This window comes from Salipiger sp. PrR002, assembly GCF_010500775.1.
Classification (GTDB): domain Bacteria; phylum Pseudomonadota; class Alphaproteobacteria; order Rhodobacterales; family Rhodobacteraceae; genus Salipiger.
The window spans coordinates 166,384-220,919 of sequence record NZ_JAAGOU010000008.1 but is presented as its reverse complement, the minus strand read 5'-3'; the positions used below and the strand labels follow the sequence as shown (position 1 = coordinate 220,919).

Below are 54,536 nucleotides of genomic sequence, written 5' to 3'. Positions count from 1 at the left end.
TCAAGGACTGGAGGCGTGTGGCCACCCGATATGACCGGTGCCCGAAGGTCTTCCTTTCGGCCGTCGCTCTAGCCGCCCTCGTCATCTACTGGTTATGAATCCTGACCCTAAGGACATCCTGCGGCGGGCCGTTACGAAGAAGAGGTCCCGTCTTCGCCTCGAAGATGCGGAATTGCTGTTCATCAAGAACAACGGACAGACAGCCATGACCCCTTTTCACGCTGGCGATTGGGGAACCTTGCGGGCCGAACTGGAAGCCATGGGATGGGCGCGATGATCCATCTCCGCCCCCATCTTGAGTTCAACCCGGAAGAGACGGCCCTCTCATTTGCGAGCCGGCTTGCACTCACGCATACTGGACGGGGCGCGGGCCATTTGCTTCGTGACCTTGGCATCAACACGACGAATTTCGTCTCGGGCCACCGTGCGGAAGTCGTTGCTCTCGCCGACGCCGCGAGTATCTCACACGACGCTCTCGTCGCGAGTAGTGTCGACGTTAGGCGGGCCCATGTCATCTTCCGTGGAGAGATCGCTTCCAGGGCCTGCGTTTCCCCGCGCGCGGCGCGCTTCTGCCCAGCCTGCCTTGCCGACGATGGAGAAAGAAACTCTTGGTCGCACAGGCTGATCTGGTGCATCCGGCACACCCAGCGCTGCGCGCGTCATGGCCTTTGGCTCAACGCCACCTCAGATTCGTCCGCTAAAGCTTTGCATGACGTTGTGCCGCATGCTGAGTGGTGGAACCGACGCGAAGTGCGCGAAGAAACGCCGGAGTATCTTGCCTGGCTCGAAGCTCGCATCTACGCGCTTGCTCAAGAGGAGAGTTCCTGATTGGCGACGCAGCCGATTGGGCAGGTCCTCAGCGCGTCCGAAATGATCGGCGCCGTCCTTGAGCATGACCATGATGTGCGTGTTTCCAAGCTTTCGGACGAGGCTTCTGAACAAGCTATCGACATTGGCATCTCGATATATCGGGAGGGTCCTGAAGCGGTGACCGAAGCGCTTGATACCATCCGCGCAGCGTCATCCGCCTCGGCTGTGCAAGCAGGCCCGCTTGCCTATTATGGCAAGCTTTACGAATGGCTCGACAAGAAGAGCAACAACGTTGATCCGGGACCGATCCGAGGCATTCTGCGCGATCACATCGTCCGACACTTCGCCATCGAGCCGGGCACAACGGTTCTCGGCGAAGAGGTGAAGACCCGGACCGCATATACATTTCAGGGATTGAGCATTGCGCTTGGAATGGATCGGCGCCGCCTCTCTCGACTGCTGCAAAATCTCGGCAAGGTGCCCGTCGGAGCATTGGACAAGGAGACCGGCAATATGACCTTCGACGTCGCCGAGACACTTCCGCTGATTCAGGCTTTCCAGTCCTCGATCAGCCTGCAGGAGTTGCCCGAGTATTTGGGCGCCAGCAAACGTCAGGTCACGGCTCTTTGCCGGGAAGGATTTCTGGAGCCGATGGTCCCCTCGAGCACGCGCGGTGCCGTGCGGAACATTGCGTTTGCTCGGGCTCCACTTGACGCAATCCTATGCCGTATCGAACAACTCCCCTCCATGACCGGAGCAGACGAAAATTAGCGCACCGTTTCCGCAGCCTGCCAGCGGGGGTCTTTGCCATTCGAGATCCTCTTCCCGAAGATCATGACCGGTTACCTACCAGCTCGGCGTGACCCGAGAAAGCACGGCATTGGAAGTCTGCTCCTGCACGCGGGCGACATACCCACAGTGCCCGACGCCAGCTGACCCACGATCCTTGTTAAGATAACGAGCCCGCCCTAGGCGGGCTTTTTCTTTGCCCGCGCGAAAGCTTGGCCAGATCTTCCAGCCTATTTCGCCGGATCTTGATCCGTAGCGCTGGAGCGCACCGATTCAATGCATTGTTATTACGTCATATTTTCTTCAACTTCGCGCTAACTTGATCCGGATTTACATCTTCTCAAACTCCCCGCTGGCGGCGCGCTCCGGCCTGCCTCCGGCGGGGATATTTACTCCATGAGGAAGACCGGAGTTCGCCCCTTCCTCTTGGCAGAAGTATCCCGGGGGAGAGGCGCGCAGCGCCTCGGGGGCAGAGCCCCCTCTCTTCTCCGATACAGTAAAGGGCGCCGCGATCTCTCGCGGCGCCCTTTTTCATGCTTGGCTTTCAGGGCTCAGTGCCCGCCGAGGATGCCCGTACGCACGTGATAATCGGCGGCGAGCGCGTAATCGGGATCGTCATCGCTGTCGACCACCAGATGCCCGGCCTTGGTCAGCAGGCGGTGGCAGTCGCGCGACAGGTGGCGCAGCTGCAGCTTCTTGCCCGCGGCCTCGTATTTCCCTGCCAGCGCCTCGATCGCCTGCAGCGCCGACTGGTCGACCACGCGGCTGTCGGCAAAATCCACGATCACCGACTTGGGGTCGCCTTCGACGTCGAAGATCTCGGCAAAGCCATCGGTCGAGCCGAAGAACAGCGGGCCCTGGATCTGGTAGACCCGCGCGCCCTCGGGCGTGGTGTAGCTCTTGGCATGGATGCGCCGCGCGTTGTTCCACGCATAGGCCAGCGCCGAGACGATGACGCCGACAACCACCGCCACCGCGAGGTCTTCGAAGACCGTGACCACGGTCACCAGCACGATGACGAAAGCGTCGGTCAGCGGCACGCGGAACAGAATGCGCAGCGAGTTCCACGCGAAAGTGCCGATCACCACCATGAACATCACGCCAACAAGCGCCGCCAGCGGAATGATCTCGATCAGCGGTGAGGCGAAGAGGATGAAGGACAGCAGGAAGAGCGCCGCGACGATGCCGGCGATGCGGGTGCGTCCGCCGGAGTTCACGTTGATCATCGACTGGCCGATCATCGCGCAGCCGCCCATGCCGCCGAAGAAGCCGGTGACCACATTGGCGGTGCCCTGCGCGATGCACTCTTGGCTGGCGCCGCCGCGCTGGCCGGTCATCTCGCCCACGAGGTTGAGCGTCAGCAGGCTCTCGATCAGGCCGATCGCCGCAAGGATCACCGCGTAGGGCAGGATGATGTGCAGCGTCTCCAGATTCAGCGGCACCGCCGGGATGTGGAACGGCGGGAAGCTGCCCTCGATCGAGGCCATATCCCCCACCCGCGGCACATCGAGGCCGAAGGCGATGACGATGGCAGCGGTCACCGCGATGCCCGCCAGCGGCGCGGGAATGATCTTGGTCACCTTGGGCAGCAGCCAGATGACCGCCATGGTCAGCGCCACAAGCGCCAGCATGGTCCAAAGCTGCAGACCCGAAAGCCATTCGCCGGGCGACACACCGGGCTGCGCGGTGCCCGGCACCTTGAACTGGGTCAGCTGCGCCATGAAGATCACGATGGCCAGCCCGTTGACGAAGCCGAGCATCACGGGGTGCGGCACCAGACGGATGAACTTGCCCCAATGCAGGGCCCCGGCGATGATCTGCAGGATGCCCATCAGCACCACGGTCGCGAAAAGATATTCGATGCCGTGATCGGCGACCAGCGCCACCATGACCACAGCGAGCGCCCCGGTGGCCCCCGAGATCATCCCCGGACGGCCCCCGAGCACTGCGGTGATCAGACCGACGAGGAAGGCGGCATAAAGGCCGACCAGCGGGTGCACCCCGGCGACGAAGGCAAAGGCCACCGCCTCGGGCACCAGCGCCAGCGCCACCGTCAGCCCCGACAGCACATCGGTGCGGATCTGGGCAGGGGTGAGCCGCGTGGTCGGCGAGAGGCTCAGGTCGGGTTTCGAAATGCGGCTGGCGTATCGCGCCAGGAGGGCTTTGGCCATGGAGAGCTATCCGTTCAAACTGTTGCGCGCGGCCTTGCCCATAAGGCACCTCGGCGCATTTCGCCACCCGCGCGCGCGATTTTTCACCAGATGAACGAGGGATGATGCGGATGCGCCAGCGGATCTCGCGCCTCGCGCGAGTGTGAGCCCGTCAAACGGGCAATCCTCGGCCCGCGCCACATGTTGTCCCCGCAGGGAGGTCACGTCGCGTCAAGGAGTATCCCGTGAACGAAACCCTCCTTCTGGTCATCGCCGCGCTGATCGTCGGCCTGTCGAAGGGCGGGCTGGCCTCTGCCGCCGCCATCGCGGTGCCGATGCTGGCGCTCTTCATGAGCCCGGTGAAGGCGGCGGCGACGCTGCTGCCAGTCTATATCGTCACCGACTGGATCGGCGTCTGGCTCTATCGGCACAATTACTCCAAGCGCAACCTCGCCATCCTGACCCCGTCGATCGTGCTCGGCGTCGGTATCGCGACGCTGATCACCCCCTACACGCCCGAAAGCGTGCTGCTGCTCTTCACCGGCGCGATCGGCCTTTGGTACTGTCTGCGCACATGGTTCGCCCGCGGCAGCGGCGAAAAGGCCGAGCCCCGCGTCGCCCCCGGCGTGTTCTGGGGCGCGACCACCGGCATCGCCAGCTTCATCACCCACAGCGGCGCGCCGCCGGCGCAGGCCTTCCTGTTGCCGCAGCAGCTTCCGAAGCTGCAGTTCGCCGGGACCATCGCCATCTCCTTCGCCGTGGGCAATCTGGTGAAACTGCCCGCCTATTACGCCATCGGCCAGCTTGACGGGCTGAACTGGGGGCTGATCGCCGGGCTGGCGGTGGCGGGGATCATTGGCACCATAGCGGGCCGCAAGCTCACCGCATGGCTGCCCGAGGCGCTCTATATGCGGATCATTCAGGGCTTTCTGTTTCTGCTCTCGGTGATCCTGCTGTTCCGCGGCGCCCGCGAATTCATCGCCTGAGCCGAGCCCCCTTTTCTTCCGCGCGCCGCCAAGGCAGGCTGCGCCGGAAAGGAGAGCAGGCATGACGCAGACGATGATCGGAGTGATCGGCGGCTCGGGGGTCTATGACCTCGACGCATTGGAAGACCGCGCGTGGGTCACCGTCGAGACGCCTTGGGGCGCGCCGTCGGATCAGGTGCTGACCGGCACGCTGGCGGGCGTGAAGATGGCGTTCCTGCCGCGGCACGGGCGCGGCCACCGTCTGTCGCCCTCCGCCGTGCCCTATCGCGCCAACATCGACGCGCTGAAGCGGCTTGGGGTGACCGATGTGATCTCTGTCTCCGCCTGCGGCTCGTTCCGCGAGGAGATGGCGCCGGGCGATTTCGTCATCGTCGATCAGTTCATCGACCGGACCTTCGCGCGGGACAAAAGCTTTTTCGGCAGCGGCTGCGTGGCGCATGTCTCGCTGGCCCATCCCACCTGCGCGCGGCTCGGCGCCCATGCGTTGGCCGCCGCCATCGACGCCGGGATCACCGTGCATGACGGCGGCACCTATCTGGCAATGGAAGGGCCGCAGTTCTCCACGCTGGCGGAGTCGCGGATGTACCGCACGCATTGGGGCGCGGATGTCATCGGCATGACCAATATGCCCGAGGCCAAGCTCGCCCGCGAGGCCGAGCTTTGCTACGCCTCGGTCGCCATGGTCACCGACTATGATTGCTGGCACGAAGAACATGGCGCGGTGCAGGTCTCGGACATCGTCAAAGTGCTGCATGGCAACGCCGAAAAGGCGCGCGCGCTGGTCTCGCGCCTGCCCGCGCTGCTGGGCACCGAGCGCGCGCCCTGCCCGCATGGCTGCGACCGGGCGCTCGAGCATGCGCTGATCACCGCGCCGGATGCGCGCGATCCGGCGGTGTTGGCAAAGCTCGACGCGGTCGCGGGGAGGCTGCTGTGAGCTTTGATCTCTGGCTGACCTTCGTCGCGGCCTCGACCGCGCTGCTGCTCATCCCCGGCCCGACGGTGCTGCTGGTGCTCAGCTACGCGCTCTCCAAGGGCCGGTCGGTCGCGCTGGCCTCGGCGGCGGGCGTGGCGCTGGGGGATTTCACCGCCATGTCGCTGTCGCTGGCGGGGCTTGGCGCGCTGGTGCTGACCTCGGCGATGCTCTTCACCGCGCTGAAATGGCTTGGCGCCGCCTATCTGGTCTGGCTTGGGATCAAGCTGCTGCGCTCCGCACCCGGCGCCGGGCTGCGCCTGCCGCACACCGAGATCACCGCCCGCGGCGTGTTCCGCCATGCCGCCGCGGTGACCGCGCTCAACCCCAAGAGCATCGCCTTCTTCATTGCCTTCGTGCCGCAGTTCGTCGACCCGGGCGCGGCGCTTTTGCCGCAGTTTGCTTTGTTGATCAGCACCTTCGTGACACTTGCCGCGCTGAATGTGCTGGCCTATGCCCTCGCCGCGGACCGGCTGCGCCGGATGATCGACCGCCCCGCCGTGCTTGCATGGATCACCCGCGCCGGGGGCGCGGCGCTGATCGCCATGGGAGTGCTCACCGCAACGCTGCGCCGCGCCGCCTAAGGCCCGACAGGAACCGAAGACCGATGAAACCGCCCAAGAGCATTCCCGACTACATCCGCACCATCCCCGATTACCCGCATGAAGGCATCCTGTTCCGCGACGTGACGCCGCTCTGCGCCGATCCGCAGGGATTTCGCCTCGCGGTGGATCAGCTTGCGCTGCCCTTCACCGGGCAGAAATACGACAAGGTTCTGGGCCCGGAAGCGCGCGGCTTCCTGCTCGGCGGCGCGGTGGCGCATCAGCTTTCGGTGGGCTTTGCCGCGCTGCGCAAGGCGGGCAAGCTGCCGCCGCCGGTGATCTCGCAAAGCTATGCGCTGGAGTATGGCGAGGCGACGGTGGAACTCTCCGAACATGCGATCACCCCGGGCGATCAGGTGCTGCTGGTCGATGATCTCATCGCCACCGGCGGCACCGCCGAAGCGGCGGTCTCTCTGGTCGAGCGGCTTGGCGGCCATGTCACCGCCGCCGCTTTCATCGTCGATCTGCCCGACCTCGGTGGCCGCAAGCGGCTCGAAGCAATGGGCGTGACGGTTCATACCCTCTGCGCCTACGAGGGGCTCTGAGCGACCAACTTGCGCGCCCGACCCGCACGCTGGGGCCTTCTTCTCTTTAAAAATACGCCGGGGGTGAGCCGCGCAGCGGCGAGGGGGCAGCGCCCCCTCTTTACACCCCTGCCGCCACCGACCGCTCCAGCGCCGGGTAGCGCAGGGCCAGCGTCAGCCCGCGCGCAAGGAAAGAGACCTGAAACGCCAGCCACAGACCGTGGTTGCCCATGGGGCCAAGGCTCAGCACCAGCACCGCGGCATAGATCAGCGTCGAGACCGCCATCATATTGCGCATGTCCCCGGCCCGCGTCGCGCCGATGAAGATGCCGTCGAACATGAAGGCCATGATCTGCAGCACCGGCGTCGCCACCATCCACGGCAGGAAGGCCAGCGCCATGCTGCGCACCTGCGGGTCCACGGTCATCAGGCTCACCAGCGCGGGCCCGCCGACCCAGAACACCGCCGAGAGCACCACCGCAACGAGGCTGCACCAGATCGCCGCCAGTTGCGCGCCGCGGCGCAGCCGCGCCAGATCGCGCGCCCCGACCGCCTGCCCGACCAGCGCCTCGGCGGCAAAGGCAAAGCCGTCGAGCGCATAGGTGGTGATCAGCAGGAACTGCATCAGCACCTGATTGGCCGCCAGCGTCACATCGCCAAAGCGCGCGCCGACGAACATGAACGAGACCATAATGCCCTGCAGCATCAGCGAGCGCAGCAGGATGTCGCCGTTGAGCGCCGCCATGTGACGCAGGCGCGCCGGATCGAAGACCCGCGCCCGATTGCGCCAGCCCGCGCCGAGAAACCCGTCACGGCACAGCCAGATGCCAAGCGCCAGCCCGGTCCACTCGGCGGCGAAGGTGGCGATGGCCACGCCCTCGACCCCCATATGCGCCCAAAGCACCAGCGCCAGGTCGAGCACCACATTGACGAGGTTCATGCCCAGTTGCAGCGCCAGCACCGCCCGCGTCCGCTCCTGCGCAATGAGCCAGCCGGTAAGCCCGTAGATCGCCACCGCGGCGGGGGCCGACCAGATGCGGATTTGCATATAGCTGCGCGCCATGGCTTCAACCTCTGCCGAGGCTGGCGACAGCGCGAAGGCGCCGCGGAAGATCAGCGTTTGCAGCGCGATCAGCAGGACCCCGCCCGCAAGGCCGATCAGCAGCGAGCGGGCCAGCAGCGCCGAGACCTCGCAGGCGTCATTCTCGCCCCGCGCCTGTGCGGTCAGCCCGACGGTGCCCATGCGCAAAAAGCCGAACACCCAATAGACCGACGACAGCACCACCGCGCCCACGGCGACGGCGGCGATCGGCTCGGGCTGCGGGATCTGCCCGACCACTGCGGTGTCCACCGCCCCGAGGATCGGCACGGTGATATTGGACAGCAGGATCGGCACGGCGATCTGCAGCACTCGGGAATGGCTCAGCGGGGGCGCCTTGGGCGTGGCTTCAGCGGTCATGATGGCGGATCGCTAGCACCTGCGCGCGGCGGGCGGAAGGGGCCATGACCGCGCAGAGCGAGCGCAGCTGAGGCCCCGGTCGCGATGCGCCCTCAGCCCTCGCTCAGCCCTCGTCCCACGGCATCAGGAAATGCCCGACCGCCTGCACGATGGGCCGGTCGCGGTTGTCCTGCCACGCTTCGGCGTGGACCGAGGCATAGCGCCGCCCCGAGCGGGTGACCCGGGCGCGGGCATAGGCATCGCGCGGCAGGCCGGGCCGCAGGTAATCGGTGGTGAAATCGATGGTCTTGGGCAGGCGCGGCAGCCGCCCCTCTTCGAGATCGCCCAGATCGAGCCGCCCCGACTCGACATCGTCCCACAGGCTCATCCAGCTCAGCGTGATGATCGAGGTCACCTCGAGAAAGGCCGAGGTCACCCCGCCGTGCAGCGCGGGAAGGTCGGGGTTGCCGATGAGCTTGTCGTCGTAGTTGAGCACGCCGGTCAGCTCGTCGCCGCGACGGTCGAAGGTGATGCCGAGAAAATTCACATAGGGCACGCCGCCTGCCAGCGCCCGCAGCGCGGTGTCGCGGCGCTGCTTGACCACCTGCACGGGTTCGGGACGGGACCGGCTCATGAGCGCGCCTCGCGCAGCTGCGGCACGGTGAAGGTGCCGGTGGCCATGGCGACAGGGTTCTCTTCGTCCTCGTCCAGCGCCAGCGCGCGCACAAAGGCGACCGAGCGGGTCACATGATGGCATTCGGCGCGCGCGGTGATCCCCTGCCCCGGCGTCGCGGCACGCAGATAGTCGATGCGCAGGCTGATCGTCGCCGTGGCGCCCGCAACCAGCGGATGCGCCATGACCGCAGCGCCGCCGCAAGTGTCCATCAGGGTCGACACCGCGCCGCCATGGATCACCCCGGTTTCGGGATCGCCAACAAGCTGCGCGTGAAACGGCATGTGGATCTCGGCACGGCCCTCGCCCAGAGCGGTAATCCTCAGCCCCAGCGCCCGCGCCTGCGGCAGACGCTGGATCAGCGCCTCGGACTGGGTCAGATCCTGGGCCAGTTCCCGGTCCGGTTCCGCGCCCGGCTCTTGCTTGGTGGACATGCCGAATTCCTTTCCGTCTTGCGTCTTTATGCGGCGGCGCGCCGCCCATCGCAAGGCGCCCCCTGCGCGGCCCCTGTGCGCGCCCCTGTGCGCGCCCCTGTGCGCGCCCCTGTGCGCGCCCCTGCGCGGATCATGTGCCGGGTGCCGCTGGCTGCCACCGGGTGCCATTGCCCTCGCCGCAGTGCCGCATTACCTTTCCGGTACGTCAGGAGGACCCATGAGCGAGACACCTCTCAGCTTCAAGGACATGTGCGCGCGCTTCGACGTGACGCCGCGGACCTTGCGCTATTACGAATACATCGAATTGCTCAGCCCCGAGCGCGAAGGCCGCTCGCGCTGGTACGGCGCCCGCGAGATCGCCCGGATGACACTCATCCTGCGCGGCCGGAAGTTCGGCTTCCAGCTCGAGGAGATCCGGCAATGGCTGCAGATGTACGAACGCGAAGGCACCGAGGCGCAAATGCGCACCTGGGTGGAGATGGCCGACCGGCAGTTAACCCAGCTTACAGAACAGCGCACGCAGCTCGAAGAAGCCATCGGCGAGCTCAAAGCGCTTCGGGATCTGACCGCCCGCCAACTCGGCGAATGACCCGAATCACGTAAACGGCGCGATCTGAACCGCTTTGGCCGTTTCGCCCGAGCACATATTCCGGGCTTCGCATGGCTCAATCGGTTCTCAACCAGAGAAAGAAAATTCCCGCTCCGGTCGCGTGACCTGTAAGGAAGTTACGTAAATCAAAAAATGACGCGGCGTCCCGGTCTCAAAAGGATAGGGGGCAGTTGTAGGATTGTCATGAAAGGCGCAGGTCACCCCTCATCTTGACGCGAAGTGAGGTAGAAGACCTGACATGAGTGACGACCAACTTTTGACCATCCGCGAAATGTGCGACCTCTTCGAGGTGACCCCGCGGACCCTGCGTTTCTACGAGCAGAAAGAGCTGCTCTTTCCCATCCGTGAGGGACAGAAACGTCTGTTTACCCGGCGCGACCGCGCCCGGCTCAAGCTGATCCTGCGCGGCAAGCGCTTTGGATTCAGCCTTGAGGAAATCCGCCAGCTTCTGGAGCTCTATGACAAGGGCGACCAGCAGCGCACGCAGATCGCGCGCAGCCACGAGATCGGGCAGGAACGTCTTGCCGATATGATCCGTCAGCGCGATGACCTGTCGATGGCGATCGAAGAACTGAAAGAGCAGCTCGCCTGGGGAGAGCGGATGCTCGGGGAAATGGAACAGCGCAAGGCCGGCTGATCCCGCAAGGATCACGGCAGGCCTTGGCGGACGGGAGGAGGAGACCCGATGCCAAGGACATATCAGGGCGCAATGCCCGCCATGACCGCCCCGGCTGCGGATCTGCTGTGCGTCGCTTGCGACGGGCTGCGGATCCACCGGGGCGGTTTTGTATTCGGCATAGTTTTGCGCCCGGCATAGCGCGCCGCTTGCCCGCCGCCCGCGTCACGATCGACCGTAAGTGCCAGGAGGCCGTAAGCACCGATCGAGCGGGGTGCAGCGCGCTCCGGCCAATCAGGCGCGCGCGCTTGCGGGCCATGCCCCTCCATCCGGCGCGAGACCCTAAGGGTGCCAACGCCCATTGCCGCTGGACGCCGCGGCTGCGGAGTGAAACGCTACGGCCAAATGCCCATTCCGGAAAGGACAGCTGACCATGCCGAAACGCTTCCGCCTCACCCGCCGAGTGCCGCTGGCGATGACCGAGGACGGCTACCGCGGGTTGCGCAGCTTCGCCGCTGCCGCCGGGCTCGACGAGGGCGAGGCGCTGTCGTTCCTCTTTGAAAACTTCGACAGCGTCACCGACAGCGAGGTGCTGGCGCATCGGCTGCGGCTCTTCAATTCCGAGCTTGAGGCGCGCAAGCGATGAGGCCCTTGGTGTCGAGCGTCTTGATGTCATTCCTGCGAAACCTCCGACCCGCCGCTTTCGGCTCACAAGGAACCGGGGGCTTCACACCCCCGGACCCCCGTGGGATATTTGTCTCTAGACGAAGCACCAGAGCCGCACATCGGGTCCGCAACATCCGGGACTGCAGTCGGTCCACCTCGCCGCAACAAGCTTCCACGCTAACACACGGCAGCGGCGCGGCGAGGCTTCGCCTAGAGCGGTCATCGGCTTCCCAGCCTGTACCGCACAACAAGCTTGACGCACTTAGGGTTAAGAACCTCTTAGCCCGCGCGGACAAGTTCTCTTCGTCTAGATGAAAATATCCCGCGGGGGTACGGGGGCGCGAAGCCCCCGCTCCGACACGCCCCACCAGACCAACGGAAAGAGACGACGCATGACCATCAAGCTCTACTGTTTCGGAGAATCCGGAAATGCCTACAAGGCGGCGCTGCCGCTGGAACTCTCCGGGCTGGACTGGCAGCCGGTGAAGGTGGATTTCTTTTCCGGCGAGACCCGCGGCGGCACGTACCGAAGCGAACTCAACGAGATGGGCGAAGCGCCGGTGATGATCGACGGCGATGTGAAGCTCAGCCAGTCGGGGGTGATCCAGACCTATATCACCGAAAAGACCGGGCGCTTCGGCGGCACCACCCCCGAAGAGGCCCGCGAAGTGCTGCGCTGGCAGTTCTGGGACAATCATAAGCTCAGCAGCCAGGCCGGAATGACGCGCTTTTTGATCAACTTCCTGCCGCCGGAAAAGCGCCCCGCAGAGGTGATCTCTTTCATGCAAGGGCGCCTGAAGACCGTCTACGACGTGCTGAACACCCACCTTGCGGGCCGCGACTGGATCGTTGGCGACGGGCCGACCCATGCCGATTTCTGCTGTTGCGGCTATCTGTTCTACCCCGAGCCCTTCGGCTTCACCCGCGCCGACTGGCCCGAGATCGACCGCTGGCTCAGCGGCGTCGAGGCTCTGCCGGGTTGGAAACATCCCTATGATCTGATGCCCGGCTCGCCTGCTGACAGGGCGTAGGGTCGGCCGCGCTTCCTCTGGATTCGGCGCCCCGGTGAATAGCCCGCGCCTATGTGGGACGACTTAAGGGGCACGGACTGAGCTGACCGCCCTCAAAGCACCCCCATAAGGACCGCGCCGCCCCAAAGGATCAGCAGCGCTCCGGCCGCCTTGCTGACCAGATCGCCGCGCGGCAGGTATTTCTCTGCCGCGACCCAAAGCGCCAGCCCGACGATCCAATAGAGGTTCATGATCCCGCCAACAAAAAGCAGCGCCATCAGAAACCAGCAGCAGCCGAGGCAATAGGTGCCATGCGATATCCCCATCCGCAGCGCCCCCACAGCGCCGGGGCGGCGGTGGGAGGTGAGGAACTCGGCCGGGGCGCGGCAATGGCTCAGACAGCTTTGCTTGAGCGGCGTGAACTGGAAGACACCGGCGGCGATCAGCAGCAGCGCGCCGGCGGTGCTGCCCGTCAGCGTCATCATCGACACCAAGCCCTGCCGCTCCAGAGCCCATTGCGCAAAGGCGGCGATGGCGCTGAACACACCCCAGATCAGCAGATACCCCGCGACGAAAGCGGCGGCCCTGCGCGGCACCGCCTGCGCGGCGGCGCCACGGCGCCCCAGCGCTGCATAAAGCAGCACGACCGGGGCCACGCTGGGCAGCATCATGGCGATCATCATCACCCACCACATGAGGAAGACCAGCAGCGCATAGCCTGCGGACCAGCCCCCCGCTGCGCCGCCCATCTCCATACCCTGGCCCGGCATCGGCGGCGGCTCTGCCGCGCCCGCGCCTTCGGGGGCGCCGGGCATGTCGCGCATGCCGGGCATGTCGCGTGTCGAGGGCATGTCGCCGGGCATCGCGGGCATCTGCTCAGAGCCGCCCATACCGGTCATCTCGATGGCGCTCATCTCCATGCCGACGCCAAAAAGCGTGTAGAGCCCCGCCAGCACGAAAAGCACCAGCAGCAGCATGGCAACGATCATGCGGTCGCGCCGCAGCAGGCGCTCCGCGAGGCCGGTATCGGTCATCGCTTGGGACCTTTCGGCTGGCTGACCCTCAGGGTGAAGGTCGCCGTGGCAACCCTCAGGCGGCGTCGAGCACCCCCTGCCCGGTCATATGAATCTCGACCATATGCACGTGACTGTCGGTGGTGTTGCTCAGCCTGATCTCGCCGCTGGTCTTTGTGGTGCCTTTGCCGATCTCGGCAACGCGGAATTCAAACCCATGCGGCAGGTCGATGCGGGCGCGGTGCTCGGCCCCGGTCACCGGATTGGTGATCGGCCCGGCTTCGGTCTCAAAGACCCCCGGCACCGAGACGCTGCCCTTGCGCGCCGCCATATCCATCGACAGGGAAATCGGCTTCACCAGCGTCTCGAGCTTATGCGGCGCCATCGCCGAAAAGACCCACCACATGGTGGCCATCTCTTCGGTGTCCTCGCCCGTCATGATCCTGAAAAGCGCATCGCGCTGTTCGGGGCTGGCGGCCTCGTCGACGATGATCTGCATCTTGCCCTCGCCCTCGTGGATCGGGCCGGGCCATTGCACCACCATCGCGGCCTTGGTGCCGGAAAGATCGACATCGCCGAAATGGCCGGAGTCGATCGCGAAGGTTGCCACGGCCTCGCAATTGCCATGGGTCGGCAGTGCCATGAACTGGCACGGGCAGCCGGTCGCACAATTGCAATTGGCCAGTTCCACGCCATGAATTTCCCAGGGTGTCATGCTTTCCTCCTCCAAATTCTCTGAAACGAATGTCTTGGAAAACGGAAAAGTCGGAAAAATACATGCCTACTCTAGCATATTTCGGGGCGTTCGCCGACCGCCCTCCCCCCGCTGACACAAAAAGGGACAGCGCCGCGCGCCGTCCCTTCTTCTCTTTGCAAATACGCCGAGGGGGCAGCGCCCCCTCTCCCGGCGCAAGCTCAGCCACCCGCGAGCGCCTCTTCGAAAGTGCGCAGCCCGGTGCGCGGGGCTTGGACCAGCACCGCCATATTGCCCGGCTTATGCTCGTTGCGCAGCATCTTCATATGCGCCGCCGGGATCTCGTCCCAGCCGAACACTTCGGACATGCAGGGGTCGAGCCGCCGCTCGATCATCAGCTTGTTGGCCGCCGAGGCCTGCTTGAGATGGGCGAAATGCGAGCCCTGCAGGCGCTTCTGGTGCATCCACATGTACCGTACGTCAAAGGTGCAGTTGAACCCCGAGGTGCCCGCGCAGATCACCACCATGCCGCCCTTTTTGCACACCAGCGCCGAGACCGGGAAGGTCGCCTCGCCCGGATGTTCGAACACCATGTCGACGCTCACGCCCTTGCCGGTGATCTCCCAGATCGCCTTGCCGAACTTGCGCGCCTCGGCAAGCCATTCGTTGTATTCGGGCGTGTTGACCTTGGGCAGCTGGCCCCAGCACTTGAAGTCGCGCCGGTTGATCACCCCTTTGGCGCCCATGGACATGACGAACTCGCGCTTGTCCTCGTCCGAGATCACCCCGATGGCATTGGCGCCGGCGGTGTTGATCAGCTGGATGGCATAGGATCCAAGACCGCCGGACGCGCCCCAGACCAGCACGTTCTGGCCGGGCTTGAGCTCATGCGGGTGATGGCCAAAGAGCATGCGGTAGGCAGTGGCCAGCGTCAGCGTGTAGCAGGCGCTCTCTTCCCAGGTCAGGTGCTTGGGGCGCGGCATCAGCTGCTGCGCCTGCACGCGGGTGAACTGGGCGAAGCTGCCGTCATGGGTCTCATAGCCCCAGATGCGCTGGCTGGGCGAGAACATCGGATCGCCGCCGTTGCACTCCTCATCGTCGCCATCGTCCTGATTGCAGTGGATGACCACCTCGTCGCCAACCTTCCAGCGGGTGACCTTGTCGCCCACCTTCCAGACGATGCCCGACGCGTCCGAGCCCGCGATATGATAGGGCTGCTTGTGGCCGTCGAACGGGCTGATCGGCACGCCAAGACCGGCCCAGACGCCATTATAGTTGACGCCCGCCGCCATCACGAGAACCAGCACCTCGCCGCTGTCGATCTCCCACGTGTCGACCACCTCCTTCTGGAACGACTGATCGGGCTCGCCATGACGCTCGCGGCGGATCGCCCAAGCGTACATCTGCTTCGGCACATGGCCGAGGGGCGGCATCTCGCCGATCTCGTAAAGGTCCTTCTCCGGCGCGTCGTAGGGCGCGATCTCGGTCTTGCTGTCCAGCGCCATCATGGCCTCCTTCCTCACTCCAGCCTGCCCCGCGCTGCAGTGCAGAATCGCGGGTCTCTGATCACCGGAATACAGATCACCGCGCAACTTTGCAACTTCTGTTATCTCTCTTTGGTAATTTTATGTCGCGGTGGATTTTGCTGTTTTCTCACCGCCTTCGCGCAAAGCCCATGTATACTTGTGCGGAAGCGGCGCTCCGCCGGTCGCCAGCCCCCGGTTGTTGCGACGCGGCGTCACCGCCGCGACGCAGCGAATTGACGAGACATTTTATTTCTCATATCCACATCACTGCGCAAGAAGATTGCCATCTGGATTCGCGCCGCCATGGGAGGACGACATGACCGACACTGCAAGCCGCCGCCAGCCCGACCGGCCCTGGCTGATCCGGACATACGCCGGACATTCCACCGCCGAGGCCTCGAACGCCCTTTACCGGTCGAACCTCGCGCGCGGGCAGACCGGCCTTTCGGTGGCCTTCGACCTGCCCACCCAGACCGGCTATGACAGCGATCACGTGCTGGCGCGCGGCGAGGTCGGCAAGGTCGGCGTTCCGGTCTGCCACCTTGGCGACATGCGCACGCTGTTCGACCAGATCCCGCTTGAACAGATGAACACCTCGATGACGATCAACGCCACGGCGCCTTGGCTGCTGTCGCTGTATATCGCGGTGGCCGAGGAACAGGGCGCGGATGTCGCGAAGCTGCAGGGCACGGTGCAGAACGACCTGATCAAGGAATACCTCAGCCGCGGCACGTATATCTGCCCGCCGAAGCCCTCGCTGAAGATGATCGGGGATGTGGCCGAGTATTGCTATACCCATGTGCCCAAGTGGAACCCGATGAACGTGTGTTCCTACCACCTGCAGGAAGCGGGCGCGACGCCTGAGCAGGAGCTGGCCTTTGCGCTGGCCACCGCCTGCGCGGTGCTTGATGAATTGCAGCCGCGCGTGCCGCCCGAGGATTTCCCCGCGCTCTGCGGCCGTATCAGCTTCTTCGTGAACGCCGGCATCCGTTTCGTCACCGAGATGTGCAAGATGCGCGCCTTCGTCGATCTCTGGGACGAGATCCTGCAAGAGCGCTACGGCGTCGCGGATCCCAAGTTCCGCCGCTTCCGCTATGGCGTGCAGGTGAACTCGCTTGGCCTGACCGAGCAGCAGCCCGAGAACAACGTCTACCGTATCCTGATCGAGATGCTGGCGGTGACGCTTTCGAAAAAGGCCCGCGCCCGCGCCGTGCAGCTTCCGGCGTGGAACGAGGCGCTAGGCCTGCCCCGGCCTTGGGACCAGCAGTGGTCGATGCGGATGCAGCAGATCCTCGCCTATGAGACCGATCTTCTGGAATTCGACGATCTCTTCGACGGCAACCCGGCGGTCGACCGCAAGGTCGAGGCGCTGAAGGACGGGGCACGTGCCGAACTGGCCAATATCGACTCCATGGGCGGCGCCATTGGCGCGATCGACTATATGAAGTCGCGGCTGGTGGACGCCAATGCCGACCGTCTGGGCCGGATCGAGCGGAACGAGACCGTGGTCGTCGGCGTCAATCGCTGGACCGAAGGAGAGCCCTCGCCGCTGGTGGGCGAGGATGGCGGCATCATGGTGGTCGATCCGGCGGTGGAAGCGCAGCAGATCGCCCGGCTGACCGATTGGCGCGCGGCGCGCGACGCCGCCGCTGTCGACAGCGCGCTGAGCGAGCTGCGCCGTGCCGCCGCCGCTGGCGAGAATATCATGCCCGCCTCGATCGCCTGCGCCAAAGCGGGCGTCACCACCGGCGAATGGGCCGAGCAGATGCGCGCCGTCCACGGCGAATTTCGCGGCCCGACCGGCGTGGCGAAGGCGGTGTCGAACCGCACAGAAGGGCTGGAGGACATTCGCGCCGCCGTGGATGCGGTCAGCGACCGCCTCGGTCGCCGTCTGCGTTTCCTTGTCGGCAAGCCCGGTCTCGACGGCCATTCCAACGGTGCCGAGCAGATCGCCTTCCGCGCGCGGGACTGCGGAATGGAAATCGATTACGAAGGCATTCGGCTCACGCCGCAACAGATTGTCGAGCATGCGCGCAATGGCGCCCATGTCGTCGGCTTGTCAATTCTCTCGGGCAGTCACATTCCGTTGATTGAGGAAATGATGCTGCGGATGCAAGATGAGGGTCTGGGCCATATTCCAATAGTGGTAGGTGGCATCATTCCAGACGAGGATGCACGCCGCTTGACGGACCTTGGAGTCGCCCGCGTCTACACGCCGAAAGACTTTGAACTCAACGAGATCATGAAAGATATCGTAGCGTTAGCTGATCCAAAGCGTGTTGCAGCGGAATAACATTTAACGTATCCGAAACCTTGCAAGAAATAACAGCTGTTCATCTAAAGGATGAGCAGCGCATTGCCTGTTTCTAAAAAATATCCAATTGACACAAAGCTAAGACTTGCAGAAATGCTCCGGTTGCCAAATTTTATAGGCACAGAAAACGGAGACGAACGTGAATATTGACCTTGATACCCTGTCGAAAGATGAGTTGAAGCAACTCAAGGCGGATGTGGAAAAGGCTCTGGTAACGATTGACGCGCGCCGTAAGGCCGAAGCAAAGCGCGCAGCAGAGCAGATCGCCAAAGAATTCGGATACTCGCTGGATGAAATCATCGCCGCGGGCGGCACCAAGGGCTCCAAAGGCGCCCCGAAATACGCCAACCCGGCAGACCCGGCCCAGACATGGACCGGCCGTGGACGCAAACCCAACTGGGTGATCGAAGCGCTTGACGAGGGCAAATCGCTCGAAGATCTCGCTCTCTGATGACCGTCCATATCGGAGCAAAGCCCGGCGAAATTGCCGAGACCGTCCTGATGCCCGGAGATCCGCTGCGCGCCGAATGGGTCGCGCAGACGTTTCTTGAGAACGCAGAATGCGTGAACCGGGTGCGGGGCATGTACGGATACACCGGGACCTGGAAAGGCAACCGGGTGAGCGTACATGGCTCCGGCATGGGTATGCCCAGCCTGTCCATCTACGCCAACGAGTTGATCCGGGACTACGGGGCAAAGACCCTGATCCGGATCGGCTCCTGCGGCGCGATGCAGGAAAAGGTCGCGCTGAGGGACGTCATCCTTGCGATGAGCGCCAGCAGCCTGTCCACCCCCTCGCGTGGTATCTTTCGCGAGTTGAACTTTGCGCCCTGCGCCGATTACGGCCTGTTGCGCGCCGCCGCCGATGCGGCAGAGCGCATGGGCGCCAACACCCATGTCGGCAACATCTACTCTGCCGACGTGTTCTATGACGAACGCCCCGATCTCAACGAGATCATGACCCGTCACGGGATTTTGGGCGTGGAGATGGAGGCGGCCGAGCTTTACAACCTCGCCGCCCGGCATGGGGTCCGCGCGCTTGCGGTGCTGACCGTGTCGGACCACCTGATGACGCATGAGGCGCTGCCGGCAGAAGACCGGCAAAGCTCTTTTGCGGAGATGGTCGAGATCGCACTCCACGCGGCGTTCGACTGAGACACCGGGCGGGGCAGAAGCCCCGCCCGTCTTCTCGCCCCCCTACCCTGTTACAGACCGTGGCTGCCGTCGTAGCCGTTGCGTGCGGGCGGCTGCCAGCCGCGCAGCGCGTCCTTGGGCGCTCTGAGGATGTCGACCTCCAGCGGCGAGCAAAGCGCCGTGTCAGAGCTGTGCTCGGCGCTGCAATCGCCCCCCGGACAGGCGCTGATCGCGCCCAGCAGGTCAATCTCGGCAAAGAAGGTCAGCGTATCGCCGGGGCGCACCGGACTGGCCTTCATGAAATACTGACCGGTGTCGCGGGTGAAGCCGGTGCACATGAAGACGTTCAGCACGTCATGCACATGGCGCGCCGCCTCTTCGGCGGACATGCCGGTCTCCACCGCAAGCGCCCGCGTCAGGTTCGAATGGCAGCAATGGTGATATTGGCCGCCGCCGCTCAGCAGGTGATGCGTGTGGGGATCGCAGCGCGTGCCGATCACATCATGCACCGAGCCGCCGAACTCATCGATGCCATACCACGCAAGGCTGTCCTGCACGATCGTCGCCATGGGGCGCAGATTGGGGAAGCAGGACCACATGCGCTCGCCCACCGTCAGATGCGTGCCGTGCAAGGCGCGCGTCTTGCCCGAATAGAAACGCTCGGAGAGGTCTTCGGCGTTCCAGATGTTGAGGTCCCCGACCTGCGGCGCGCCAACACAGCGCACGCGGAAAAAGCCCCCCGCTGGCACGCGGAAGCTGCAGGCCTCGCGCGGCGCGGCGACGATGGTCTCGACCAGTTCCGCCCGTTCGAGCGCTTGGCCGTAGAGCGCCATGTCGGGCACCGGCAGCGTCTCATTGGGGTAGCAAACCACCGGCGGGATGGCGCGGCGCGCTGCGGCGTCCTCGGGCGCGCTGACGGGGCTTGTGGCGGCTTGGGTGGAAGATAGTGTCATGGGCTCTCTCCTTTGCGCCAGATGGCCCTCTGGCCGCGTTCAGCGCAAGCCCTCCTGCCGCGTCAGATCAGCCTTCTGCCATGCGCTCGGCACCAACCTGCCGCGGCGACTGCAGGCGCCGAAGGGCGCGCAGCATCGGGCGTTCCACCAGCAGATGCGCCAGCACGCCCGCCAGCACGCCGCCACAGACCAGCACAAGCAGCGCCAGCCCGGGCGTCAGCCCCTGACCAAGCCCCAAAACCTCCATAGCCCGCGCCGTCAAGGCCAATCCGATGCCGTGCACGAGATAGATGGCGTAGGAGGCGTCGCCGAGAAAGACCATCCACCGCCCCGCCCGCAGCTTGCCCGCGCTTTCACATGCCGCCAGACCGGCGATTGCAAGCGCCGCGAAGGCACCGAACAGACCCGTGCGCAAAGCCGAAGGGATCGCCATGACGCCATAGGCCTCCAGAAGCCCGACACCGATAAAGCCGAAGATGCCGACCAGCAGAACGCCGATCGCCGGTATCAAGGCAAGCCGGCGAAAGCCCCACGCGGCGCAGATGCCAAAAGCAAAGAGCAAATTGTGCGGCGCAAGCAGCAGGTCGACCGGATAGGCGCGGAATTCAAATGGCAGCGCGATCACAATCGCGGCCTGCCAAAATGCAAACACCAGCCCCCCGAGGCGCGGCGCGAAAATCACCAACGCAAAGAATGCGTAGAACAGCATCTCGTGGCTCAACGTCCACGCCTGCTCGAGCAGAAAGGGGCTGCCATCAGGCAGAGGAACCAGCGATAGCGCGTAGAGAAATTGCTCTGGCGAGACCTTCTCCGCGCCAATGCCCGCGAGCATCAGCAGCGCGAGGCCGGACAGGATGCACCAGTAAAACGGCAAAATGCGCAGCGCCCGCTTTTGCATGAACCGCCCGGCGGCGGAGCGGTCGCCGATATCGCCCCGGTGCAATAGCCACATGAGAAAGCCGCTCAGCACAAAGAAGAAATCGACCCCGGCATATCCCATGTCGAACGCAGGGCTGACGATCTCGCCCGGCTTGACCCATCCCGGCAGAAAGAACGCATGGGCATGAAAGGCGACAACCGCAATGGCGGCAATCGCCCGGCAAGCCTGCAGCGTCGTGAGCCTTTGGGCGCTCAGATCACACCCAAAGCTATTCGTCCCGTGTGCGCTATCTTGCGAAGGGTCGATGATGGCCTCCCGGGGTCGGATTGAACCGGGTGAAATCATCATCCGGCGCCAGGGCTGTGCCTTGGGCGCCCCTACGCACATCAATTGCGTAGATTTGTTCAGATTTGGTTAACCGCGAAACAGCAGCTGAAAGCCCCATCGGCAAACACTGATGCGCCTTGCGTATCGCAAGCACTATCCAAGCAAATTGGCGATCTCAGGGTGCGGCCTATGGCTGCGAACCGGGACCCGGCTGACTTTCACTCCGCAAGCAGCGCTCTGGCGTTTGTCCCTGTGGTCCGCGCGTGGTTGCGCCGCATTGGACGCAAATCCATTGGCTGTCTGCCGCGCTGCGCCGTTCGCGCCAGCGGCATTTGCGCGTCTCCCCGTGCCGGTAATTGAACACCAGCAGCAGGATGATCGCGACGAGAAAGAGCCCCGCGAAGATCATCGGGGGCTCTTTTCGCAAAGTCGTGTCGGGTGCAAAGCGCGCATGTGCCTTGAGCTAGCGCGCGATGCCGCCGGAGGCCAGTCTGGCGACGGGTCAGGCGGCCTGATAATAATCCAGCGTGCCCAGATCGGCGGTCACGTCCTTCTGGGAGGCGTGCACCAGAGCGGGCTCGGGCTGGTAGTAGGCGAAGGCCTGCTCGAGCGCGTCGAGGGCTTCACGGGCGGCGGTGTCGGTCTTTGCAGCAGTCGCGGTCATTGCGTTCATCCTTGATCTCACGATCTCCTCCCGTCTGCGTCCCTAGATAGGTCCTTCTGCGCCGCAGCACACCCGCCTATCGTGCATGTGCGCCTTGCGCTCACTGCAAACGTACGGGGCGTCACACAAAGCAAAGCGCCGCCCCCAAAAGGGAGCGGCGCCAAATCTTGCGCGATCGCTGCGGATCAGACGTGCCGTTCCAGCATCATCTTCTTGATCTCGCCGATCGCCTTCGCCGGGTTCAGACCCTTCGGGCAGGTCTTGGCGCAGTTCATGATGGTGTGGCAGCGATAGAGCTTGAACGGATCCTCAAGCTCGTCGAGACGCTCGCCGGTGGCTTCGTCGCGGCTGTCGATGATCCAGCGGTAGGCGTGCAGCAGCGCGGCCGGGCCGAGGTAACGGTCAGAGTTCCACCAGTAGCTCGGGCAGGAGGTCGAGCACGAGGCGCACATCACGCACTCATAAAGACCGTCGAGCTTTTTGCGGTCCTCGATGGACTGCTTCCACTCTTTCTGCGGACGGTTGGTCTTGGTCTCCAGCCACGGCATGATCGACGCGTGCTGCGCGTAGAAATGCGTGAGGTCGGGGATCAGGTCTTTCACCACCGGCATGTGCGGCAGCGGGTAGATCTTCACGTCGCCCTTCACCTCGTCGAGACCGTAGATACAGGCCAGCGTGTTGATCCCGTCGATGTTCATCGCGCAGGATCCGCAGATGCCTTCCCGGCACGAGCGGCGGAAGGTCAGCGTGGGGTCGATCTCGTTCTTGATCTTGATCAGCGCGTCCAGGACCATCGGACCGCATTTGTCCATGTCGAGGAAATAGGTGTCGACCCGCGGGTTCTCACCGTCATCCGGGTTCCAGCGGTAGATCTTGAACGCCCGCACATTGGTCGCGCCCTCGGGCTTCGGCCAGGTCTTGCCGGTGCGGATTTTAGAGTTCTTGGGAAGTGTAAATTGAACCATGTCTCTCTCCTATCGGACGAGGGCCGGCAGCCCGTCGGCTGCCAAGCAGGTCAGGGTCTCGGGCTTCGAGACGATATCGGTCACGACTTCGACGGTGCTGGCCGTGGGCCCTGTGACGCTATCGGCGGCCAGCGCATAGATCTGCGTGGAAGACGCATTGTCGATCACGCAGTCCAGCGCCGGTTCCACCGGCACGCCGGGGTACCTGTCGGCGACGACGCGGGCGACCGTGGATTTCGCGGCTTGCCGCGCAATCTGGTCCTGCGTCTGGGCCGAACAGGCCGCCAGCACAACAACAAGGCCAAGGGCTGCCCGCATCAGAACGTCCGTGCCTTCGGCGCGATCTTCTTCAGCGAGATGCCGCCCTGCTCTTCTTTGGTGAGCGGGTCCAGAACCACCGGGCGGTAGCTCAGGTCGACCTTGTTGCCTTCGACGCGGCTGATCGTGTGCACACGCCAGTTCTCGTCGTCACGCTCGGCGAAGTCCTCATGCGCGTGGGCGCCGCGGCTTTCGTGGCGCGCTTCGGCGCCGACGATGGTCGCGATGGCGTTCGGCATCAGGTTGGTCAGCTCGAGGCTTTCCATCAGGTCCGAGTTCCAGATCAGCGAGCGGTCGGTGACTTTGATGTCGCCCAGCTTGCCGGCGATCTCGGTCATCTTCTCCTTGCCGTCCTTCAGCGTCTCGGAGGCACGGAACACCGCCGCATCCGCCTGCATGGTGCGCTGCATCTCGAGGCGCAGCTCGGCGGTCGGGATCGCGCCCGAAGCGTTGCGCACGCTGTCGAAACGGTCGAACGCCTTGTCGATCTGCGACTTGGGCGCGGTCGGCACGGCGGACGCGCGGTCGATCACCTCACCGGCGCGGATCGCGGCGGCGCGGCCAAAGACCACGAGGTCGATCAGCGAGTTCGAGCCCAGACGGTTGGCCCCATGCACCGAGGCACAGCCAGCCTCGCCCACGGCCATCAGGCCCGGAACGACGGCGTTGGGATCCTCGGCGGTCGGGTTCAGCACCTCGCCCCAGTAGTTGGTCGGGATGCCGCCCATGTTGTAGTGCACGGTCGGCAGAACCGGGATCGGCTCTTTGGTCACGTCCACACCGGCGAAGATCTTCGCGCTCTCGGAGATGCCCGGCAGACGCTCGGCGAGCGCTTCTTTGGGCAGGTGCGAGAGGTTCAGGTGGATGTGATCGCCATGCTCGCCCACGCCGCGGCCTTCGCGGATTTCCATGGTCATGCAGCGCGAGACATAGTCGCGGGGCGCGAGGTCTTTGTACTGGGGCGCATAACGCTCCATGAACCGCTCGCCGTCCTTGTTGGTCAGGTAACCGCCTTCACCGCGGGCCCCTTCGGTGATCAGACAGCCCGAGCCGTAGATGCCGGTGGGGTGGAACTGCACGAATTCCATGTCCTGCAGCGGCAGACCCGCACGGGCCACCATGCCGCCACCGTCGCCGGTGCAGGTGTGCGCCGAGGTCGCCGAGAAGTAGGCACGGCCATACCCGCCGGTGGCGAGCACCACGGTCTTGGCGTTGAACACGTGGAAGGTGCCGTCGTCGAGCTTCCAGCACAGCACGCCCTTGCAGACGCCGTCTTCCATCAGCAGGTCGATGGCGAAATACTCGATGTAGAACTCTGCGTTGTTCTTCAGCGACTGGCCGTAGAGCGTGTGCAGGATGGCGTGGCCGGTCCGGTCGGCGGCGGCGCAGGTGCGCTGCACGGCGGGGCCTTCACCAAACTCGGTGGTGTGGCCGCCGAACGGGCGCTGGTAGATCTTGCCCTCTTCGGTCCGCGAGAACGGCACGCCGTAGTGCTCGAGCTCGTAAACCGCGGCGGGTGCCGAACGGGCGAGGTATTCCATGGCGTCGGTGTCGCCGAGCCAGTCGGAGCCCTTCACCGTGTCATACATGTGCCACTGCCAGTTGTCGGGGCCCATGTTGGCCAGCGAGGCGGCAATGCCGCCCTGCGCCGCAACGGTGTGCGAGCGGGTCGGGAACACCTTGGAGATACATGCGGTGCGAAGGCCCTGCTCCGCCATGCCGAGGGTCGCGCGCAGACCGGCACCGCCGGCACCGACGACCACGACGTCATAGTCATGCGTCTCGTATTCGTAAGCTGCTGTCATTTTCTTTTTTCCTCGAGCCGCGAAGTCAGAGTGCCAGTTTCACCAGCGCGAAGAGCGCGCCCGCAATCATCGCCCAAGACAGGGCCTGCACCGCGACAAGCAGCAGCTTGCCGGTCGTGCCGTGGACATAGTCGATGAGAGCTTCGTCGATCTCGCCCTTGCAGTGCAGGATCACGACCACGGCGGTCAGCGCCGTGATGATCGCCGGGAAGGGGCGCGCGAAATAGGCCAGAACGTCCTCGTGGCTGCTGCCGAGCGCGAGGCCGAAGGTGATGACGAAGAGCGGAACAAGCACCACCAGCGCGGCCGAGGTGATGATAGCGTTCCAATGGTGGTGGGTGCCGGTGTGACCCGCGCCCAGTCCCTGCGCAAGTTTGCGGTCGGTCAGAAATCGCATGGGTCTCTCCTTACACCACGATGATGGTCAGCAGGGTCAGCACGGTGGCGCCGATGAACATGCCCCATCCAAGCTTTGTCGCGATCTCGACTTCCATGAGGTAGCCCAGATCCCAGATCACGTGACGCAGACGGCCCAGCATGTGATACCAGATTGCCCAAGTCGCCAGCAGCATCAGCAGATCACCGATGAAGCTGGTCAGAATGCCATCGACGACGGCAAAAGCTTCGGGGGAGGAGGCTGCGGCGATCAGCCAGCACACCACAAGAAACGCAAAGCCGAATGTCGCGATTCCGGTGATCCTGACCATGATGGAAGAGATCGACGTCATCTGGGGGCGGTAGTACTGCCCGATCATGAAGGGTGAAAGCGGGCGACTGCCCCGGTTCACATCGGCCATGGCTTGTCCTTTTCGGTTCCCTTGTGGCCGCGTTCTAGCGCCTCTTGCCCTGCTCTGTCACGCGGCACCAAAGCCCTTGGGGGTGTTTTTTCTGCCGAAAACCAAAAAATGATCGGAATATGTGATCACACCGGAAAAAGCGTGATCACATTTACGGCGCTAACAGCCGCAGGAGTGAGACTCGCCTTATTCCTAAGTATTTATGTCGGATTTCTGCGCCGCAGCGGCCCGACTCAGAGCCTTGCGCGGAATTCACCATGCGTCAGATCAGCGCGGGATCAGCGCCCAGTAATCGAGGTCCAGCAGCACCTCGGGACGGTATTTTCCATCCTCGCCCTTCAGCGCGAACGGCGCCCCGCCCTTGGTCGCGACCAGCCGCAGCCGCAGCGCGCCGACACCCGGCGCGGCGGTCTCGGCGCGGTCCAGCACCTCGGACCAGACCTTGATGGTATCTCCCGCAAAACAAGGGTTTGCATGCGCGCCCCCGTTGAGCCCGACGATCATCTGCGCATTCGCCAGCCCGTTGAAGCTCAGCGCCCGCGCCATGGAGATCACATGCCCGCCATAGATCAGCCGCTTGCCGTCTTCGCGGAAAGTGGCGTCGAAATGGACCTTGGCGGTGTTCTGCCACAGCCGCGTCGCCAGCATGTGCTCGGCTTCCTCGATGGTCACCCCATCGACGTGGTCGATCTGCTCGCCGATCTCGTAATCGCCCCAGCGGTGCGGCTCGCCCGCGAGGGTGAAATCGTAGTTCGTGAAGTCGAGCCCCTCTGGGATCACCAGATCTTCGGGGGCCAGCACCGTCTTGAGGTCCGGCAGCACCGTCTCCGGCGCGGGGGCGTCTATGTTCTTTTTGCGCACCATCACCCAGCGGCAATAGTCCAGCACAATCTCGCCGCGCTGGTTGGTGCCACGGGTTCGCACATAGACCACCCCCGACTTGCCGTTCGAGTTCTGCTTGAGCCCGATCACCTCGGATGAGGAGCGCAGCGTGTCCCCGGCATAGACCGGCTTCAGCCAGCGCCCCTCGGCATAGCCAAGGTTGGCCACGGCGTTGAGCGAGACATCCGGCACGGTCTTGCCAAAGACGATATGGAAGGCCGCCAGATCATCCAGCGGCGATGCGGGCAGACCAACGCTCCGGGCAAACTCATCCGAGGAGTAAAGCGCATGCCGGGCCGGGTAGAGCGCGTGATAAAGCGCCCTCTCCCCGCCCGAGACGGTGCGCGGCACGGCGTGGTCGATGACCTGCCCGATGCTGTAATCCTCGAAGAACCGTCCGGGGTTGGTCTTGGCCATCACTGCGCTCCCAGTTTCATGTCCGGCGTGTAGGGCGTGTCGATTTCCTTGGTGACGGCCTGACCGCAGCGCATGACGCCATTGGCGTTGTCGAAAGCGTAGGTCGGGCTGCCGTGCAGTTCCCAGCCCTTGCTCAGCGCCTCAGAGACCTTGTGGCAGAAGGCCGAGGTGTCGTCCTCGGAGAGAAAGCGATAGATTTTCATGCGTGTATTCCGGAAGTTTTAACCAAAGGTGGGGTAGCCGAGCCACGTGTGGATCGCCCCGATGACAAAGAGCAGCACCACGCTCGCGGCAAGGAAGATCAGGTCCTTCTTGATCGGCCCTTTCGCGGGCGGCACCCATTCAGGCTCGGCACGGTTGATCGTGCTCATCTCGACCAGCGCCCAGATGCCAAGGCCACCGAACAGCACGAAGGAGTGCGTGTCGCCGTTCACCATCAGGTGCGCGATGGTCCACAGCAGAAACCCGGTGAGCATCGGGTGGCGCATCTTGTAAAAAAGCGCGCCCTTCTTCGGTCCCGGCGAGGTGAAGTAGAGCGCCGCCAGCATCAGCAGGTTGTTGATGCCCACGGTGGCCGGGGTGCGTCCGTAGAAGAAGGCGCCGTCGGCCATGCGGTAGCCGAAAATCATCAGCACGATGCTGACCAGCAGCGCAAGCGCCACCACGCCTTTGCCCTTGTCGCCCATCTTTGCACGCGCCTCGGGGGCGAGGCGTTTGAACAGATGCGCCGCCCACCAGAGCGCAACGCCGAGAATCAAAAGCAGCATGGGTCTCTCCTATTGCCGAGCCTGCTTTGACCCTGCCTTCATACCCCCATGGCGGCAATGGCATCTGCTTTGGCCAGCACGGATTTCGCCGTGACCACATGCAGGTTCTCGACGATCTTGCCGTCGACGACGGCAACCCCCTGCCCCTCGGCTTCGGCGGCCTCGAAGGCGGCGATCTGCCGCTGCGCCAGTTCGATCTCACCCTCGCTGGGCGCAAAGGCGGCATTGGCGATCTCGACCTGCGCCGGGTGGATCAGCGTCTTGCCGTCAAAGCCCATGTCGCGGCCCTGCGCGCATTCGGCCTTCAGCCCCGCGTCGTCCTTGAACGCGTTGTAGACGCCATCGACGATGATGCAGCCGCTCGCCTTGGCGGCCAGCAGGCACAGCTGCAGCGAGGTGAGCATCGGCAGCCGGTCGGCGCGGAAGCGCGCATTCAGTTCCTTGGCCAGATCATTGGTGCCCATGACCATGCCCGCCAGCCGCGGATGCGCTCCGATGGCCGCCGCGTTCAGCATGCCCTTCGGCGTCTCCATCATCGCCCAGAGCGGCTTGTCGGTGAGTTTCGCCAGCGCATCGAGCTGCGCCGGATCCTCGACCTTCGGCAGCAGCACCGCGTCGCAATCCATGGCATTGGCGGCCTTGGCATCGGCCTCACCCCATTCGGTGTCGAGCCCGTTGATCCGCACGATCCGCGTCCGAAGGCCATAGCCCCCCGCGCCCAGCGCCGCGCCCAGCGTCTCACGCGCGGCGGGTTTTTCGGCCGGGGACACCGCGTCTTCCAGATCGAAGATGATCGCATCCACCGGCAGCCCGCGCGCCTTGTCCAGCGCCCGCTCTTTCGAGCCGGGGATATAGAGAACCGAGCGGTAGGGCCGAAGCGCGAGATCCATGCCTTCCTCCATTAAGCAATAATCTTGCGCCAGTGATGCAATTCTTTTTCAAAAACTGCAAGCCCAATCATGCCGCAGCGCAGAAGACGTTTAAATCTCCAGAATTTTAACCGGACGCGGTCGCTTAACCAATCCTTTGGACATGCCGCGCAGGCTTTGAAGGCAAGGCACTGAACCCGCGCCGAGGCGACGCGCCCGCCGTCCGCACGATACGTTCGAACGAAATAAGGGGAAACAAGATGACCCTAGACAGACGCCTTCCGCTTTCTGGCCTCCCGCTTTCTGGCCTCCTGCTCTTGCTGGGCCTTCTCTTGCTGGGCCTGCCCGCCGTTGCGGACCAATCCGCCTGCGGCCCGCGCGATCAGATTGTCGCCCGGCTCGCGGCGACCTATGGCGAGACGCGGCAGTCCATCGGCCTTGGCAACAACAATGCGGTGATGGAGCTTTTCGCCTCGGATGAAACCGGCAGCTGGACCATCACGGTCACCGGCACCGATGGCGTCACCTGCCTTGTTGCCAGTGGCCTCGCCTTCGAGGCGCTGCACGAGCCGCTGCCTCCGACGGACAGCGACGCCTGAGCCCGCGATCCTGAAAAACCGCATCCCCCGCGCCAACGACGCAACTCTGCCCGCCAAAACCTACCCCGCGCAGCAATTTCACCGCGCACCTTGGCCCGCCGCCTCCGCCGCCTAGTTTCTGTGCAGAACTCTGTCATACTCGACGGGACGCCACGGAAAGGGAGCCGGAAGCGCCATGCTGACCCACAAATTTCTCACCGCCACCAGCCTTGCCGCCGCACTCGCCGCTCTGGCAGGTGCCGCACAGGCCGACATCACAGTCTCTTCGAAGATCGACACCGAGGGCGGGCTGCTCGGCAATGTCATCGCCCTCGCGCTCGAGGACGCGGGCCTGCCGGTCGAGCGGCGCCTGCAACTGGGCGGCACCCAAGTGGTGCGCGAGGCGATCCTCGCCGATCAGATCGACATCTACCCCGAGTACACCGGCAACGCCGCCTTCTTCTTCAACGAGGCCGACAGCGATGTCTGGAAGGATGCAGACAAAGCCCACGCCCGCGCCAAGGAACTCGATGCCGAGAACGGCATCACCTGGCTCAGCTCTGCCCCCGCCAACAACACTTGGGCCATCGCGGTCACCGGCCCGGTCGCCGAGGAGAACAGCCTCTCGACCATGTCCGACTTCGGCGCTTGGATCGCGGATGGCGGCGAGGTGAAGCTGGCCGCCTCTACCGAATTCGTCTCCTCCCCCGCCGTTCTTCCCGCCATGCAGACGACTTATGGCTTCGAGCTGTCCGAGGATCAGACGGTGATCCTGTCGGGCGGCGACACCGCCGCCACCATTCAGGCCGCCGCGCGCGGCACCTCGGGCGTGAATGCCGCGATGGTTTATGGCACCGACGGCGGCGTCGGCGCCACTGGCCTCAAGGTGATGGAAGACGACAAGGGCGTGCAGCCGGTCTATGAGCCCACGCCCATCGTTCGGGACGCCGTGCTCGAGGAATATCCCTCCATCCCCGAGGTGCTGAACCCGATCTTCGAAGGGCTCGACATGGAAACCCTGCAGGAACTCAACGGCCGCATTCAGGTCGGCGGCGAGCCTGCCGAGGCCGTTGCGCGTGACTACCTCACGCAAACCGGGGTGCTGGACTGATCCTCGGCCGCAGCGTGCAGATGTCTGATGCCGGGCGGGGCCTGTCTCCGCCCGGCGTGCTCTTTGCGGGGCTCGGGCTGGCCGCGCTGGCCCTGCCCTTCCTGACCCTGCGCGCCAACCGCATTGTCGCGGGCGATGGCGTGATGCTTTGGGACAGCGCGCCGCTCTCGCATGTGATCCCCGGCCTGCTGGCGATGGCCGCCGGGCTGGCGCTCGGCCTTCCCGCCTCTGCCCCGCTGCGCCGCTTTGGCGGTAGCCTGCTTGGCCTTGCCGGGCTGCTCTGGCTGCTCGCGACCGGCGCTGGCGCGCTGCTGGTCGATGCCGGCGATCTGGCCCGCGTCTCGCCCGCCGCCGGGTTCTGGTGCCTGCTGCTGACGCTCATGCTGCTGATGGCCGACGCGCTGGCGCAGATGAAGCCCGGCCCCAAGGCCCGCGCCGGGCTGCTGGTCTTGCTGGTTGCGGCCCTCGCCGCCGTGCTCTGGTCCGGCATGCTGTCGGATCTGTCGATCGCGCAGGAATACGCCAGCCGCCGCGATGCCTTCCGCTCCGCCACCCTCCGCCACACCGGCCTTGCCTTCGGCTCGCTGGCCGCCGCAGCCGCCATCGGCTTTCCGCTCGGCATCCTGTGCCACCGCCGCCCTGGCCTGCGCGGCGCGACGTTGCCGGTGCTGAGCTTCCTGCAAACCATCCCCTCGCTTGCCATGTTCGGCATCATGATCCCGATCCTCGGATGGGTCGGCAGCAGCTTTCCCGCCGCGCAGGCGCTCGGCATCGCGGGCATCGGCTTTGCCCCGGCGTTTCTTGCGCTGGTGCTCTATTCGCTGCTGCCGGTGGTCTCGAACACCGTCGCCGGGCTCGACGCCGCGCCACCCGCCGCCACCGAGGCGGCGCGCGGCATGGGCATGACCCCGGCCCAGCGTCTGTGGAAAGTCGAACTGCCGCTCGGCATGCCGGTGATCCTTGCCGGGCTGCGCATCGTGCTGGTGCAGAACATCGGGCTGGCGGTGATCGCCGGGCTGATCGGCGGCGGCGGCTACGGCACATTCGTCTTTCAGGGCCTCAACCAGACCGCCACGGACCTCATCTTGCTGGGTGCCCTGCCCACGGTTCTGATGGCGCTCGTCGCTGCCGTCGTCATGGACATCCTCGTGGACCTCACCCGCCGCACCCCGGAGCGCCCCACATGATCGAGATCGACAAGCTCACCAAGACCTATGGCGAAACCCGCGCCGTCGATGCCGTCTCGATGACCGTCGAGACCGGCACGATCACCGCCATCGTCGGCACCTCCGGCTCGGGCAAGACGACGCTGCTGCGGATGATCAACCGGCTGGTCGAGCCCACCTCCGGCGAGGTCCGCATCAATGGCGAGCCCACTCACGCGCAGAAACCCCATATCCTGCGCCGCCGCATCGGCTATGCCATTCAGGGCCACGGGCTCTTTCCCCACCACTCGGTCGCGCGCAACATCGCCGCCGTCCCCGATCTGCTGGGCTGGCCCAAGGAGAAGACCGCCGCGCGGGTCGACGAGTTGCTCATCCTCTTTGGCATGGAGCCCGCCGACTTCCGCACCCGTTTCCCCGCCGAGCTTTCAGGCGGCCAGCAGCAGCGCGTCGGCGTCGCCCGCGCACTGGCCTCGCGCCCCGACCTTCTGCTGATGGACGAGCCCTTTGGCGCGCTCGATCCGATCATCCGCACCCGCGCGCAGGCCGACCTCAAGGACATCCAGCGCAAGCTCGGCTCGACGATCATGCTGGTCACCCACGACATGGACGAGGCGATCAGCCTCGGCGACCGGGTCGCGGTGATGGATGGCGGCAAGCTGGTGCAATACGGCCCGCCCGATGAGATCGTCGCCAGCCCCGCCACGCGCTTCGTCGCCGATATGGTGGGCGATGCCGAGCGGCCCATGCGGCTGCTGTCGCTGGTCCCCGCCGCCGACTTGGCCGAAGACGGCCCTGCCGAAGGCAACCCCCTGCCCGCCGGTGCCAGCCTGCGCGAGGCGCTCTCGGCCTGCCTCTGGAGCGGGCGCGAGGCGGTGCCCGTCGAACGTGAGGGCCAGCCCGCGGGCCGGGTCACGCTGGCCGCGATCCGAGCCCGTGCGGAGCAGCACCCGTGAAACCGGGGCTGATCCTGCGCGCGGCGCTCGTTCTGCTGCTGCTGGCACTGGTGCTGAAGCCCGGCCTCTTCGAGCCGGTCTTTGCGCCTTTCGCGCCGGAAAACGGCCCGGTGATCTACACCCGCAGCTCGCTGCTGTCGCTCTCGCTGAGCCACCTTGGCCTTGTCGCCGCCGCCTCGCTGGCGGCCACGCTGGTGGCGGTGACGCTGGCGATCCTCGTCACCCGCCCCGCGGGCGCGGCCTTCCGCCCGCTGTCGCGCACCATCACCAACGTCGGCCAGACCTTCCCGCCGGTCGCGGTGCTGGCGCTGGCGGTCCCGGCGCTTGGCTTCGGCGCCGGGCCGACGCTGGTGGCGCTGTTTCTCTATGGGCTGCTGCCGATCTTCGAGAACGCCATGACCGGGCTCTCGACCCTGCCGCCCACCACCATGGAGGCGGCGCGCGGCATCGGGCTCGACCGGCGGCAACGGCTGCTGCGGGTCGAACTGCCGCTGGCCGCGCCGGTGATCCTTGCGGGCATCCGCCTGTCGGTGGTCATCGCCCTCGGCACCGCCACCATCGGCTCGACCGTGGCGGCGCGGACCCTCGGCGAGGTGATCATCGCCGGGCTGCTGACCAGCAACACTGCCTTTGTGCTGCAGGGCGGGCTGATCGTCGGGCTGTTCGCCGTGCTGATCTACGACGCGCTGGTGCAGCTCGAGAAGCATCTGGCGCGCCGCATGGGCCGCGGATGACCCCCGCCACCCGACAGGCCACCAGACAAGTCAGCCCACCGGCCATGCTACAAAAAGAATCGCCCATCTGCCTGTGAATGCGGCAAGTTGCACCCCCGGCCAGCCCCGATCACGGCGATGGGAAAGCCGCTTTGTGGCAAAAAGCATACGCTGGCATACATCCACCAATTCACTGACATTTAACAACTTTATCGCAATCATGCCGCGTGGTCAGGCGGGGCGGCATGAAATTGCTGCCGCGCAGCGCCCTTGCGCGCCGGCGGCAGAGACCTTACGCAAACGGCGGACTTCACAAATGGAGCGGAGAACAGATCCATGGCCAGACCCAAGATCGCCCTCATCGGCGCGGGACAGATTGGCGGCACGCTTGCACACCTCGCGGCCCTGAAGGAACTCGGCGACGTCGTGCTCTTCGACATCTCGGAAGGCACTCCCGAAGGCAAAGCCCTCGACATCGCAGAGTCGGGCCCCTCGGAAGGCTTCGACGCCAAGCTCAAGGGCACCCAGGACTACGCTGACATCGCCGGCGCCGACGTCTGCATCGTGACCGCGGGCGTTCCGCGCAAGCCGGGCATGAGCCGCGACGACCTGCTGGGCATCAACCTCAAGGTGATGAAATCGGTCGGCGAAGGCATCCGCGACAACGCCCCCGACGCTTTCGTCATCTGCATCACCAACCCGCTCGACGCGATGGTCTGGGCGCTGCAGAAGTTCTCGGGCCTGCCCGCGCACAAGGTCTGCGGCATGGCTGGCGTGCTCGACTCGGCCCGCTTCCGCCACTTCCTGTCGGTGGAATTCGACGTGTCGATGAAAGACGTCACCGCCTTCGTTCTGGGCGGCCACGGCGACACGATGGTTCCCTCGGTGCGTTACTCGACCGTTGCCGGCATCCCGCTGCCGGATCTGGTCGAAATGGGCTGGACCACGCAGGAGAAGCTGGACGCCATCGTGCAGCGCACCCGTGACGGCGGCGCAGAGATCGTTGGCCTGCTGAAGACCGGCTCGGCATTCTACGCACCGGCGACCTCGGCGATCGAGATGGCCGAAGCTTACCTCAAAGACCAGAAGCGCGTCCTGCCCTGCGCGGCGATGTGCGAAGGCGAGTTCGGCCTCGACGGCATGTATGTGGGCGTGCCCACCGTGATCGGCGCCGGCGGCATCGAGAAGATCGTCAACATCAAGCTCACCAAAGAAGAGCAAGAGATGTTCGACAAGTCGGTCGCAGCCGTGAAGGGCCTCGTCGAGGCCTGCAAAGGCATCGACGGCTCGCTGGCGTAAGCCATCCGGCCCACCCAAGGGCCAGAGCAGACAGTCCAAGCCCCGGCGCGTTCGCGTGCCGGGGCTTTTCTGTTGCGCATCCCCTCAAACGACGCGGACCAGAGCGGCTCATTTCGGTCCACTCACAGCGCGATCCACTGCCAAAGCGCGACAATCCGCCGCTTCGCCTGCGCTTGACCTCCCAGACCACAGCCGGAAACCCGCCGTGGTATTCTGCTCACCAAACAGGCACCGTGCTGATTCCCGCGACGCATGGCGCTAACGGGATCCCACATTTCCGAATTTTGTGATCACGCTTTTTCCGGGCGTGATCACAACGGCGAAAAAATCTCGCAAATCTTCGCCGAAAGGCAAAAATCCCTTCGCGTGCTGCGATCTGCGGGCGTATACCCACCCCGAAATCGCAGCAAGACGGGAAGAGTCTTCCATGAACATCCATGAATATCAGGCGAAAGCGCTCCTGCGCGAATACGGCTGCCCGGTTTCGGACGGCCGTGTCGTGCTCAGCGCCAACGAAGCCAAGACCGCTGCAGGCGAGCTCGACGGTCCGCTCTGGGTCGTCAAGGCGCAGATCCACGCGGGCGGCCGCGGCAAGGGCTCGTTCAAGGAAGCCGAAGCTGGTGAGAAGGGCGGCGTCCGTCTTGCCAAGTCGGTGGAAGAGGCGGCCGAAGAGGCCAAGAAGATGCTCGGCAAGACGCTGGTGACCCACCAGACCGGCCCCGCCGGCAAGCAGGTCAACCGCATCTACATCGAAGACGGTTCGGACATCGAGCGCGAGCTCTATCTCGCCCTGCTCGTCGACCGCGTGACCAGCCGCGTCTCCTTCGTCTGCTCGACCGAGGGCGGCATGGACATCGAGGAGGTCGCAGCCTCGACCCCCGAGAAAATCCTCTCCTTCTCCGTCGACCCGGCCACCGGCTACCAGCCGTTCCACGGCCGCCGCGTCGCCTTTGCTCTCGGCCTTGAAGGCGCTGCCATGAAGCAGTGCGTCAAGCTGATGGGCCAGCTCTACAAGGCCTTCATCGAGAAGGACATGGAGATGCTGGAGATCAACCCGCTGATCCTCATGCCCGGTGGCAGCCTCAAGGTGCTCGACGCGAAGCTCGGCTTCGACGGCAACGCCATGTACCGCCAGCCCGACATCGCCAACCTGCGCGACGAGACCGAGGAAGACGCCAAGGAACTCGAAGCCTCCAAGTACGACCTCAACTACATCGCTCTGGATGGTGAGATCGGCTGCATGGTGAACGGCGCGGGCCTCGCGATGGCCACCATGGACATCATCAAGCTCTACGGCGCAGAACCGGCCAACTTCCTCGACGTGGGTGGCGGCGCCACCAAAGAGAAGGTGACCGAGGCGTTCAAGATCATCACCTCTGACGACAACGTCAAAGGCATCCTCGTGAACATCTTCGGCGGCATCATGCGCTGCGACGTGATCGCCGAGGGCGTCATCGCCGCGGTGAAAGAAGTGGGCCTGCAGGTTCCGCTCGTCGTCCGCCTCGAAGGCACCAACGTGGAGCTCGGCAAGAAGATCATCAACGAGTCCGGTCTCGACGTGATCGCCGCCGACAACCTCTCCGACGGCGCCGAGAAGATCGTGAAAGCGGTCAAGGGCTGATGCGTCTGGGGGCGCTGCGGCGCTCCCTCCCCGGAATTTTGGCTGCGCCCGTCGCAGCGACAATAGGAGAACGCCACAATGGCAGTCCTCGTTGACGAAAATACCAAAGTCATCTGTCAGGGCCTGACCGGCTCGCAGGGCACCTTCCACACCGAGCAGGCCATCGCCTACGGCACCAAGATGGTCGGCGGCGTGACCCCCGGCAAAGGCGGCCAAGAGCACCTCGGCCTGCCCGTGTTCAACTCGGTCCACGAAGCCAAGCACGTGACCGAAGCCAACGCGTCGGTGATCTACGTGCCCCCGCCCTTCGCCGCGGACTCGATCCTCGAGGCGATCGACGCCGGCATCGAGCTGATCATCTGCATCACCGAGGGCATCCCGGTGCTCGACATGATGAAGGTGAAGCGCGCGCTGGTGGACAGCAAGTCGCGGCTCATCGGCCCGAACTGCCCGGGTGTCATCACCCCGGACGCCTGCAAAATCGGCATCATGCCCGGCCACATCCACAAGCGTGGCTCGGTCGGCGTTGTGTCGCGCTCGGGCACGCTCACCTATGAAGCCGTGAAGCAGACCACCGACATGGGCCTCGGCCAATCGTCGGCTGTCGGCATCGGCGGCGACCCCATCAAGGGCACCGAACACATCGACGTGCTCGACATGTTCCTCGACGATCCGGAAACCCAATCCATCATCATGATTGGTGAGATCGGTGGCTCGGCCGAAGAAGAAGCCGCCGAGTTCCTCAAGGAGCAGAAGAAAAAAGGCCGCTGGAAGCCGACCGCTGGCTTCATCGCAGGCCGCACGGCCCCTCCGGGCCGCCGCATGGGCCACGCTGGCGCGATCGTCGCCGGTGGCAAGGGCGGCGCCGAGGACAAGATCGAAGCGATGAAATCGGCAGGTATCGTCGTGGCAGACAGCCCGGCGACGCTTGGTGAGGCTGTCATGAAAGCCATCAAGGGCTAAATAGCACACAGCAGGGCGGGTCCGCCCGCCCTGCGCCCCCGAAAGTTCCGCTCGAAGGGTCCGCCCCGCAGAGCATCCGGAGCATCATGACGGGGGCCTTTACCCAAGGCCCCCCTCCTGCTGCTTCAACGATCGGTCAGAAAGGAATGCGCGCGATGACGGATCAAGGCTCGAATGACCAGTTCCACGCCCTCAGCTTTATGCAGGGTGCGAACGCGGAATATCTCGAACAGATGTATGCTCGCTATGCCACCGACCCCAATGCGGTCGACGAGGCGTGGAGCGAGTTCTTCAAACAACTTGGCGACGACGAAACCAGCGTGAAGGCCGAGGCGAAAGGCGCGTCTTGGGAGCGTGCAGATTGGCCGCCGACCCCGAACGATGACCTGACCGCCGCGATCACCGGCGAATGGCCGATGATGCCCACCGCCGAAGTGAAGGGCGCGGGCAAGAAGATCGCCGCCAAAGCCGCCGAAAAGGGCGTCGAGGTCACCGACGATCAGGTCAAGCGCGCCGTGCTCGACTCGATCCGTGCGCTGATGATCATCCGCGCGCACCGTATCCGCGGCCACCTCGCCGCCGATCTCGACCCGCTGGGCCTTCACGGCCGCGAGCCGCACCCCGAGCTCGACCCCAAGGCATACGGCTTCACCGACGCCGACATGGATCGCCCGATCTTCATCGACAACGTGCTCGGCCTGCAGGTCGCCTCGATGCGCGAGATCATGGGCGTGCTGAAGCGCACCTATTGCGGCACCTTCGCGCTGCAGTACATGCACATCTCGGACCCCGAGCAGTCGGCATGGCTGAAAGAGCGGATCGAGGGCTACGGCAAGGAAGTGAAGTTCACCCGTGAAGGGCGCCGCGCCATCCTCAACAAGATGGTCGAGGCAGAGGGCTTTGAGAAGTTCCTGCACGTCAAATACATGGGCACCAAGCGCTTCGGCCTCGACGGCGGCGAGAGCTTGATCCCGGCGCTCGAGCAGATCATCAAGCGCGGCGGCGCGCTCGGCATCCAAGAGATCGTCTTCGGCATGCCGCACCGCGGCCGCCTGTCGGTGCTCGCCAACGTGCTGCAAAAGCCCTACCGCGCGATCTTCAACGAATTCCAGGGCGGCTCGTTCAAGCCCGAGGACGTTGATGGCTCGGGCGACGTGAAATACCACCTCGGCGCGTCCTCGGACCGCGAGTTCGACGGCAACAAGGTGCACCTGTCGCTGACCGCCAACCCCTCGCACCTCGAGGCGGTGAACCCGGTGGTTCTGGGCAAGGTCCGCGCCAAGCAGGACCAGCTCGGCGACACCGAGCGCACGCAGGTTCTGCCGGTGCTGCTGCACGGTGACGCGGCCTTTGCGGGTCAGGGCGTCGTGGCCGAATGCTTCGCGCTTTCGGGTCTGCGCGGCCACCGCACCGGCGGCACCATCCACGTCGTGGTGAACAACCAGATCGGCTTCACCACCGCGCCGCACTTCTCGCGCTCCTCGCCCTACCCCACCGACAACGCGCTGGTGGTCGAGGCGCCGATCTTCCACGTCAACGGCGACGATCCCGAAGCCGTGGTGCACGCTGCCAAGGTCGCGACCGAGTTCCGCCAGAAGTTCGGCAAGGACGCGGTTATCGACATCTTCTGCTACCGCCGGTTTGGTCACAACGAGGGCGACGAGCCCATGTTCACCAACCCGATCATGTACAAGAAGATCAAACAGCAGAAGACCACGCTGACGCTCTACACCGATCGCCTCGTCAAGGACGGGCTGATCCCCGAGGGCGAGATCGAAGACATGAAGGCGGCCTTCCAGTCGCACCTCAACGAAGAGTTCGAGGCGGGCAAGACCTACAAGCCGAACAAGGCCGACTGGCTCGATGGCCGTTGGTCGCATCTCGACGCGCAGAAGGAAGGCAACTACCAGCGCGGCGAAACCGCGATCGCGCCGGAAACCATGGCCGATGTCGGCAAGGGGCTGACCACCGTCCCCGAGGGCTTCCCGCTGCACAAGACCGTGGGCCGTTTCCTCGACGCCCGCTCGAAGATGTTCGAAAGCGGCAAGGGCTTTGACTGGGCGACCGGCGAAGCGATGGCCTTCGGCTCGCTGCTCACCGAGGGCTACCCGGTGCGCCTTGCCGGTCAGGACAGCACGCGCGGCACCTTCTCGCAGCGCCACTCGGGCCTGATCAACCAAGACAACGAAGACCGCTACTACCCGCTCAACAACATCCGCGAAGGTCAGGCCCGTTACGAGGTCATCGACTCCGCGCTGTCGGAATACGCGGTCTCGGGCTTCGAATATGGCTACTCGCTGGCCGAGCCCAACGCGCTCGTCCTGTGGGAAGCGCAGTTCGGCGACTTCGCCAACGGCGCGCAGATCATGTTCGACCAGTTCATCTCGTCGGGCGAAAGCAAGTGGCTGCGTATGTCGGGCCTCGTGTGCCTGCTGCCGCATGGCTTCGAAGGTCAGGGCCCCGAGCACTCCTCGGCACGCCTCGAGCGCTTCCTGCAGATGTGTGGTCAGGACAACTGGATCGTGGCCAACGTCTCGACCCCGGCCAACTACTTCCACATCCTGCGCCGCCAGCTGCACCGCAGCTACCGCAAGCCGCTGATCATGATGACGCCGAAATCGCTTCTGCGTCACAAGCTGGCGGTCTCCGAGGCCAAGGACTTCACCACCGGCTCCTCGTTCCACCGCGTCCTCTGGGACAGCGCGGAGTCGGGCGAGAGCAGCACCAAGCTGGTGGCCGACGACAAGATCAAGCGCGTCGTGATGTGCTCGGGCAAGGTCTACTACGACCTGCTCGAAGAGCGCGACGCCCGCGGCATCGACGATATCTATCTGCTGCGTGTGGAGCAGTTCTACCCCTTCCCGGCGATCTCGCTGGTCAAGGAACTGGAACGCTTCAAGGGCGCCGAGATGATCTGGTGTCAGGAAGAGCCCAAGAACCAGGGCGCCTGGACCTTCATCGAGCCCAACATCGAATGGGTGCTGGGGCGTATCGACGCCACGCACAAGCGACCGGTCTATGTCGGTCGCGCCACCTCGGCCTCGCCCGCAACGGGTCTGGCCAGCCAGCACAAGGCACAGCAAGAGGCGCTTGTGAACGAAGCGCTGACCATCGAAGGGAAATGAAGCGATGACGACCGAAGTGCGCGTCCCCACGCTGGGCGAATCCGTGACCGAAGCCACGGTGGCCACCTGGTTCAAGAAACCCGGCGATTCCGTCGCCGTTGACGAGATGCTCTGCGAGCTCGAGACCGACAAGGTGACCGTCGAGGTCCCCTCGCCCGTCGCTGGCGTGCTCGAAGACATCGTCGCCAAGGAAGGTGACACCGTGGGCGTGGACGCCCTGCTGGCCAATGTCGCCCCCGCTGGCGAAGCTGGCTCGACCACCGTCGAAGAGCGTCCCTCGGCCAAGACCGAAGCGGCGCCCGCCGCCTCGGGTGGCGAAGAGGTCAAGGTGATGGTCCCCACGCTGGGCGAGTCGGTCTCCGAGGCCACCGTCGCCACGTGGTTCAAGAAGGTCGGTGACACCGTCGCCGCCGACGAGATGCTCTGCGAGCTGGAAACCGACAAGGTTTCGGTCGAGGTTCCCGCGCCCGCCGCTGGCACGCTGACCGCGATCCTCGCCGAAGAAGGCGCCACCGTTCAGGCTGGCGGCCAGCTCGCCGTGCTCGGCGGCGCTTCGGGCGCTGTCGATCCCACCGCCGGGCAGACCACCCAGTACGACACCCCGCCCGCAGGCGACGCCAATGGCTCCAAGGACATCGAGGACGCCCCGGCGGCCAAGAAAGCCATGGCCGAGGCCGGCATCAGCCGCGATCAGGTTCAGGGCTCGGGCAAAGATGGCCGTGTCATGAAGCATGACGTCTCCGCCGCGCTTTCGGCTGCCAAATCGGCACCGGCTCCGGCCGCCCCGGCTCAGGCCAAGCGCGCCCCGAGCCCGGCAGAGGACGCCGCCCGCGAAGAGCGCGTCAAGATGACCCGCCTGCGCCAGACCATCGCCAAGCGCCTCAAGGACGCACAGAACACCGCGGCCATGCTGACCACCTACAACGAGGTGGACATGACCGAGGTGATGGCGCTGCGCTCGCAGTACAAGGACCTCTTCGAGAAGAAGCATGGCGCCCGTCTCGGCTTCATGTCCTTCTTCACCAAGGCCTGCGTGCACGCGCTGAAGGAAGTCCCCGAGGTGAACGCCGAGATCGACGGCACCGATGTGGTCTACAAGAACTTCGTGCACATGGGCATCGCCGCCGGCACGCCGCAGGGCCTCGTGGTTCCGGTGCTGCGCGACGTCGACCAGAAATCCTTTGCCGAGATCGAGCTGGAGATCGCCGAGAAGGGCAAGCGCGCCCGTGACGGCAAGCTCTCCATGGCCGAGATGCAGGGCGGCACCTTCACCATCTCCAACGGTGGTGTTTACGGCTCGCTGATGTCCTCGCCGATCCTCAACCCCCCGCAGTCGGGCATCCTCGGCATGCACAAGATCCAGGACCGTCCGATGGTCATCAACGGCGAGATCAAGATCCGCCCGATGATGTATCTCGCGCTCAGCTACGATCACCGCATCGTCGACGGCAAAGGCGCCGTGACCTTCCTGGTCCGCGTCAAGGAAGCCCTCGAGGATCCGCGCCGCCTGCTGATGGATCTCTGATCCAGCTTGGGGCGCCCGCCAGACGCGGCGCGCCCCGACAGACATTCGTCCCGCCCGGCTCCCCGGATCCTCGCATCCCCGGGCGGGACCCACAGCGCCGATATATCTGCGATGGAGGTCCCGATGAGCCAGCAGCTCCTGCTCCGCTACGACAGTTTCGACCGCACCCGCTTTGATGACGAGGCGGAAAACCGCGCCAACGCCGGGCTCACCCTGCTGCAGCTCTGGCTTGAGGACAGCGCGGCGCATTGGGCGCTTTTCTCCGTCAACGACATCGACAAGGCCAAGAGCTGGCTCAAGCAGGACGAGGCGCTCGGGCACGGTCCCGCCGCGGCGCATTTCCTGAGCACCGCCTGAGCCGCCGATGACGCCCGAACTTTTCGCACTCACCCTCGCCGCATTGCTGCAGGTCGCGCAGATGGCGCTCTATTCCGTGCTCGCGCAACGTCAGGTCGGCCGCGACTACGCGGTTTCGCCGCGCGACGAGGGACGCGAGCTTACCGGCCTTGCCGCCCGCGCGCAGCGCGCCATGAACAACCATTTCGAAGGGCTGATCCTCTTCACCATCGCCGTTGTGGTGGTGACCTATTCCGATCAGGGCGGCAGCGGCTCCGCGCTCTGCGCGCTGACCTATCTTGTCGCCCGCGTGCTCTATGTCCCTGCCTATCTCTACGGCTGGGCGCCGTGGCGCTCGCTGATCTGGGCGGTAGGCCTGCTGGCCACCGTGCTGATGCTGCTCGGAGCGCTGCTATGACCGCGCCCCGCCCCGCTCTTCGTCTAGAGAAAAATATCCCGGGGGACGTCCACCGCAGGTGGACGGGGGGCAGCGCCCCCGCCGCCCCCTCCGCTTTCGAATATGCATGGATTGTGCATGCGATGTGCATGCCCCGTGCCCCCAGAAATACCCGATAGGAGACCCCAATGGCACAATACGACGTCATCGTGATCGGCGCCGGCCCGGGCGGCTATGTGGCCGCCATCCGCTGCGCCCAGCTCGGCCTGAAGACCGCCTGCGTGGAGGGCCGCGAGACCCTCGGCGGCACCTGCCTCAACGTGGGCTGCATCCCCTCCAAGGCGCTGCTGCACGCCTCGCACCAGCTGCATGAGGCAGAGCATAACTTCGCCAAGATGGGCCTCAAGGGCGCCGCGCCCAAGGTCGATTGGAAGCAGATGCTCGCCTATAAGGACGACGTGATCGGCCAGAACACCAAGGGCATCGAGTTCCTGTTCAAGAAGAACAAGGTCGATTGGCTCAAAGGCTGGGGCTCGATCCCCGAGGCTGGCAAGGTCAAGGTCGGTGACGAGGTGCACGAGGCCAAGAACATCATCATCGCCACCGGCTCGGTGCCCGCATCCGTGCCCGGCGCAGAGGTCGAGGTCGACGAAAAGATCGTCGTCACCTCCACCGGCGCGCTGGAACTTGGCAAGATTCCCAAGAAGATGGTCGTCATCGGCGCTGGCGTGATCGGCCTCGAGATGGGCTCGGTCTACGCCCGTCTCGGCACCGAGGTCGAGGTGATCGAATTCCTCGACGCCATCACCCCCGGCATGGACGCCGAGGTGCAGAAGACCTTCCAGCGCATGCTGTCGAAGCAGGGCCTGAAGTTCACCATGGGCGCGGCTGTCTCCAAGGTCGAGACCAAGGGCGGCAAGGCCACGGTCAGCTACAAGCTGCGCAAGGACGACAGTGAGCACACCACCGAAGCCGACGTGGTGCTCTGCGCCACCGGCCGCGCGCCCTACACCGACGGGCTCGGCCTCGAGGCGCTCGGCGTGAAGCTGACCAAGCGCGGCCAGATCGAGACCGACGGCCACTGGCAGACCGCCGTGAAGGGCGTCTACGCCATCGGCGACGCCATCGAAGGCCCGATGCTGGCCCATAAGGCCGAAGACGAAGGCATGGCCTGTGCCGAGGTCATCGCCGGCAAGGCGGGCCATGTGAACTACGAGGTCATCCCGGGCGTGATCTACACCCACCCCGAGGTCGCCACCGTGGGCAAGACCGAGCAGCAGCTCAAGGAAGAGGGCCGCGCCTATAAGGTCGGCAAGTTCTCCTTCATGGGCAATGGCCGTGCCAAGGCCGTGTTTGCGGGCGAGGGCTTCGTGAAGCTGATCGTCGACAAGGAAACCGACCGCGTGCTCGGCTGCCACATCATTGGCCCGTCGGCAGGTGACCTGATCCACGAGATCTGCGTGGCGATGGAATTCGGCGCCTCCGCCGAGGACGTCGCACTGACCTGCCACGCCCACCCGACCTTCTCGGAAGCGGTGCGCGAAGCGGCGCTGGCCTGCGGCGACGGCGCGATCCACGCCTGATCCCCTCGCCTGAGGAATGCAAAGGCCCCCGAGCGCTGCTCGGGGGCCTTTTGCTTTGGGCTCTCCAAAAGCGAAACCGAAGGCGACCCAGAAAGCGAACCGGAAAGCCACGGTTTCAACCTCTAATTGCTGCTACGTCACAGCGTCCTTGCCGGATCGTGAAACCGAGGAGTAAGCTCAACCTAGGAACGATTATTTCTCGCTATTTCGCGCCATCCGGACCCGATCTTTTCCGGTCATTCAGCAGGGAACCGATTTCATGTCCAAACTCGCCCTCACCTCCGCACTGGCCCTCACCCTAGCCGCGCCCGCTGCCTTTGCGCAAAGCGGTGATCAGGACCTCTCCAGCGCGGCCAGCGACCCGACAGCCTCGCTGACGGCCTATATTTTCCAGGATTTCTACACGTCGCAGTATCACGGGCTCGGCGACGAAGACGGCAACAAGCTGCAGTTCCGGATGGTGGTCCCTTATGAGCTCGGCGGCACGAGCAACATCCTCCGCCTCACCCTGCCCTATCTGACCAGCAGCCCCAGCGATAACACCGGTTTTTCCGACGCGTTGATCTTCAACCTGACCACGTTCAATCAAAGCTGGGGGCGTTTTGGTCTCGGTGCCGTTGCGCTCATCCCCAGCGGCGACGAGGACGTCAGCGCCGAGCGCTGGGGGCTCGGTCCGGCAGCGGGCTTCATTGCGCAGGCCGACTGGGGCATTTGGGGCCTGTTCAACCAGAACGTCATCGACATTGGCGGTGACGCCAGCCGCGACCCGGTCGACCTGTCGATCATCCAGCCCATCGTCAACGTCTCGATGGCGGACGGCTGGTCGGTCGGCACATCGGATATGTCGATCACCTACGACTGGAATGCCGAGGAGTGGGTCAGCCTGCCGCTCGGTGTGCAGCTCAACAAGCTGGTCACCATGGGCACCACGCCGGTGCAGTTCGGCCTGAGCTACGAGTATAACTTCTACGACGACGGCAACGGCCCCGAGGACACCTTCGGCTTCACCATGAAGATCCTCGTCCCCTGAGCCCAGTGCCTGAGCCCTGCCTACCGCCCCGCGCCTACCAGAGCGTGGCGGCGGCCCGAGCGGGCCATTCGCGATCGTAAGCCTCGCCGTCGGTGGCGCCCTGTGTCGCTTCGGCGAGGAACTGGCCGATGGACGGCAGATCGGCGCTTTCGTCCTTGCCTGACCATGTGCCTGCCCGCATCAGCGCGCGGGCGCATTGGGTGTAAATCTCGGAAATCTCGATGATCGCCACAGTCGCGGGCAGCCGGCCCTTCTTTTCGAAGCGTCCCCGCATCCCCTCGTCATCGGTCAGCCACGCCGTGCCGTTCACCCGCACCACATTGGTGCTTCCGGGGACGAAGAACATCAGCGACACCCGCCCGTCCTCGACAATGTTGCGCAGCGAGTCGAGCCGGTTGTTGCCGCGCCAGTCGGGCATCGCCAGCGTGCCGGGATCAAGCTCCAGCACCACCGGGCCATCGTCGCCGCGCGGCGAGCCATCGGTGCCGCCCGCGCCGACGGTGGTCAGCACGCAGAGCTTCGACGTCTCGATCCAGCGCCGGTAAAGCGGCGTCATCCGCCGCACCACCTTGTCGAGCGACGCCCCCGCAGGCCTGCCGTAAAGCGCCTCGAGCCCTTCGATCGTGTCAATCCTGCGCAAATCCCGCCTCCCTCAGCAAACGGTCAGAGGCCGCCTCGACCTCGGCTTCGAGCTTGGCGAGAAACGCCTTGTTCGGCATTCCCGGCTCGATCACCGGCAGAAATTCCACCACCGCCGTGCCGGGCTTGCGGTAAATGCCGCGCTTGGGCCAGAACACGCCGACATTGGTCGCCACCGGCACGCAGGCCTCGCCGCTCTGGCCGTAAAGGATCGCGGTGCCCACCTTGTAAGGCAGCTTCACGCCCGGCGGCACGCGGGTGCCCTGCGGGTAGATGATCAGCTGTCCGGGGTGCTCTTCGGCGCTTTTCTTCACGTCGGCGACCATCTTCGAGATCGCCGCCCCGCGCTTGCCGCGGTTCACCGGCACGCAGCCGATGCGTGTGGCATATTGGCCAAGGACCGGGGTGAACAGAAGCTCGCGCTTCATCACGAATTTGCCCGCGGGCACCGCGCCGAACAGCAAGATGATGTCGAAAAAGCTCTGGTGCTTGGCGGCGATGATCAGCTCGCCCTGTGGGATCGGGCCGCGAACCTCGCTCTTTAGGCCGACCATCCACGCCGCCGTCCAGCGCACCCAGCGGCACCAGCTGACACAGGCGACGCGCGCACCGCGGCTTGAAAACAGCGCCCATGGAAAGAGCAGCAAACCGATCACCGCCATGGCGAAATAGGCTTGCCCGATGAATATCAGCGAGCGGGTCCATTGCAGCGCGTAGGCCATCAGCTCAAATCTCCCAGCACCCGGCGCGCGGCGATCGCCGTCGCGGCAAAGGCCACTGCCGCCGTCAGCACGGGCACCAAGAGCGGGAACACCCAGTGCCAGCCGACGAAGGACAGGCCGGTCAGAAAGCCCGCAGTCTCATCGCTCGCGGGCATCAGCAGCAGCGCGCCGGTGCCGAGCGCCGCGCCCACCGCCGCACCGCCAAGCGCCCGCAGGGTAAAGCGGCGCACGAAGGCGCGCGCGATATAGGCATCGGTGGCGCCGACCAGACGCAGCACGGTGATCACCTGCGCATTTGCAGCCAGCGCGGCATTGGCCGCAAGCGTCACCATCGCCGCCACCGCACCCGCGATCAGCAGGATCGACACCGCGCCCAGCAGCCGCAACCGCCCCGCAGCCGCAACCAGCGGGCGGCGCCAGCGGGTGTGGTCATCCAGAACCGCGCCGGGCACTTCCGCCTGCAGGCGCAGGCGCAGACCGGCGGGCTCGTAGCCCTCGGCGTCCTCGATCACCTCGATCAACTGCGGCACCGGCAGATCGGCCAGCGGCAGATCGGGCCCGAACCACGGCTCGAGCAGCGCCTGCTGCTCGTCCTCGCTCAGCGCCCGCGCCGAGGCCACGCCCGGCGTCTGCGCCAGCAGCCGCAGCGCCGCCTCGGTCTGCTGCGCCTGCTGCCCCGCCGGGGCCGAGATGCGCACGGTGGAGGCCCGCGCCAGTTCCTCGCCCCAGCTGTCGGCGAGCCGCCCCGCCGCCAGCGAGAGCGCCAGCGCAAAGACCGCCAGAAACGCCATGGCGGCAGCGGCAAACAGCGTCAGCCGCGCGGTAAAGCCGGTTGGCGGCACGACCCGGTCCGCGCCTTTGTCGCCATGGGTCAACGCCCCGAGGGAATCCCGCACCAGCCTCACAGATCGGCCCCCGCAGCCTGCAGCCGCCGGTTCGAAATGCGCAGCACCCGCGCCTGCACCTGGCTTTTGGCCGAGCGGATCAGGCCAAGGTCGTGCGTGGCGATGAGAATGGTCTTGCCCATCCGGTTCAGCTCCACCAGCAGCCGCAGCAGGCGCTGCGACATCTCCCAGTCGACGTTGCCGGTGGGCTCATCGGCAAGTATCACCTCGGGCGACATGATCACCGCGCGCGCCAGCGCGGCACGCTGCCGCTCACCACCCGACAGCTCTGGCGGCAGCGCCTCGGCGCGGCTCTTCAGCCCGACCCATGTCATCAGTTCGACGAGGTTCTGCGTCAGATCCGGACCACCCTCGCCCGCCACAGTCAGCGGCAGCGCGACATTTTCCGCCACCGAAAGATGGTCGAGAAACTGGCAGTCCTGATGCACCACACCGATGCGGCGGCGGCTCATCGCGATGGCGTCGCGGTCCATACGCCGCACGTCCTCGCCAAACAGCCGCGCATGGCCGGAGGTGGGCACAAGCGCGCCATAGCAGAGCTTCAGCAGCGTGGTCTTGCCGGCGCCCGACGGCCCTGTCAGAAAGTGGAACGACCCGGGTGCCAGTTGCAGCGTGAGCCCGCTCAGCAGCTCGCCCCCGCCGTAGCTGTAGGCCACATTGTCCAGTTCGATCACGCCCGCGCGCCCCCGGTAAAAACGATGCCCTGTTGTGCCCGAGCCGCGACGCAGTTGCAATCCGCCGCTCCCCGGGAAATTTGGCTTTCGCGCTCGCCCACGGCAACCTATTGTCAGCAAAGGGATGTGGCCAGAACAGATGGAAAGCTCAAGATAATATGCGGCTGATTTGCCCCAATTGCGGCGCGCAATACGAGGTGCCGGTCGACGTGATCCCAACCGGCGGTCGCGACGTGCAATGCTCCGACTGCGGCCACACTTGGTTTCAGCTCCACCCCGACGATGCGCCCGGTGATCTGGGCGGTGATCCGGTGGCCGACGAGGCATCGGCGGACGAGACGCAGAGCGCCCCCGCGAGCTACGAGGATGCTCTGGACGACAGCCCCGAGCCCGCGCACTTCGGCGAAGCGCCCGACGAAGAGCCCGAGGACGCGGCAGAAGACGACACGCCAGAAGACGACCATTCCGAGATCGACCACGCCGGGATCAACGAATTTGCCGCCGAACTGCGCGCCGCGCTCGCCGCGCGAGATGGCTATGACGTCGAAGATCGCCATGCGCCGCAGCCCGAGGCACGCGCCGCAGACCCGGTGCTCGACCCGCCGCTGCCCCCCGAAGAAGTTCCCGTGCCGCGCCGACCGTCGCGCGCCGCCCGCGGCCTCGATCCGTCGGTGGCCGAGGTGCTGCGTCAGGAAGCCGCCCGCGAAGCGCGCCGCCGCACCGACGCCGATCCTCTGGAAAGCCAGCCGGAGCTTGGCCTCGGCGCGCCCGAAGAGGATGACGCCGCCCGCCGCGCCCGCGATGCCCGCGCGCATGTCTCGCGCATTCGCGGCGACGCGCCGCTGAGCAGCGCGCCGGATGTCGACGTTGAGGAGATCGCTGAGGAGTCCGCCGCCGAGCCGGCCTATGATCCCTTCGCCCCCGAGCCCGAACATCCCGCGCTCGCCAACTCTCGGCGTGAGCTGCTGCCGGATATCGAAGAGGTCAACCAGACCCTGCGCGTCTCCACCGAGCCGCGCCGGATGGAAACGGCACAGGGCCGCGCCCTCGACGCCGAAGAGGAAGAGCAGCAGGGCAGCAACTTTGCCCGCGGCTTCGGTCTGATGCTGATCCTCGCGGTGCTGGCGGTGCTGCTCTATGCGCTGGCGCCGGTGATCACCGGCGCCGTCCCGGCGCTCGCCCCGCTGATCGATCCGTACGTCGCGGCGGTGGACGGCCTGCGGCTCTGGCTCGACGGGCAGCTTGCCGCGCTGATCGGCTGAGGCGCCGTACGCCCCTTCGTCTAGACGGAAATATCCTCGGGGGAGTTCGAGGGGGCAGACAGCCCCCTCGTTAAACGCCCTCGTTCAGCGGCGCGGACCCCGCGTCAGCCGCGGCCCTTCCACGGCACCAGCTTGCGCTCGGCCAGCCGCATCAGCATGTCGATGCCAAAGCCGATCACCCCGATCAGGATGATCCCCATGATCACGATGTCGGTCAGCTGGAACTTCGAAGCGACCATGATCATCATCCCCGCCCCTTTTTCGGCAGCCACCAGTTCGGCGGCCACCACGGTGCCCCAGCAGACGCCCATGGCGACCCGCGCACCGGTGAAGATATCGGGCAGCGAGTTGGGGATGATCACATGGCGCAGGATCTGCACCTTGCTGGCGCCCAGCGAATAGGCCGCGTGGACCTTCGAGATCTTCACCCCCGACACCCCCGAGCGCGCCGCAATCGCCATGATCCAGAGCGCCGCGAGGAACAGCAGGATGATCTTGCCCGCCTCGCCGATACCGGCCCAGATGATCACCAGCGGGATCAGCGCCAGCGGCGGCACCGGGCGCATGAACTCGACGATCGGGTCGAACCAGCCGCGGAACCAGTCCGACAGCCCCATGGCATAGCCCAGCGGAATGCCGATCAGCGCACCAAAGAAGAAGCCCGCGATCACCCGGAACAGCGACCAGCCGAGGTGCTCCCAAAGCGTGCTGTCGCGGTAGCCGTCGCGGGCGATCTCCACGAGCCGCGAGAGCACCGCCTCGGGCGCGGGCAACCAGATCGGCTCCATCTGCCAGCCCTTGGCGGGCTCGAAGTTCAGCGTGCCCTTGGGCGACATGCCGACGCGGCCGAACTCGGTCATGACCTCTCCGCCCGGCGCGATGGGCGTGCCGTTGACCGCCACGATGGTGTGGCCCTCGTCGCGTCCATACTCGTCGTTGCGGTCCACCCGCACCAGCCCCGAGCGCCACGCGCCGACGCTGGCCGCGTCATCCTTGGCCCAGCCGGTGCCGGGGTCGACCTCGGGGTCTTCGCTTTCCTCGCCCACCGGGAAGACGCGCACGGTGACGGTGGCGTCATCGGGTGCCACTCCCTCGGCTTCGGCGGTGTAGGTGAACGTGGCATCGCCCACGAACGGCCCCGGCGCATGCAGGAACTTCGGCACCCAAGTCGAACCGGTGAACGCCCCCCAGAGCAGGAAGATGGTCAGGATGGAGATCACGCTGGCGATGCGGCTCGGGCGCACGGCGCTCTCGTCGCCGAAGGTCACGGTCTTGCGGGCGGTGAAATCGTTGAGCGCGCGGTGCACCAGCAGTTTCACCAGCAGCCAGCTGACCACGAAGATGGCGATATAGAGGGCAAAGACGATCATGACGCGGCCCCCGCTTCGCTGCGGCCCATGATCTCTTCTTCCATGTTCCAGATCATTCCCAGAATCTCTTCGCGCGTGGTGGCGAACTCGGGGTGTTTCTTGACCCCGCGCAGGTCCTGCCCGGCGCCAAGCTCGGCAAAGGGCAGACGGTATTCGCGGTGGATGCGGCCCGGACGCGGCGCCATGACCAGCAAGCGTTCGCCCAGCAGCAGCGCCTCTTCGACCGAGTGGGTGATCAGGATGATCGTCTTGCCGGTCTCTTTCCAGAGCTTCAGCACGAGGCTCTGCATCTTCTCGCGGGTGAGCGCATCGAGCGCCCCCAGCGGCTCGTCCATCAAGATCACGTCGGGATCATTGGCAAGGCAACGGGCCAGCGCCACACGCTGCTGCATGCCGCCCGAAAGCTCGTAGACCGCCTTTTCCTTGAAGTCGCGCAGGCCCACCACGTCGAGCAGGTGATCGACGTTGGCGCCGTAATCCCGCTCGCGCTGCCCAGCCATGCGCGGGCCAAAGCTGACGTTGTCGCGCACGTTCATCCATTCGAAAAGCGCGCCCTGTTGGAACACCATGCCGCGCTCGGCGGCTGGGCCACGCACGTCGTGACCATTGAGCACGATCTTCCCCTCGGTCGGCGCAAGAAAGCCCGCCACGATGTTGAGCAGCGTGGTCTTGCCGCAGCCCGAGGGCCCCAGCACCGACAGCAGCTCGCCCTGCGCGAGGTCCAGCGACACGTCCTTCAGCGCCTGCACCGAACTGCCGTTGGGCAGGTCGAAGCGCATCGACAGGTTCTGGATGGATAATCCGCTCATGGTCCGCCTTTCGCAGCCTGTGGCTGCGGTTTGGGGCAGATGCCCCGTCTTGTATTTCTGTAAAGAGCGTCCCGGCGGCAGCCCCCCACCGCCGGGACAAAAGGCCCGAAGGCCTTACATCGATCCCGCCGAGGACAGCGGGCCGGTGTTCACATGCTCGGCGTAGCTGTCGAGCGAGGCGTCGATCGAGCCGGCCTCGACGAAGACATCCGCCACACCCTTCATGAACTCTGCCGCGCCGCTGCCGAGCCACTTGTCGGAAAGCTGCTCTTCGGCTGTCGGGAAGACGAAGGTGGCCAGCGTCTCGGCAGTGGCGTCCTCGTCCATGCCCGCGTCCTTGGCGATCACCGGCAGCATTTCCGCGTGGTTGGCCTCATCGGCCCACATGGCGTTCGCCTCGGCGGTCACCTTCAGGAAAGAGGCCACGAGATCAGAGTTCTCGGCCACCCAAGACGCCGGGCCCGAGGTCACGTCGAACACGAGAATGCCGAGGTCTTCTTTCTCGGTGCCGGTCAGCAGCACGTTGCCATGCTCGAGCATCCGGCGCAGCGAGCCGCCCCAGCCGCAGGCCATATCGACCGAGCCCTGCGCGATGGCCGCCGCGCCATCCGGCGGCGCCATGTCGACGATCTCGAGGCTGTCGAGCGGCACGCCGAAGTGGTCCATCTGCTTGAGGAAGCCATAGTGCGCGGCGGTGCCCAGCGGCACGGCGACCTTTTTGCCTTCAAGCTCGTCGGCGCTGTCCTTGTCGATCTCCAGATCGGAACGCACCACGCAGTTGTCGTTGTCGGCGTAGCTCACCGCCACGTCGAGCGCCTGCAGGTCCTGCCCCGCCGAGACGGCGACCACGAAGGGCGGCACGCCTTGGCTGACCGACAGCTGCACGTCGCCCGAGGCCATGGCGGCGGACATCGCGGTGCCGGTGTCGAAACTCACCCAGTTGATGTCGACACCCATTTCCTCTTCGTAGGTGCCCATGGCCTTGGCGTATTCGAACGGCATCGGCCATTCGAGGAAATAGCCCACGGTGATGGTCTCTGCGCTGGCAGCGCCAGCCAGCAGCGCCGCGGCCCCGGCCGCCCCAAGCAGACTTTTCTTGATCGTCATCTGGTTTCTCCCGTTGTCCCGCCCCGTCTGTTTCCGCGAGGCATTTATTCGGCCCGCCCCAAGGGGCGACCGGCTCGGCCCGATCCGAACGGAAATCCTTCGCTCAATCAATGGGCAATGCCCGCATATGCAGCACTGACCCTTGGTTCGCTCAAGGCCGCTGCTCAAAACGCAGGCACCAGAGGCGGGAATTTCCCCAATAAATTCGGCCCTTCGCGCCAACTGGCCTTAATCCGTGCGAACTGGCCTTACACATGGGCGAAATCTGGCACTAAGACTTCGCTGGACTTCGGGCGCATGTGCTAGCATCCCGCATCGCGGTTCATCGCCTCTTCGCGCCGCTCCGGCGCCCGATTTGTCAGGAGACACCCCATGGATGGCACCCTCACCCAGAACGACCTGAGCCACGTGGTCGAGGCCGACAAGGCCCACGTCTGGCACCACCTGATGCAGCACAAGCAGTTCGAGACCAGCGACCCCAAGATCATCGTCGAGGGCAAGGGCATGCGCGTCTGGGACCAGACCGGGCGCGAACAGCTGGATGCGGTCTCGGGCGCTGTCTGGACGGTGAACGTGGGCTATGGCCGCAAGAGCATCGTCGATGCGATCTCCGAGCAGCTGATGAAGCTGAACTATTACGCCGGTGCCGCGGGCTCGATCCCCGGCGCGCTGTTTGCCGAGCGCCTGATCGAGAAGATGCCGGGCATGAGCCGCGTCTACTACACCAACTCGGGGTCCGAGGCGAACGAGAAGGCCTTCAAGATGGTCCGCCAGATCGCGCACAAGCGCTACGGCGGCAAGAAGCACAAAATCCTCTACCGCGAGCGCGACTACCACGGCACCACCATCGGCGCGCTCTCGGCAGGCGGCCAGTTCGAGCGCAACGCGCAATACGGCCCCTTTGCCCCCGGCTTCGTGTCGGTGCCGCATTGCCTTGAGTACCGCGCTGGCGATCAGGGCTGGGGCGATCTGTCGGGCGAGGCCTACGGCCAGCGCGCCGCCGACGCCATCGAAGAGGTGATCCTGCGCGAAGGCCCCGACACCGTGGGCGCGCTCTGCCTAGAGCCGGTGACCGCGGGCGGCGGCGTGATCGTTCCCCCGGCAGGCTACTGGCAGCGCGTGCAGGAGATCTGCCGCAAGTACGACGTGCTGCTGCACATCGACGAGGTGGTCTGCGGCGTCGGCCGCACCGGCACGTGGTTCGGCTACCAGCACTACGGCGTCGAGCCCGATTTCGTGACCATGGCCAAGGGCGTCGCCTCGGGCTATGCGGCCATTGCCTGCTGCGTCACCTCCGAGCGCGTCTTCGACCTCTTCAAAGATGATGCTTCGGACCCGATGAACTACTTCCGCGACATCTCGACCTTCGGCGGCTGCACCGCTGGCCCGGCTGCGGCGCTCGAGAACATGCGCATCATCGAAGACGAGAACCTGCTCGAGAACACCACCAACATGGGTGAGTATATGCTCGGCCAGCTCGAGGCGCTGAAGGACAAGCACGCCGTCGTTGGCGAGGCGCGCGGCAAGGGCCTCTTCCTTGGTGCAGAGCTGGTGACCGACCGCGCCACCCGCGAGCCGATGGACGAGAAGCGCACCGCCGCCGTCGTGGCAGAGGTGGGCAAGCGCGGCGTCATCATTGGCATGACCAACCGCTCGATCCCCGGCTACAACAACACACTGTGCTTCGCCCCGGCGCTGATCGCCACCAAGGACGACATCGACCAGATCGTCGAGGCTGTGGACGGCGCGCTCGGAACGGTCTTCGGCTGAAATGACTGACCATCGCATGAATGAACACGGGCAGCCCATCGGGTTGCCCGCCGAGGGTTCTTTTCCCCGCCCCTTCCCTCCGCACAAGCCGATGCAGGGCCGCACGGTCCGTCTCGAGCCCACCCGTCCCGAGCATGCCGCCGCGCTTTATGAGGCGCTCAGCAAGGACGAGAGCGGTCGCAGTTGGACCTACCTGCCCGGCAGCCCGCTAACCTCTCTGGAGGATGCACAAAAATGGGTCGAAGCCTGCGCCGCCAGTCGCGATCCGCAGTTCT

General features: G+C 65.1%; 56 protein-coding genes and 1 pseudogene (1 of these 57 running past the window's edge). 31 read left to right on the top strand and 26 right to left on the bottom strand.

Annotated elements, in window-relative coordinates; translation table 11 throughout:
* The 3 genes and pseudogenes from G0A00_RS11170 to G0A00_RS11160 form a co-directional block, all read left to right on the top strand.
* Positions 1-98: pseudogene (locus G0A00_RS11170) on the top strand (IS5/IS1182 family transposase); the annotation flags it as partial.
* Positions 99-273: 175 nt separating this feature from the next.
* Complete coding sequence (locus G0A00_RS11165; RefSeq protein WP_164180884.1) at positions 274-828, top strand: TniQ family protein; 555 nt, start codon at positions 274-276, stop codon at positions 826-828.
* Entirely contained in the window at positions 829-1,581 is a 753-nt protein-coding gene (locus tag G0A00_RS11160) for a hypothetical protein (protein WP_164180886.1), read from the top strand.
* Positions 1,582-2,150: 569 nt separating this feature from the next.
* Here G0A00_RS11160 and G0A00_RS11155 read toward each other — a convergent pair.
* Positions 2,151-3,770, bottom strand: coding sequence for a SulP family inorganic anion transporter (locus tag G0A00_RS11155; protein WP_164180888.1), 1,620 nt, complete (start codon positions 3,768-3,770; stop codon positions 2,151-2,153).
* A 224-nt stretch (positions 3,771-3,994) separates the two neighbouring features.
* Here G0A00_RS11155 and G0A00_RS11150 point away from each other — a divergent pair, with 224 nt between their 5' ends.
* The 4 genes from G0A00_RS11150 (at position 3,995) to G0A00_RS11135 (ending at position 6,852) form a co-directional block, all read left to right on the top strand.
* Positions 3,995-4,735: a sulfite exporter TauE/SafE family protein gene (locus G0A00_RS11150; RefSeq protein WP_164180890.1), complete on the top strand. Its 741-nt coding sequence runs from the start codon at positions 3,995-3,997 to the stop codon at positions 4,733-4,735.
* A 61-nt stretch (positions 4,736-4,796) separates the two neighbouring features.
* Positions 4,797-5,669 (top strand): S-methyl-5'-thioadenosine phosphorylase, encoded by an 873-nt coding sequence (locus G0A00_RS11145; protein ID WP_164180892.1) that lies wholly within the window; start codon positions 4,797-4,799, stop codon positions 5,667-5,669.
* On the top strand, positions 5,666-6,289 hold the full coding sequence (locus G0A00_RS11140) for a LysE family transporter (protein ID WP_164180894.1): 624 nt from the start codon (positions 5,666-5,668) through the stop codon (positions 6,287-6,289). The genes G0A00_RS11145 and G0A00_RS11140 overlap by 4 nt, the downstream gene beginning before the upstream one ends.
* Positions 6,290-6,312: 23 nt before the next feature.
* Complete coding sequence (locus G0A00_RS11135) at positions 6,313-6,852, top strand: adenine phosphoribosyltransferase (RefSeq protein ID WP_164180896.1); 540 nt, start codon at positions 6,313-6,315, stop codon at positions 6,850-6,852.
* A 100-nt stretch (positions 6,853-6,952) separates the two neighbouring features.
* Here the strand turns inward: G0A00_RS11135 and G0A00_RS11130 are convergent, their stop codons facing one another.
* From G0A00_RS11130 to G0A00_RS11120, 3 genes are all read right to left on the bottom strand, one after another.
* Positions 6,953-8,290 (bottom strand): MATE family efflux transporter, encoded by a 1,338-nt coding sequence (locus G0A00_RS11130; RefSeq protein ID WP_164180898.1) that lies wholly within the window; start codon positions 8,288-8,290, stop codon positions 6,953-6,955.
* 103 nt (positions 8,291-8,393) lie between these two features.
* Positions 8,394-8,903, bottom strand: a complete 510-nt coding sequence (locus G0A00_RS11125) for a PaaI family thioesterase (RefSeq protein WP_164180900.1) — start codon at positions 8,901-8,903, stop codon at positions 8,394-8,396.
* Positions 8,900-9,376, bottom strand: coding sequence for a PaaI family thioesterase (locus tag G0A00_RS11120; protein WP_164180902.1), 477 nt, complete (start codon positions 9,374-9,376; stop codon positions 8,900-8,902). The genes G0A00_RS11125 and G0A00_RS11120 overlap by 4 nt, the downstream gene beginning before the upstream one ends.
* 217 nt (positions 9,377-9,593) lie before the next feature.
* Between G0A00_RS11120 and G0A00_RS11115 the strand changes: the two genes are divergently transcribed.
* From G0A00_RS11115 to G0A00_RS11100, 4 genes are all read left to right on the top strand, one after another.
* Complete coding sequence (locus G0A00_RS11115; RefSeq protein ID WP_164180904.1) at positions 9,594-9,965, top strand: MerR family DNA-binding transcriptional regulator; 372 nt, start codon at positions 9,594-9,596, stop codon at positions 9,963-9,965.
* 259 nt (positions 9,966-10,224) lie between these two features.
* Positions 10,225-10,623: a MerR family DNA-binding transcriptional regulator gene (locus G0A00_RS11110; RefSeq protein ID WP_164180906.1), complete on the top strand. Its 399-nt coding sequence runs from the start codon at positions 10,225-10,227 to the stop codon at positions 10,621-10,623.
* 412 nt (positions 10,624-11,035) lie between these two features.
* Positions 11,036-11,248, top strand: a complete 213-nt coding sequence (locus G0A00_RS11105) for a hypothetical protein (RefSeq protein ID WP_066101780.1) — start codon at positions 11,036-11,038, stop codon at positions 11,246-11,248.
* A 412-nt stretch (positions 11,249-11,660) separates the two neighbouring features.
* Positions 11,661-12,299: a glutathione S-transferase family protein gene (locus tag G0A00_RS11100; RefSeq protein WP_164180908.1), complete on the top strand. Its 639-nt coding sequence runs from the start codon at positions 11,661-11,663 to the stop codon at positions 12,297-12,299.
* Between the two features lie 92 nt (positions 12,300-12,391).
* Here the strand turns inward: G0A00_RS11100 and G0A00_RS11095 are convergent, their stop codons facing one another.
* The 3 genes from G0A00_RS11095 to ccrA all read right to left on the bottom strand — a co-directional run bounded on the left by G0A00_RS11095 (position 12,392) and on the right by ccrA (position 15,490).
* On the bottom strand, positions 12,392-13,312 hold the full coding sequence (locus G0A00_RS11095) for a DUF2182 domain-containing protein (protein WP_164180910.1): 921 nt from the start codon (positions 13,310-13,312) through the stop codon (positions 12,392-12,394).
* 55 nt (positions 13,313-13,367) lie between these two features.
* Positions 13,368-14,006: a DUF1326 domain-containing protein gene (locus tag G0A00_RS11090; RefSeq protein WP_164180912.1), complete on the bottom strand. Its 639-nt coding sequence runs from the start codon at positions 14,004-14,006 to the stop codon at positions 13,368-13,370.
* Between the two features lie 200 nt (positions 14,007-14,206).
* Positions 14,207-15,490 (bottom strand): crotonyl-CoA carboxylase/reductase, encoded by a 1,284-nt coding sequence (ccrA, locus tag G0A00_RS11085; RefSeq protein ID WP_066101792.1) that lies wholly within the window; start codon positions 15,488-15,490, stop codon positions 14,207-14,209.
* Positions 15,491-15,827: 337 nt separating this feature from the next.
* Between ccrA and G0A00_RS11080 the strand changes: the two genes are divergently transcribed.
* The 3 genes from G0A00_RS11080 (at position 15,828) to deoD (ending at position 18,980) form a co-directional block, all read left to right on the top strand.
* Entirely contained in the window at positions 15,828-17,804 is a 1,977-nt protein-coding gene (locus G0A00_RS11080; protein ID WP_164180914.1) for a protein meaA, read from the top strand.
* Positions 17,805-17,964: 160 nt separating this feature from the next.
* Entirely contained in the window at positions 17,965-18,276 is a 312-nt protein-coding gene (locus tag G0A00_RS11075; protein ID WP_066101798.1) for an H-NS family nucleoid-associated regulatory protein, read from the top strand.
* Complete coding sequence (gene deoD, locus G0A00_RS11070) at positions 18,276-18,980, top strand: purine-nucleoside phosphorylase (protein WP_066101800.1); 705 nt, start codon at positions 18,276-18,278, stop codon at positions 18,978-18,980. The genes G0A00_RS11075 and deoD overlap by 1 nt, the downstream gene beginning before the upstream one ends.
* A gap of 50 nt (positions 18,981-19,030) precedes the next feature.
* Here the strand turns inward: deoD and G0A00_RS11065 are convergent, their stop codons facing one another.
* The 12 genes from G0A00_RS11065 to G0A00_RS11010 form a co-directional block, all read right to left on the bottom strand.
* Positions 19,031-19,912, bottom strand: coding sequence for a DUF1989 domain-containing protein (locus tag G0A00_RS11065; protein ID WP_164180916.1), 882 nt, complete (start codon positions 19,910-19,912; stop codon positions 19,031-19,033).
* Positions 19,913-19,979: 67 nt separating this feature from the next.
* A complete protein-coding gene (locus G0A00_RS11060) occupies positions 19,980-21,140 on the bottom strand; it encodes an acyltransferase (RefSeq protein ID WP_164180918.1) in 1,161 nt (386 codons plus the stop codon).
* A gap of 481 nt (positions 21,141-21,621) precedes the next feature.
* The gene (locus tag G0A00_RS11055) at positions 21,622-21,783 is read right to left on the bottom strand and encodes a hypothetical protein (RefSeq protein ID WP_164180882.1); all 162 of its coding nucleotides are present in this window, start codon (positions 21,781-21,783) and stop codon (positions 21,622-21,624) included.
* A gap of 185 nt (positions 21,784-21,968) precedes the next feature.
* Positions 21,969-22,748 carry a succinate dehydrogenase iron-sulfur subunit gene (locus G0A00_RS11050; protein ID WP_164180921.1) on the bottom strand — a complete coding sequence of 260 codons (780 nt, stop codon included), beginning with the start codon at positions 22,746-22,748 and terminating at the stop codon, positions 21,969-21,971.
* A 9-nt stretch (positions 22,749-22,757) separates the two neighbouring features.
* Positions 22,758-23,066, bottom strand: coding sequence for a hypothetical protein (locus tag G0A00_RS11045; RefSeq protein ID WP_164180923.1), 309 nt, complete (start codon positions 23,064-23,066; stop codon positions 22,758-22,760).
* Positions 23,066-24,871: a succinate dehydrogenase flavoprotein subunit gene (gene sdhA, locus G0A00_RS11040; protein ID WP_066101816.1), complete on the bottom strand. Its 1,806-nt coding sequence runs from the start codon at positions 24,869-24,871 to the stop codon at positions 23,066-23,068. The genes G0A00_RS11045 and sdhA overlap by 1 nt, the downstream gene beginning before the upstream one ends.
* A gap of 25 nt (positions 24,872-24,896) precedes the next feature.
* A complete protein-coding gene (locus G0A00_RS11035; protein WP_164180924.1) occupies positions 24,897-25,268 on the bottom strand; it encodes a succinate dehydrogenase, hydrophobic membrane anchor protein in 372 nt (123 codons plus the stop codon).
* A gap of 10 nt (positions 25,269-25,278) precedes the next feature.
* A complete protein-coding gene (sdhC, locus tag G0A00_RS11030; protein WP_066101824.1) occupies positions 25,279-25,668 on the bottom strand; it encodes a succinate dehydrogenase, cytochrome b556 subunit in 390 nt (129 codons plus the stop codon).
* A 267-nt stretch (positions 25,669-25,935) separates the two neighbouring features.
* Positions 25,936-26,967, bottom strand: coding sequence for a MaoC family dehydratase (locus tag G0A00_RS11025; RefSeq protein WP_164180926.1), 1,032 nt, complete (start codon positions 26,965-26,967; stop codon positions 25,936-25,938).
* Positions 26,967-27,170: a DUF1737 domain-containing protein gene (locus tag G0A00_RS11020; protein ID WP_164180929.1), complete on the bottom strand. Its 204-nt coding sequence runs from the start codon at positions 27,168-27,170 to the stop codon at positions 26,967-26,969. Before G0A00_RS11020 ends, G0A00_RS11025 begins: the two co-directional genes overlap by 1 nt.
* A gap of 18 nt (positions 27,171-27,188) precedes the next feature.
* Positions 27,189-27,734: an NnrU family protein gene (locus tag G0A00_RS11015; protein ID WP_164180931.1), complete on the bottom strand. Its 546-nt coding sequence runs from the start codon at positions 27,732-27,734 to the stop codon at positions 27,189-27,191.
* A gap of 38 nt (positions 27,735-27,772) precedes the next feature.
* Positions 27,773-28,624 carry a CoA ester lyase gene (locus tag G0A00_RS11010; protein ID WP_164180933.1) on the bottom strand — a complete coding sequence of 284 codons (852 nt, stop codon included), beginning with the start codon at positions 28,622-28,624 and terminating at the stop codon, positions 27,773-27,775.
* A gap of 239 nt (positions 28,625-28,863) precedes the next feature.
* Here G0A00_RS11010 and G0A00_RS11005 point away from each other — a divergent pair, with 239 nt between their 5' ends.
* The 14 genes from G0A00_RS11005 to G0A00_RS10940 all read left to right on the top strand — a co-directional run bounded on the left by G0A00_RS11005 (position 28,864) and on the right by G0A00_RS10940 (position 45,003).
* Positions 28,864-29,202 carry a hypothetical protein gene (locus G0A00_RS11005; RefSeq protein ID WP_164180935.1) on the top strand — a complete coding sequence of 113 codons (339 nt, stop codon included), beginning with the start codon at positions 28,864-28,866 and terminating at the stop codon, positions 29,200-29,202.
* 175 nt (positions 29,203-29,377) lie between these two features.
* Positions 29,378-30,292 carry an ABC transporter substrate-binding protein gene (locus tag G0A00_RS11000; RefSeq protein ID WP_164180937.1) on the top strand — a complete coding sequence of 305 codons (915 nt, stop codon included), beginning with the start codon at positions 29,378-29,380 and terminating at the stop codon, positions 30,290-30,292.
* Positions 30,293-30,312: 20 nt separating this feature from the next.
* Positions 30,313-31,479 (top strand): ABC transporter permease, encoded by a 1,167-nt coding sequence (locus G0A00_RS10995; RefSeq protein WP_164180939.1) that lies wholly within the window; start codon positions 30,313-30,315, stop codon positions 31,477-31,479.
* A complete protein-coding gene (locus tag G0A00_RS10990; protein ID WP_164180941.1) occupies positions 31,476-32,411 on the top strand; it encodes an ABC transporter ATP-binding protein in 936 nt (311 codons plus the stop codon). Before G0A00_RS10995 ends, G0A00_RS10990 begins: the two co-directional genes overlap by 4 nt.
* A complete protein-coding gene (locus tag G0A00_RS10985) occupies positions 32,408-33,145 on the top strand; it encodes an ABC transporter permease (protein WP_157373962.1) in 738 nt (245 codons plus the stop codon). The genes G0A00_RS10990 and G0A00_RS10985 overlap by 4 nt, the downstream gene beginning before the upstream one ends.
* Before the next feature lie 315 nt (positions 33,146-33,460).
* Positions 33,461-34,423, top strand: a complete 963-nt coding sequence (gene mdh / locus G0A00_RS10980; RefSeq protein ID WP_164180943.1) for a malate dehydrogenase — start codon at positions 33,461-33,463, stop codon at positions 34,421-34,423.
* A 427-nt stretch (positions 34,424-34,850) separates the two neighbouring features.
* Positions 34,851-36,044, top strand: coding sequence for an ADP-forming succinate--CoA ligase subunit beta (sucC, locus tag G0A00_RS10975; RefSeq protein WP_066101849.1), 1,194 nt, complete (start codon positions 34,851-34,853; stop codon positions 36,042-36,044).
* A gap of 78 nt (positions 36,045-36,122) precedes the next feature.
* Positions 36,123-37,007 (top strand): succinate--CoA ligase subunit alpha, encoded by an 885-nt coding sequence (gene sucD / locus G0A00_RS10970; RefSeq protein WP_164180945.1) that lies wholly within the window; start codon positions 36,123-36,125, stop codon positions 37,005-37,007.
* A gap of 155 nt (positions 37,008-37,162) precedes the next feature.
* Entirely contained in the window at positions 37,163-40,132 is a 2,970-nt protein-coding gene (locus G0A00_RS10965) for a 2-oxoglutarate dehydrogenase E1 component (protein ID WP_164180947.1), read from the top strand.
* Positions 40,133-40,136: 4 nt separating this feature from the next.
* Positions 40,137-41,657, top strand: a complete 1,521-nt coding sequence (gene odhB / locus G0A00_RS10960; RefSeq protein ID WP_164180949.1) for a 2-oxoglutarate dehydrogenase complex dihydrolipoyllysine-residue succinyltransferase — start codon at positions 40,137-40,139, stop codon at positions 41,655-41,657.
* A gap of 123 nt (positions 41,658-41,780) precedes the next feature.
* Positions 41,781-42,014 (top strand): hypothetical protein, encoded by a 234-nt coding sequence (locus tag G0A00_RS10955; protein WP_164180951.1) that lies wholly within the window; start codon positions 41,781-41,783, stop codon positions 42,012-42,014.
* A gap of 7 nt (positions 42,015-42,021) precedes the next feature.
* The gene (locus G0A00_RS10950) at positions 42,022-42,411 is read left to right on the top strand and encodes an MAPEG family protein (RefSeq protein ID WP_164180953.1); all 390 of its coding nucleotides are present in this window, start codon (positions 42,022-42,024) and stop codon (positions 42,409-42,411) included.
* A gap of 167 nt (positions 42,412-42,578) precedes the next feature.
* Entirely contained in the window at positions 42,579-43,973 is a 1,395-nt protein-coding gene (lpdA, locus tag G0A00_RS10945; protein ID WP_066101866.1) for a dihydrolipoyl dehydrogenase, read from the top strand.
* Positions 43,974-44,232: 259 nt separating this feature from the next.
* Positions 44,233-45,003, top strand: a complete 771-nt coding sequence (locus G0A00_RS10940) for a hypothetical protein (protein ID WP_164180955.1) — start codon at positions 44,233-44,235, stop codon at positions 45,001-45,003.
* 34 nt (positions 45,004-45,037) lie between these two features.
* Here G0A00_RS10940 and G0A00_RS10935 read toward each other — a convergent pair whose 3' ends face one another.
* The 4 genes from G0A00_RS10935 to G0A00_RS10920 are packed head-to-tail and all read right to left on the bottom strand — an operon-like array spanning position 45,038 to position 47,943.
* Positions 45,038-45,643 carry a pyridoxamine 5'-phosphate oxidase family protein gene (locus G0A00_RS10935; RefSeq protein WP_164180957.1) on the bottom strand — a complete coding sequence of 202 codons (606 nt, stop codon included), beginning with the start codon at positions 45,641-45,643 and terminating at the stop codon, positions 45,038-45,040.
* Complete coding sequence (locus G0A00_RS10930) at positions 45,630-46,364, bottom strand: 1-acyl-sn-glycerol-3-phosphate acyltransferase (RefSeq protein WP_164180959.1); 735 nt, start codon at positions 46,362-46,364, stop codon at positions 45,630-45,632. Before G0A00_RS10930 ends, G0A00_RS10935 begins: the two co-directional genes overlap by 14 nt.
* Complete coding sequence (locus tag G0A00_RS10925; protein ID WP_368667691.1) at positions 46,364-47,260, bottom strand: cell division protein FtsX; 897 nt, start codon at positions 47,258-47,260, stop codon at positions 46,364-46,366. The genes G0A00_RS10930 and G0A00_RS10925 overlap by 1 nt, the downstream gene beginning before the upstream one ends.
* Positions 47,261-47,265: 5 nt before the next feature.
* On the bottom strand, positions 47,266-47,943 hold the full coding sequence (locus G0A00_RS10920; RefSeq protein WP_066101881.1) for a cell division ATP-binding protein FtsE: 678 nt from the start codon (positions 47,941-47,943) through the stop codon (positions 47,266-47,268).
* Between the two features lie 158 nt (positions 47,944-48,101).
* On the opposite strand from G0A00_RS10920, the gene G0A00_RS26370 reads away from it, so the two are divergent.
* Positions 48,102-49,205 carry a zinc-ribbon domain-containing protein gene (locus G0A00_RS26370; RefSeq protein WP_203595338.1) on the top strand — a complete coding sequence of 368 codons (1,104 nt, stop codon included), beginning with the start codon at positions 48,102-48,104 and terminating at the stop codon, positions 49,203-49,205.
* Positions 49,206-49,309: 104 nt separating this feature from the next.
* Here the strand turns inward: G0A00_RS26370 and G0A00_RS10910 are convergent, their stop codons facing one another.
* From G0A00_RS10910 to G0A00_RS10900, 3 genes are all read right to left on the bottom strand, one after another.
* On the bottom strand, positions 49,310-50,575 hold the full coding sequence (locus G0A00_RS10910; RefSeq protein ID WP_066101887.1) for an ABC transporter permease: 1,266 nt from the start codon (positions 50,573-50,575) through the stop codon (positions 49,310-49,312).
* On the bottom strand, positions 50,572-51,384 hold the full coding sequence (locus G0A00_RS10905) for an ABC transporter ATP-binding protein (protein ID WP_066101890.1): 813 nt from the start codon (positions 51,382-51,384) through the stop codon (positions 50,572-50,574). The genes G0A00_RS10910 and G0A00_RS10905 overlap by 4 nt, the downstream gene beginning before the upstream one ends.
* Positions 51,385-51,498: 114 nt before the next feature.
* Positions 51,499-52,491 (bottom strand): ABC transporter substrate-binding protein, encoded by a 993-nt coding sequence (locus tag G0A00_RS10900; protein ID WP_164180961.1) that lies wholly within the window; start codon positions 52,489-52,491, stop codon positions 51,499-51,501.
* A gap of 372 nt (positions 52,492-52,863) precedes the next feature.
* Between G0A00_RS10900 and G0A00_RS10895 the strand changes: the two genes are divergently transcribed.
* The gene (locus G0A00_RS10895; RefSeq protein WP_164180963.1) at positions 52,864-54,261 is read left to right on the top strand and encodes an aspartate aminotransferase family protein; all 1,398 of its coding nucleotides are present in this window, start codon (positions 52,864-52,866) and stop codon (positions 54,259-54,261) included.
* A 1-nt stretch (position 54,262) separates the two neighbouring features.
* Positions 54,263-54,536, top strand: partial view of a GNAT family N-acetyltransferase gene (locus G0A00_RS10890; protein WP_164180965.1) — the 5' portion only. 425 nt of this gene lie beyond the right edge of the window; only the first 274 of its 699 coding nucleotides appear in the window; its start codon is at positions 54,263-54,265; the stop codon falls past the right edge of the window.

What these genes read in the sequence shown, in the direction of transcription:
- G0A00_RS11165 (WP_164180884.1), top strand. Translation starts at nt 274, where the DNA reads ATGATCCATCTCCGCCCCCATCTTGAGTTCAACCCGGAAGAGACGGCC.
- G0A00_RS11155 (WP_164180888.1), bottom strand. Translation starts at nt 3,770, where the DNA reads ATGGCCAAAGCCCTCCTGGCGCGATACGCCAGCCGCATTTCGAAACCC.
- G0A00_RS11145 (WP_164180892.1), top strand. Translation starts at nt 4,797, where the DNA reads ATGACGCAGACGATGATCGGAGTGATCGGCGGCTCGGGGGTCTATGAC.
- G0A00_RS11135 (WP_164180896.1), top strand. Translation starts at nt 6,313, where the DNA reads ATGAAACCGCCCAAGAGCATTCCCGACTACATCCGCACCATCCCCGAT.
- G0A00_RS11130 (WP_164180898.1), bottom strand. Translation starts at nt 8,290, where the DNA reads ATGACCGCTGAAGCCACGCCCAAGGCGCCCCCGCTGAGCCATTCCCGA.
- G0A00_RS11125 (WP_164180900.1), bottom strand. Translation starts at nt 8,903, where the DNA reads ATGAGCCGGTCCCGTCCCGAACCCGTGCAGGTGGTCAAGCAGCGCCGC.
- G0A00_RS11120 (WP_164180902.1), bottom strand. Translation starts at nt 9,376, where the DNA reads ATGTCCACCAAGCAAGAGCCGGGCGCGGAACCGGACCGGGAACTGGCC.
- G0A00_RS11115 (WP_164180904.1), top strand. Translation starts at nt 9,594, where the DNA reads ATGAGCGAGACACCTCTCAGCTTCAAGGACATGTGCGCGCGCTTCGAC.
- G0A00_RS11110 (WP_164180906.1), top strand. Translation starts at nt 10,225, where the DNA reads ATGAGTGACGACCAACTTTTGACCATCCGCGAAATGTGCGACCTCTTC.
- G0A00_RS11105 (WP_066101780.1), top strand. Translation starts at nt 11,036, where the DNA reads ATGCCGAAACGCTTCCGCCTCACCCGCCGAGTGCCGCTGGCGATGACC.
- G0A00_RS11100 (WP_164180908.1), top strand. Translation starts at nt 11,661, where the DNA reads ATGACCATCAAGCTCTACTGTTTCGGAGAATCCGGAAATGCCTACAAG.
- G0A00_RS11095 (WP_164180910.1), bottom strand. Translation starts at nt 13,312, where the DNA reads ATGACCGATACCGGCCTCGCGGAGCGCCTGCTGCGGCGCGACCGCATG.
- G0A00_RS11090 (WP_164180912.1), bottom strand. Translation starts at nt 14,006, where the DNA reads ATGACACCCTGGGAAATTCATGGCGTGGAACTGGCCAATTGCAATTGT.
- ccrA (WP_066101792.1), bottom strand. Translation starts at nt 15,490, where the DNA reads ATGGCGCTGGACAGCAAGACCGAGATCGCGCCCTACGACGCGCCGGAG.
- G0A00_RS11080 (WP_164180914.1), top strand. Translation starts at nt 15,828, where the DNA reads ATGACCGACACTGCAAGCCGCCGCCAGCCCGACCGGCCCTGGCTGATC.
- deoD (WP_066101800.1), top strand. Translation starts at nt 18,276, where the DNA reads ATGACCGTCCATATCGGAGCAAAGCCCGGCGAAATTGCCGAGACCGTC.
- G0A00_RS11065 (WP_164180916.1), bottom strand. Translation starts at nt 19,912, where the DNA reads ATGACACTATCTTCCACCCAAGCCGCCACAAGCCCCGTCAGCGCGCCC.
- G0A00_RS11060 (WP_164180918.1), bottom strand. Translation starts at nt 21,140, where the DNA reads ATGATGATTTCACCCGGTTCAATCCGACCCCGGGAGGCCATCATCGAC.
- G0A00_RS11055 (WP_164180882.1), bottom strand. Translation starts at nt 21,783, where the DNA reads ATGACCGCGACTGCTGCAAAGACCGACACCGCCGCCCGTGAAGCCCTC.
- G0A00_RS11050 (WP_164180921.1), bottom strand. Translation starts at nt 22,748, where the DNA reads ATGGTTCAATTTACACTTCCCAAGAACTCTAAAATCCGCACCGGCAAG.
- G0A00_RS11045 (WP_164180923.1), bottom strand. Translation starts at nt 23,066, where the DNA reads ATGCGGGCAGCCCTTGGCCTTGTTGTTGTGCTGGCGGCCTGTTCGGCC.
- sdhA (WP_066101816.1), bottom strand. Translation starts at nt 24,871, where the DNA reads ATGACAGCAGCTTACGAATACGAGACGCATGACTATGACGTCGTGGTC.
- G0A00_RS11035 (WP_164180924.1), bottom strand. Translation starts at nt 25,268, where the DNA reads ATGCGATTTCTGACCGACCGCAAACTTGCGCAGGGACTGGGCGCGGGT.
- sdhC (WP_066101824.1), bottom strand. Translation starts at nt 25,668, where the DNA reads ATGGCCGATGTGAACCGGGGCAGTCGCCCGCTTTCACCCTTCATGATC.
- G0A00_RS11025 (WP_164180926.1), bottom strand. Translation starts at nt 26,967, where the DNA reads ATGGCCAAGACCAACCCCGGACGGTTCTTCGAGGATTACAGCATCGGG.
- G0A00_RS11020 (WP_164180929.1), bottom strand. Translation starts at nt 27,170, where the DNA reads ATGAAAATCTATCGCTTTCTCTCCGAGGACGACACCTCGGCCTTCTGC.
- G0A00_RS11015 (WP_164180931.1), bottom strand. Translation starts at nt 27,734, where the DNA reads ATGCTGCTTTTGATTCTCGGCGTTGCGCTCTGGTGGGCGGCGCATCTG.
- G0A00_RS11010 (WP_164180933.1), bottom strand. Translation starts at nt 28,624, where the DNA reads ATGGATCTCGCGCTTCGGCCCTACCGCTCGGTTCTCTATATCCCCGGC.
- G0A00_RS11005 (WP_164180935.1), top strand. Translation starts at nt 28,864, where the DNA reads ATGACCCTAGACAGACGCCTTCCGCTTTCTGGCCTCCCGCTTTCTGGC.
- G0A00_RS11000 (WP_164180937.1), top strand. Translation starts at nt 29,378, where the DNA reads ATGCTGACCCACAAATTTCTCACCGCCACCAGCCTTGCCGCCGCACTC.
- G0A00_RS10995 (WP_164180939.1), top strand. Translation starts at nt 30,313, where the DNA reads ATGTCTGATGCCGGGCGGGGCCTGTCTCCGCCCGGCGTGCTCTTTGCG.
- G0A00_RS10990 (WP_164180941.1), top strand. Translation starts at nt 31,476, where the DNA reads ATGATCGAGATCGACAAGCTCACCAAGACCTATGGCGAAACCCGCGCC.
- mdh (WP_164180943.1), top strand. Translation starts at nt 33,461, where the DNA reads ATGGCCAGACCCAAGATCGCCCTCATCGGCGCGGGACAGATTGGCGGC.
- sucC (WP_066101849.1), top strand. Translation starts at nt 34,851, where the DNA reads ATGAACATCCATGAATATCAGGCGAAAGCGCTCCTGCGCGAATACGGC.
- sucD (WP_164180945.1), top strand. Translation starts at nt 36,123, where the DNA reads ATGGCAGTCCTCGTTGACGAAAATACCAAAGTCATCTGTCAGGGCCTG.
- G0A00_RS10965 (WP_164180947.1), top strand. Translation starts at nt 37,163, where the DNA reads ATGACGGATCAAGGCTCGAATGACCAGTTCCACGCCCTCAGCTTTATG.
- odhB (WP_164180949.1), top strand. Translation starts at nt 40,137, where the DNA reads ATGACGACCGAAGTGCGCGTCCCCACGCTGGGCGAATCCGTGACCGAA.
- G0A00_RS10955 (WP_164180951.1), top strand. Translation starts at nt 41,781, where the DNA reads ATGAGCCAGCAGCTCCTGCTCCGCTACGACAGTTTCGACCGCACCCGC.
- G0A00_RS10950 (WP_164180953.1), top strand. Translation starts at nt 42,022, where the DNA reads ATGACGCCCGAACTTTTCGCACTCACCCTCGCCGCATTGCTGCAGGTC.
- lpdA (WP_066101866.1), top strand. Translation starts at nt 42,579, where the DNA reads ATGGCACAATACGACGTCATCGTGATCGGCGCCGGCCCGGGCGGCTAT.
- G0A00_RS10940 (WP_164180955.1), top strand. Translation starts at nt 44,233, where the DNA reads ATGTCCAAACTCGCCCTCACCTCCGCACTGGCCCTCACCCTAGCCGCG.
- G0A00_RS10930 (WP_164180959.1), bottom strand. Translation starts at nt 46,364, where the DNA reads ATGGCCTACGCGCTGCAATGGACCCGCTCGCTGATATTCATCGGGCAA.
- G0A00_RS26370 (WP_203595338.1), top strand. Translation starts at nt 48,102, where the DNA reads ATGCGGCTGATTTGCCCCAATTGCGGCGCGCAATACGAGGTGCCGGTC.
- G0A00_RS10910 (WP_066101887.1), bottom strand. Translation starts at nt 50,575, where the DNA reads ATGATCGTCTTTGCCCTCTATATCGCCATCTTCGTGGTCAGCTGGCTG.
- G0A00_RS10905 (WP_066101890.1), bottom strand. Translation starts at nt 51,384, where the DNA reads ATGAGCGGATTATCCATCCAGAACCTGTCGATGCGCTTCGACCTGCCC.
- G0A00_RS10900 (WP_164180961.1), bottom strand. Translation starts at nt 52,491, where the DNA reads ATGACGATCAAGAAAAGTCTGCTTGGGGCGGCCGGGGCCGCGGCGCTG.
- G0A00_RS10895 (WP_164180963.1), top strand. Translation starts at nt 52,864, where the DNA reads ATGGATGGCACCCTCACCCAGAACGACCTGAGCCACGTGGTCGAGGCC.